Origin of the sequence: Acidaminobacter sp. JC074, from assembly GCF_022496765.1 — a bacterium.
GTDB lineage: Bacteria > Bacillota > Clostridia > Peptostreptococcales > Acidaminobacteraceae > JABXKX01.
On sequence record NZ_VANV01000009.1, the window covers coordinates 230,257 to 287,927 of the forward strand.

At 35.6% G+C, this 57,671-nt stretch carries 55 protein-coding genes (1 of these 55 running past the window's edge); 6 read left to right on the forward strand and 49 right to left on the reverse strand.

The features are described from left to right. From EZV73_RS11545 to EZV73_RS11620, 16 genes are all read right to left on the reverse strand, one after another. A protein-coding gene (locus tag EZV73_RS11545; RefSeq protein ID WP_240840470.1) for a TetR/AcrR family transcriptional regulator crosses the window boundary here: on the reverse strand, positions 1 to 348 show its 5' portion. Its footprint begins 276 nt before the window's first position; the window shows 348 of its 624 coding nt (coding positions 1-348); its start codon is at positions 346 to 348; the stop codon falls past the left edge of the window. A gap of 6 nt (positions 349 to 354) precedes the next feature. After that, positions 355 to 1,749 carry a beta-N-acetylhexosaminidase gene (locus EZV73_RS11550; protein ID WP_240840471.1) on the reverse strand — a complete coding sequence of 465 codons (1,395 nt, stop codon included), beginning with the start codon at positions 1,747 to 1,749 and terminating at the stop codon, positions 355 to 357. Between the two features lie 86 nt (positions 1,750 to 1,835). Next, entirely contained in the window at positions 1,836 to 2,816 is a 981-nt protein-coding gene (locus EZV73_RS11555) for a hypothetical protein (RefSeq protein WP_240840472.1), read from the reverse strand. A gap of 99 nt (positions 2,817 to 2,915) precedes the next feature. Next, the gene (locus EZV73_RS11560) at positions 2,916 to 3,578 is read right to left on the reverse strand and encodes an MBL fold metallo-hydrolase (RefSeq protein ID WP_240840473.1); all 663 of its coding nucleotides are present in this window, start codon (positions 3,576 to 3,578) and stop codon (positions 2,916 to 2,918) included. A 48-nt stretch (positions 3,579 to 3,626) separates the two neighbouring features. After that, complete coding sequence (locus EZV73_RS11565) at positions 3,627 to 6,386, reverse strand: histidine kinase (protein ID WP_240840474.1); 2,760 nt, start codon at positions 6,384 to 6,386, stop codon at positions 3,627 to 3,629. A 73-nt stretch (positions 6,387 to 6,459) separates the two neighbouring features. Beyond that, on the reverse strand, positions 6,460 to 8,286 hold the full coding sequence (locus tag EZV73_RS11570; protein ID WP_240840475.1) for a heavy metal translocating P-type ATPase: 1,827 nt from the start codon (positions 8,284 to 8,286) through the stop codon (positions 6,460 to 6,462). 66 nt (positions 8,287 to 8,352) lie between these two features. Next, positions 8,353 to 8,550, reverse strand: a complete 198-nt coding sequence (locus tag EZV73_RS11575; protein WP_240840476.1) for a hypothetical protein — start codon at positions 8,548 to 8,550, stop codon at positions 8,353 to 8,355. A gap of 2 nt (positions 8,551 to 8,552) precedes the next feature. Continuing rightward, the gene (locus tag EZV73_RS11580) at positions 8,553 to 8,900 is read right to left on the reverse strand and encodes a helix-turn-helix transcriptional regulator (protein ID WP_240840477.1); all 348 of its coding nucleotides are present in this window, start codon (positions 8,898 to 8,900) and stop codon (positions 8,553 to 8,555) included. Positions 8,901 to 9,007: 107 nt separating this feature from the next. Further along, entirely contained in the window at positions 9,008 to 9,523 is a 516-nt protein-coding gene (locus EZV73_RS11585; protein ID WP_240840478.1) for a hypothetical protein, read from the reverse strand. A gap of 39 nt (positions 9,524 to 9,562) precedes the next feature. After that, on the reverse strand, positions 9,563 to 10,189 hold the full coding sequence (locus EZV73_RS11590; RefSeq protein WP_240840479.1) for a CPBP family intramembrane glutamic endopeptidase: 627 nt from the start codon (positions 10,187 to 10,189) through the stop codon (positions 9,563 to 9,565). A gap of 80 nt (positions 10,190 to 10,269) precedes the next feature. Next, positions 10,270 to 10,776 carry a dUTP diphosphatase gene (locus EZV73_RS11595; RefSeq protein WP_240840480.1) on the reverse strand — a complete coding sequence of 169 codons (507 nt, stop codon included), beginning with the start codon at positions 10,774 to 10,776 and terminating at the stop codon, positions 10,270 to 10,272. Between the two features lie 124 nt (positions 10,777 to 10,900). Continuing rightward, positions 10,901 to 12,196 (reverse strand): sensor domain-containing diguanylate cyclase, encoded by a 1,296-nt coding sequence (locus tag EZV73_RS11600; protein ID WP_240840481.1) that lies wholly within the window; start codon positions 12,194 to 12,196, stop codon positions 10,901 to 10,903. A gap of 40 nt (positions 12,197 to 12,236) precedes the next feature. Further along, complete coding sequence (locus tag EZV73_RS11605) at positions 12,237 to 12,668, reverse strand: hypothetical protein (protein WP_240840482.1); 432 nt, start codon at positions 12,666 to 12,668, stop codon at positions 12,237 to 12,239. A 62-nt stretch (positions 12,669 to 12,730) separates the two neighbouring features. Beyond that, the gene (locus tag EZV73_RS11610) at positions 12,731 to 13,519 is read right to left on the reverse strand and encodes an AAA family ATPase (protein ID WP_240840483.1); all 789 of its coding nucleotides are present in this window, start codon (positions 13,517 to 13,519) and stop codon (positions 12,731 to 12,733) included. Continuing rightward, positions 13,520 to 14,128 carry a hypothetical protein gene (locus tag EZV73_RS11615; protein WP_240840484.1) on the reverse strand — a complete coding sequence of 203 codons (609 nt, stop codon included), beginning with the start codon at positions 14,126 to 14,128 and terminating at the stop codon, positions 13,520 to 13,522. Then, a complete protein-coding gene (locus tag EZV73_RS11620; protein ID WP_240840485.1) occupies positions 14,121 to 14,639 on the reverse strand; it encodes a nitroreductase family protein in 519 nt (172 codons plus the stop codon). Before EZV73_RS11620 ends, EZV73_RS11615 begins: the two co-directional genes overlap by 8 nt. A gap of 122 nt (positions 14,640 to 14,761) precedes the next feature. Between EZV73_RS11620 and EZV73_RS11625 the strand changes: the two genes are divergently transcribed. Further along, positions 14,762 to 16,852, forward strand: coding sequence for a methyl-accepting chemotaxis protein (locus EZV73_RS11625; RefSeq protein WP_240840486.1), 2,091 nt, complete (start codon positions 14,762 to 14,764; stop codon positions 16,850 to 16,852). Here the strand turns inward: EZV73_RS11625 and EZV73_RS11630 are convergent, their stop codons facing one another. The 6 genes from EZV73_RS11630 to EZV73_RS11655 all read right to left on the reverse strand — a co-directional run bounded on the left by EZV73_RS11630 (position 16,853) and on the right by EZV73_RS11655 (position 22,831). Then, positions 16,853 to 17,632, reverse strand: a complete 780-nt coding sequence (locus EZV73_RS11630; protein ID WP_240840487.1) for a hypothetical protein — start codon at positions 17,630 to 17,632, stop codon at positions 16,853 to 16,855. Between the two features lie 181 nt (positions 17,633 to 17,813). After that, entirely contained in the window at positions 17,814 to 18,605 is a 792-nt protein-coding gene (locus EZV73_RS11635; protein WP_240840488.1) for an ABC transporter permease, read from the reverse strand. Then, the gene (locus tag EZV73_RS11640; protein ID WP_240840489.1) at positions 18,606 to 19,403 is read right to left on the reverse strand and encodes an ABC-2 family transporter protein; all 798 of its coding nucleotides are present in this window, start codon (positions 19,401 to 19,403) and stop codon (positions 18,606 to 18,608) included. After that, on the reverse strand, positions 19,400 to 20,398 hold the full coding sequence (locus tag EZV73_RS11645; RefSeq protein ID WP_240840490.1) for an ATP-binding cassette domain-containing protein: 999 nt from the start codon (positions 20,396 to 20,398) through the stop codon (positions 19,400 to 19,402). The genes EZV73_RS11640 and EZV73_RS11645 overlap by 4 nt, the downstream gene beginning before the upstream one ends. 259 nt (positions 20,399 to 20,657) lie before the next feature. Then, a complete protein-coding gene (locus tag EZV73_RS11650; RefSeq protein WP_240840491.1) occupies positions 20,658 to 21,731 on the reverse strand; it encodes a hypothetical protein in 1,074 nt (357 codons plus the stop codon). Further along, the gene (locus tag EZV73_RS11655; protein ID WP_240840492.1) at positions 21,728 to 22,831 is read right to left on the reverse strand and encodes a hypothetical protein; all 1,104 of its coding nucleotides are present in this window, start codon (positions 22,829 to 22,831) and stop codon (positions 21,728 to 21,730) included. Before EZV73_RS11655 ends, EZV73_RS11650 begins: the two co-directional genes overlap by 4 nt. Positions 22,832 to 22,927: 96 nt before the next feature. On the opposite strand from EZV73_RS11655, the gene EZV73_RS11660 reads away from it, so the two are divergent. After that, positions 22,928 to 23,956 carry a Gfo/Idh/MocA family oxidoreductase gene (locus EZV73_RS11660; RefSeq protein WP_240840493.1) on the forward strand — a complete coding sequence of 343 codons (1,029 nt, stop codon included), beginning with the start codon at positions 22,928 to 22,930 and terminating at the stop codon, positions 23,954 to 23,956. A 22-nt stretch (positions 23,957 to 23,978) separates the two neighbouring features. Here EZV73_RS11660 and EZV73_RS28655 read toward each other — a convergent pair whose 3' ends face one another. Beyond that, positions 23,979 to 24,107: a hypothetical protein gene (locus EZV73_RS28655; protein WP_255813253.1), complete on the reverse strand. Its 129-nt coding sequence runs from the start codon at positions 24,105 to 24,107 to the stop codon at positions 23,979 to 23,981. 437 nt (positions 24,108 to 24,544) lie between these two features. Between EZV73_RS28655 and EZV73_RS11665 the strand changes: the two genes are divergently transcribed. After that, positions 24,545 to 25,090 carry a hypothetical protein gene (locus tag EZV73_RS11665; protein WP_240840494.1) on the forward strand — a complete coding sequence of 182 codons (546 nt, stop codon included), beginning with the start codon at positions 24,545 to 24,547 and terminating at the stop codon, positions 25,088 to 25,090. 112 nt (positions 25,091 to 25,202) lie between these two features. After that, complete coding sequence (locus tag EZV73_RS11670; RefSeq protein WP_240840495.1) at positions 25,203 to 26,015, forward strand: GNAT family N-acetyltransferase; 813 nt, start codon at positions 25,203 to 25,205, stop codon at positions 26,013 to 26,015. 41 nt (positions 26,016 to 26,056) lie between these two features. Here EZV73_RS11670 and EZV73_RS11675 read toward each other — a convergent pair whose 3' ends face one another. Further along, positions 26,057 to 26,785: a YebC/PmpR family DNA-binding transcriptional regulator gene (locus tag EZV73_RS11675; protein WP_240840496.1), complete on the reverse strand. Its 729-nt coding sequence runs from the start codon at positions 26,783 to 26,785 to the stop codon at positions 26,057 to 26,059. A gap of 138 nt (positions 26,786 to 26,923) precedes the next feature. Here EZV73_RS11675 and EZV73_RS11680 point away from each other — a divergent pair, with 138 nt between their 5' ends. Next, complete coding sequence (locus EZV73_RS11680; RefSeq protein ID WP_240840497.1) at positions 26,924 to 28,480, forward strand: ABC-F family ATP-binding cassette domain-containing protein; 1,557 nt, start codon at positions 26,924 to 26,926, stop codon at positions 28,478 to 28,480. Between the two features lie 19 nt (positions 28,481 to 28,499). On the opposite strand, the gene EZV73_RS11685 is transcribed toward EZV73_RS11680, so the two are convergent. From EZV73_RS11685 to EZV73_RS11780, 20 genes are all read right to left on the reverse strand, one after another. Next, positions 28,500 to 28,733, reverse strand: a complete 234-nt coding sequence (locus EZV73_RS11685) for a SelT/SelW/SelH family (seleno)protein (RefSeq protein ID WP_305037113.1) — start codon at positions 28,731 to 28,733, stop codon at positions 28,500 to 28,502. Then, on the reverse strand, positions 28,730 to 30,457 hold the full coding sequence (gene ade / locus EZV73_RS11690) for an adenine deaminase (RefSeq protein ID WP_240840498.1): 1,728 nt from the start codon (positions 30,455 to 30,457) through the stop codon (positions 28,730 to 28,732). The genes EZV73_RS11685 and ade overlap by 4 nt, the downstream gene beginning before the upstream one ends. Continuing rightward, entirely contained in the window at positions 30,444 to 31,283 is an 840-nt protein-coding gene (locus EZV73_RS11695) for an FAD binding domain-containing protein (RefSeq protein ID WP_240840499.1), read from the reverse strand. The genes ade and EZV73_RS11695 overlap by 14 nt, the downstream gene beginning before the upstream one ends. Positions 31,284 to 31,344: 61 nt before the next feature. After that, the gene (gene nadE, locus EZV73_RS11700) at positions 31,345 to 32,082 is read right to left on the reverse strand and encodes an NAD(+) synthase (RefSeq protein ID WP_240840500.1); all 738 of its coding nucleotides are present in this window, start codon (positions 32,080 to 32,082) and stop codon (positions 31,345 to 31,347) included. 2 nt (positions 32,083 to 32,084) lie between these two features. Further along, positions 32,085 to 32,735 (reverse strand): YigZ family protein, encoded by a 651-nt coding sequence (locus EZV73_RS11705; RefSeq protein ID WP_240840501.1) that lies wholly within the window; start codon positions 32,733 to 32,735, stop codon positions 32,085 to 32,087. 7 nt (positions 32,736 to 32,742) lie between these two features. Beyond that, the gene (locus EZV73_RS11710) at positions 32,743 to 33,126 is read right to left on the reverse strand and encodes a VOC family protein (protein WP_240840502.1); all 384 of its coding nucleotides are present in this window, start codon (positions 33,124 to 33,126) and stop codon (positions 32,743 to 32,745) included. 74 nt (positions 33,127 to 33,200) lie between these two features. Next, a complete protein-coding gene (locus EZV73_RS11715; RefSeq protein WP_240840503.1) occupies positions 33,201 to 34,472 on the reverse strand; it encodes a serine dehydratase subunit alpha family protein in 1,272 nt (423 codons plus the stop codon). A 134-nt stretch (positions 34,473 to 34,606) separates the two neighbouring features. Continuing rightward, complete coding sequence (locus EZV73_RS11720; RefSeq protein WP_240840504.1) at positions 34,607 to 36,331, reverse strand: sigma-54-dependent Fis family transcriptional regulator; 1,725 nt, start codon at positions 36,329 to 36,331, stop codon at positions 34,607 to 34,609. After that, on the reverse strand, positions 36,328 to 37,098 hold the full coding sequence (locus EZV73_RS11725) for an HAD family hydrolase (protein WP_240840505.1): 771 nt from the start codon (positions 37,096 to 37,098) through the stop codon (positions 36,328 to 36,330). The genes EZV73_RS11720 and EZV73_RS11725 overlap by 4 nt, the downstream gene beginning before the upstream one ends. A 39-nt stretch (positions 37,099 to 37,137) precedes the next feature. Further along, positions 37,138 to 38,037: an NAD(P)-dependent oxidoreductase gene (locus EZV73_RS11730; RefSeq protein ID WP_240840506.1), complete on the reverse strand. Its 900-nt coding sequence runs from the start codon at positions 38,035 to 38,037 to the stop codon at positions 37,138 to 37,140. Between the two features lie 13 nt (positions 38,038 to 38,050). After that, the gene (locus tag EZV73_RS11735) at positions 38,051 to 39,067 is read right to left on the reverse strand and encodes a hypothetical protein (protein ID WP_240840507.1); all 1,017 of its coding nucleotides are present in this window, start codon (positions 39,065 to 39,067) and stop codon (positions 38,051 to 38,053) included. Further along, positions 39,067 to 39,237 carry a hypothetical protein gene (locus EZV73_RS11740; RefSeq protein ID WP_240840508.1) on the reverse strand — a complete coding sequence of 57 codons (171 nt, stop codon included), beginning with the start codon at positions 39,235 to 39,237 and terminating at the stop codon, positions 39,067 to 39,069. The genes EZV73_RS11735 and EZV73_RS11740 overlap by 1 nt, the downstream gene beginning before the upstream one ends. Before the next feature lie 122 nt (positions 39,238 to 39,359). Continuing rightward, positions 39,360 to 40,412: an ornithine racemase Orr gene (gene orr, locus EZV73_RS11745; RefSeq protein WP_240840509.1), complete on the reverse strand. Its 1,053-nt coding sequence runs from the start codon at positions 40,410 to 40,412 to the stop codon at positions 39,360 to 39,362. Continuing rightward, the gene (locus EZV73_RS11750; protein ID WP_240840510.1) at positions 40,413 to 41,789 is read right to left on the reverse strand and encodes a GlmL-related ornithine degradation protein; all 1,377 of its coding nucleotides are present in this window, start codon (positions 41,787 to 41,789) and stop codon (positions 40,413 to 40,415) included. A 56-nt stretch (positions 41,790 to 41,845) separates the two neighbouring features. Further along, a complete protein-coding gene (gene oraE, locus EZV73_RS11755) occupies positions 41,846 to 44,047 on the reverse strand; it encodes a D-ornithine 4,5-aminomutase subunit OraE (RefSeq protein WP_240840511.1) in 2,202 nt (733 codons plus the stop codon). Then, entirely contained in the window at positions 44,047 to 44,424 is a 378-nt protein-coding gene (locus tag EZV73_RS11760) for an ornithine aminomutase subunit alpha (protein ID WP_240840512.1), read from the reverse strand. The genes oraE and EZV73_RS11760 overlap by 1 nt, the downstream gene beginning before the upstream one ends. Before the next feature lie 17 nt (positions 44,425 to 44,441). Beyond that, a complete protein-coding gene (gene ortB / locus EZV73_RS11765) occupies positions 44,442 to 45,857 on the reverse strand; it encodes a 2-amino-4-oxopentanoate thiolase subunit OrtB (RefSeq protein ID WP_240840513.1) in 1,416 nt (471 codons plus the stop codon). Continuing rightward, a complete protein-coding gene (ortA, locus tag EZV73_RS11770) occupies positions 45,850 to 46,158 on the reverse strand; it encodes a 2-amino-4-oxopentanoate thiolase subunit OrtA (protein ID WP_240840514.1) in 309 nt (102 codons plus the stop codon). Before ortA ends, ortB begins: the two co-directional genes overlap by 8 nt. Positions 46,159 to 46,203: 45 nt before the next feature. Next, a complete protein-coding gene (gene ord, locus EZV73_RS11775) occupies positions 46,204 to 47,250 on the reverse strand; it encodes a 2,4-diaminopentanoate dehydrogenase (RefSeq protein WP_240840515.1) in 1,047 nt (348 codons plus the stop codon). Positions 47,251 to 47,650: 400 nt separating this feature from the next. Further along, a complete protein-coding gene (locus EZV73_RS11780; protein WP_240840516.1) occupies positions 47,651 to 49,054 on the reverse strand; it encodes a sigma-54-dependent Fis family transcriptional regulator in 1,404 nt (467 codons plus the stop codon). A 124-nt stretch (positions 49,055 to 49,178) separates the two neighbouring features. On the opposite strand from EZV73_RS11780, the gene EZV73_RS11785 reads away from it, so the two are divergent. Continuing rightward, positions 49,179 to 50,510 carry a S1C family serine protease gene (locus EZV73_RS11785; protein ID WP_240840517.1) on the forward strand — a complete coding sequence of 444 codons (1,332 nt, stop codon included), beginning with the start codon at positions 49,179 to 49,181 and terminating at the stop codon, positions 50,508 to 50,510. Positions 50,511 to 50,536: 26 nt separating this feature from the next. On the opposite strand, the gene EZV73_RS11790 is transcribed toward EZV73_RS11785, so the two are convergent. The 5 genes from EZV73_RS11790 to EZV73_RS11810 form a co-directional block, all read right to left on the reverse strand. Then, positions 50,537 to 52,135: a sodium/solute symporter gene (locus EZV73_RS11790; protein ID WP_240840518.1), complete on the reverse strand. Its 1,599-nt coding sequence runs from the start codon at positions 52,133 to 52,135 to the stop codon at positions 50,537 to 50,539. A gap of 54 nt (positions 52,136 to 52,189) precedes the next feature. Beyond that, positions 52,190 to 53,470, reverse strand: coding sequence for an MFS transporter (locus EZV73_RS11795; protein WP_240840519.1), 1,281 nt, complete (start codon positions 53,468 to 53,470; stop codon positions 52,190 to 52,192). A gap of 17 nt (positions 53,471 to 53,487) precedes the next feature. Beyond that, positions 53,488 to 54,624, reverse strand: a complete 1,137-nt coding sequence (locus EZV73_RS11800; RefSeq protein WP_240840520.1) for an ester cyclase — start codon at positions 54,622 to 54,624, stop codon at positions 53,488 to 53,490. A gap of 287 nt (positions 54,625 to 54,911) precedes the next feature. Then, complete coding sequence (locus tag EZV73_RS11805; protein ID WP_240840521.1) at positions 54,912 to 56,150, reverse strand: lipopolysaccharide assembly protein LapB; 1,239 nt, start codon at positions 56,148 to 56,150, stop codon at positions 54,912 to 54,914. A 76-nt stretch (positions 56,151 to 56,226) separates the two neighbouring features. Beyond that, a complete protein-coding gene (locus EZV73_RS11810) occupies positions 56,227 to 57,243 on the reverse strand; it encodes an ester cyclase (RefSeq protein WP_240840522.1) in 1,017 nt (338 codons plus the stop codon). Between the last annotated feature and the right edge of the window lie 428 nt (positions 57,244 to 57,671).

The window sequence follows — 57,671 nt, forward strand, 5'->3', positions numbered from 1 at the left end:
TCTTTTATCAGAAAAATAGATATCATATTCTGCTACAAAAGCCATGATGGACATTCTGTCTTCCATGTAGTTTTTCATCTTATATAAAAATACTTCAAGCTTTTTTATACCAGAACCTTCAAGCCCATTGTAGACGCTTGTAATATAGTCATTCCAATCATCAAAGAAGGCCATTAAAACTTCATAAGCCAGGTCCTCTTTATTGGTAAAATGTCTGTAGATGGTACGTCTAGTTTTACCTCCAGCAAGAGCAATTTCGTCCATTGTAGCTTCAGCTATCCCCTTATCAGCAAACACTTGTCTGGCCTTATTTAAAAACTCTTTTCTTGTTCTTTCTTTTACCGTCATCATTCCTCACTTCAATGAATTAAATATGTCGTTAACAGAAACTGTCGAGACCATATAAAACAGACTCTTCACAGTTGACACCAAACCTGATTTACCCACATCATAAGAACCAAGTGATTTGACTCTTTCTTCAAAGTCTTCATAGTCACCTCCACCCCATGCTAATTCAGAAATCGCATAAATTCTCGGAAACATCATATCATGAACCTTGTTTATCGTAGGCATATGCTCTGTCCATAAACACCCTTCAATGCCAATGATGTTCGGGTGGTCAAGAACCTTGTCGTAAGTCTTTTTAAGGGGTGTCATATAAATAGGATAATCAAAATAGTGGTGAAAAAAATCGGATATGATCAGTGGATTAGAACGACCATTTTCCATGGTGATTTTTCGGTTCATCCAGTGCTGAACAGTCACATCTTCAATCCTACCGTGTTTTAACGGATCATTCCAGATAATGACCTCTACGTCTTTTTTTCTTACATGACTTTTAATACGTTCTATAAAATCTAGGAATAAATCCTTACTAGAAACCAACCCCTTTTCTTTCATGTAGGTCTGACATGTTTGACATGTCGCCCACTTCTTTAGCGGCGCTTCATCACATCCAATATGAATACTTCTGCAGTTAAAAACATCAATAACTTCATCAACTAAGGTAAACATGTCATTCATGGTCTTTTGACTACCAGCACACAGTATGGTATCGAAAATCCCAAAGCGATTCGAGACAGCTACTGGATTTTTTTCACAGGACCATTGAGGGTAGGATGAGATGCCTGCCATCATATGACCAGGTAGGTCTATTTCAGGAATGATCTCAACAAATCTTTCTTTTGCATAGATAACTAAATCACGCAAATCACTTTGACTGTAATAACCTGAAACAGGGGTATTATATGTTTTAAATCGCCTCTTTGTATTAGGTCGATAAGAGCCATGTAAATGAAGTTTGGGAAACTTTTTAGATTCAAAGCGCCATCCTTGATCGTCTGTCAGATGAATATGAAACTTGTTCATCTTAAGTTCTGAGCAAATATCAACTATCTTGTATAGTTCCTCTATGTCATAAAAGTGTCTGGCTACATCTAACATAAGGCCTCTATACTTATAGTCAGGATAATCTTCTATTACTCTAGAAGCTATTGACTTTCCTAAATAATTCTTAAGTGTGATTAAACCGTAAAAAAGATCTGATTCTTTATTGTAATCAATATGCACACTTTCATCTATTCTCAAAGCATAACCCTTCATAGGCATTTGATCACAAGTAATCATTGTTGTCCCTTTGGGTAGAAGAAGCACGTCTATCATCTTCTCTACAAGTGGACTCTGACTCTTTAATCCCTTAATCTCGACCAACTTATCTGATATGCTTTCATGTTTTACTTTTGGAATCATAAAACCTCCATGACACACCTTGTGTCATTTTAATGCTATCATATAAATTTTTTCTGGTCAAAAAAATAAAAGTGGTTAAAAACCACTTAAATTTTAATATCTACTTCATGAATAACATTTGCCTGTCCATTTTCTTTAAGATAAATACTTGAACCACTGATTTTTGCCATATCCTCATCACCATGTTTTAGGGTATAGTTCGAAGTAACATCTGCTAGATAAATAGCACCCACACCGGCTTCTTTCAAGCCAATCAATGTCTCCTCACCATTTTCATCAACGGTCCAGATTTTTAGTTGATCAAATACATCATCATTTTCATCAATCCATTGGTTACCGTCTAAATCATAGGCTCTAAGTTCTGAAAAACCATTGTTTGTTTTTGGACCAAATAGTTCTAAGCCAGAATCTATCATGCCATTGTCATTTTTATCTAAAGCTAAAAAACCACTACCTCTTGATAGGAAGTTAAACGAATCAATATTACCATCTAAATTAAGATCCATCTTAATCTTTTTACCACCAAAGTCCACACCCTTGCCATCAAAGTTGAGTACAAGTGGGTCATGGAAGTTACCGACTTCTAGTAAGTTTTCATGTTTCATATAAGTTTCTCTAGCCATATGAAGGTTGAGTTCAAAATCAATCTCACGACCATCTTCAGTTTTTACCTTGCCTTCAGATGAAAAACTCATAGACTCTTTCTCATGAACCTCCCTATTTGTATAAATCCTCATAGCAAATCCAGATTGGCCATTTGATTTTTTAACTGCCTTATCTTCTTTGTCTTTCTTTTCTCTACCAATATGAGAAAACTTAAATTTCTTGCCAGTCAACCAAGTGATAAATGTCTCTAACAACTCAATTTTTCTCTTATCTTCATCACTAAGTTCAAAATCAAGTGCCTCCTCAGTATTTGTTTCTGCAAGTGATAGTCCTTCTTCTGAAATGTCTAAAGCGTCTTCAACCCGAAACTCCTGAATGGTAATATGTATTTCCTCTCGTTCGACTCGATGATAATTAGACATCGCTTGTTGCTCGACGTTGTAGCTATCAATCTTCATCATTTCACCTCCATGTGAATAACCAAATCCTTTCCTTCTATATCGGCTAAATTGTCAAAATCTTTAGTTAATTTTAAAATAAAAAAAATACACCGAAGTGTATTAAAAAATATATGAGTTAGGATACTCACTTTTTATAAGTTTTGTTTTAGACTTAGTCTTCAAATGTTGTATCGATTGGTACTCATTTCCGAAATGCATAGGTATCAAATATTTTGGTCCGATCTTATCGATAAAATAGTCCATACTCAATCTATGAAAGGTCTTTAACCGATGGTCTACAGGCACAAAGGCAAAGTCAACTGGATGACCAACTAGTTCAGAAATCTCTCTTTCATAGAGTTCTTGCTCTTCTTGTTGTTTTCTATAGTCATCATTTTCCCAGTGCCACCAGTTGAGGTCACCTGAATGGAAAATAGATTCTTCTCCTATTTTGACAAGATAAGAAACACCTAAGTCAGTTGTACCAAAGACTTTTACATCAAAACCTTTAACAAATGCCTGATCTCCTTTTGTGACTTTTATGACATCATCAGAAGCTTCTAATGGCACATCTTCAGAGACAACAAAGATGACATCGTTATTTTCCTTAAGTTTCAGAATATCTGGATTGTAATGATCACTATGAGAATGTGTGACAAAACAAATGATTTCTTCGTTCTCATATTGGTCTAAATGATGGCATACATCAAAGAGTAAGATTTTTTCCTTGTATTCAATATGAAAACCACTATGAAAAATGTGTTTTATTCTAAAATTATTCATTCGGACTCCTTTCGACTATATTCTATCTTTACACCAAAAGTCATGACTTTATTCTGAAAATCTGAATTTTATTTCAGTACCCTTACCTAGTTCAGTTTTTACTTGTAAATCTTCACCATAAATGTACCTTAACCTAGACTGTAGATTGGACAAGCCTACGCCTAGATTCTCACCATCATAGTTAAAGCCAAAGCCATTATCTTTAACTGAAACGCTGATATGATCACCATCTTTTACGATCTTGACATGAACTTCTAAAGCCTTGTTAGACTTTTCTAGATTGTGTTTGATGGCATTTTCAACCAAAGGCTGTATCATAAGAGGTTGAATCTGAACATCCCCCACCTCATTGTGAATGGAAAATTGCAGGCGGTCTTCATACCTCACTTTTTCTATGTCCATGTAAAGTGATATCAAATCCATTTCCTCACTTAATGATATGGACTTGTCAGGACTGTAAAACTTAAGCTTGTATCTTAAATACTGGGCAAAAGAGACGATCAAGTCTTCTGCTTCATCAGGTTTTGTTTGAATCAATGAAGCAATGGAGTTAAGTGAGTTGTTGACAAAATGCGGCCTGATTTGTGCCTCTAAGAGTCTGGTTCTTGCTTCTAACAAGTCTTCTGTAGACTGTTTGTTTTCAAGGGCATCTTTTAGCTTACTCAATAATATCTGACGATCTGATGACCATTGTACAATATCATTGACGCCTAAATCGTACAGTTTTCCAAGATTGTAATTGTCTACAAAATCTAACATGGCAAAGATGGGCATTTCAAGCTTCGAATACAAGCCTCTTACATCTTCAATAAATCTTTCATACTCAGTTCGAGTTGTTGTTACATCTATGACGATAGCCTTTATCTCCTTATCAATCTTAAAGTAATTATCCAAACCGCTATCATTAAAGAGTATAGGCTGATAATCATTTCTAAGGGCCCTATACAAGACATTCCAATTTGAACTTGATAGGGTGATGACACCTACTTTGTCCTCTTTGGTATACAAGCTTTGCAAGGAAACAACATCTTCATCGTTTGTAATTTTTTCGAACTCCAGAAAAAACTTATCTTGATTGGCATAGGTCCTGCAACCAATCTCACCAAAGTATTTCTCTAAATGGGCAAACTCACGTCTAAAGTTATAAACTTCTTGTGCAGCACCATGACACTCTATTTCAAGCACAACTTTATCAGAAAATGCATTTACTCTAACCTTCATATTGTTTTCATAACCTGCATAGATAAATGTAAATATCAAGTTGACGATAAAGAGCTTAAGCATACCTGGATCAGACTTAACATGCACGGCATATTTGTCATCGCAGTAAAACTCAAACTTAGATTCTATTTTAAGCTCTTGAATAATAGATTCAATCAGATGATACAGTGAAAACTTCTTAAGTGTTACAGGTGCAACATTTTCTTCAATGCCTATCTTATTGGCTAAGGCACCTAACTTGTAGTACAAAAGATTTAGGTTTGAATCCATTAGATCAGATGTATCCAAATGAGATATCTCATTAAGTACCTCTTTCATAGGTATTTTGATTTCTTTCTGAAGTCTCTTATAAAATGAAAGCTCCTTTTGCTGAACATATTGAATCTCACGCATCCTTTCTCTGGATTCCTTTGCTAAAAAAATAGCTTCAGACAAGGCAAAGTAAGTTGCCAAAACCGTTAATGTCGTCAGGTTAAAGGCTTGACTGCCATTGGCTAAAAAGAAATCAATTATGAAAGAAAGGATAAAGAAAAGCTGAAGTAAAAACAGTCTGGTTGATCCTACACTTTTCTTTCTCAGAAGCTTGATACTCAAATACAATACATTTACATAGGTGACCAAAACAGTAACAATGTAATAGGCATAGAACCTTGTTACATAGTAGAGATTAGAGAACACAATCAATGACAATCCGATAAGGACCATAACAAATAAAACCACACGCATAAACTTTAAAGGTTTTTCATTAAACATGACAGAGTAATATCTAAAAAAAGCATAAGGGGTCAGTATCATACTGATGTACAAGGCTTTTATTGCTAAGAGTTCCGGTATGCCTGGAATCAGCAACAATACGGTCGTTTCACCCGTCACCGCCACAATGACAAACATGAAGAAGAAAATAATAACAAAAAACCTAGTCATTTCATCTTTAGGTGATGCAACCAAGAGGCTTAAATGATACACAAACATGGTAAACATAACACCAATCAACAAACCGCTGATTAAAAGTTCTATGGAATGATATAAGTTTATCTTATCGCTAGTGCCTAAATACATGGGTGCTGTAAAGCCACCTCTAGCATGATCTTTATTAAGGACATGGACATAGATTTGAAAAGACTTTGAAGGTGGTGTAAAACGTATATTCTCATACCTGTAGTCAATGTGATTTTCATGACTCAAATCGTCACCATAATCAACTCGCTTATCGTTGATATAAATCGCAAAGTTGGTTCTTAAATGAGGTACTTTGATCATGAGTTCTTGATCTACATGGTCTGTGTGCACTTCAAGTTTATATGTGCCTATACCTCTTCTAGGCAGCAACTCACCTTTATATGTTTCTTTATGCCAAGCTCCAGGGGCCTTAATCAAACCATAATCTAAGTCTGATTCAGTTGAAAATACCCCGGGAATAAAGTGCCACTGTCCTCCAAGGCGATAGACTTTATCCTGTTCTAAATTATCAATATCAATAAGACCATTTTCAATATTGGCAGGCTCAACAAATACACCAAAGCTCGCATAAACAAAGGCAAATAATAATATTAAGATTGATAACTCTAAAATGTACTTATTTCGCATGTATCCCCCATTGATTATTAACTATTGATCTTTATACCCAAATTAGAATAAAAAAAAGGATGAATGATCATCCTTATTTACTGTTTATTGCTCTGCCTGAGTTAAGTATTGCAATAAAAGCAACACCTACATCGCCAAAGATAGCAGCCCATAACTCTGCTAGTCCCATTGAGCCTAATATCATTATAACAATTTTTATGCCCAGTGCAAAGACTATATTCTGCGTAATAATCTTTGAGGTATATCGCGAAACTCTAATTGAATCGGCTACAGCTGTTACCTCGTCTGTCATTAAAACAATATCTGAAGATTCTACAGCCACATCACTGCCAAGAGAACCCATGGCAATACCAGCATCCGCTCTAGTTAAGACAGGTGCATCATTGATACCGTCTCCAACAAAGACAACATCTTTTTCCTCTTGAAGTATTTTTTCTAAGATCGTCAGTTTGTCACCAGGAAGCAACTCGGCATGAACTTCATCAATCGACAACCTTTCAGCTATTTTACCAGCGATAGGCTTTCTATCACCTGTCAGCATAACAAATCTTTCTACACCTAGTTCTTTAAGTTCTTTTAAGCCTTCTATTGTATGATCTTTTATCTCATCATTGATATGAATGATACCTTTTAGGTCACCATCTACTGCCAGGTACAGTGTTGTACCGAGTGATTCATGTTCTGGCACAGGAATACCTTTTAGCTCAAGTAGTGCATCATTACCAATTAGTACCTTACTTTGATTGACCATAGCCTGAAGACCTTTACCAGGCACTTCTTCCACATGCGTTACTTCATCTATATCTAAATCCTTGCTATAGTATTTAACAATAGCTTTTGCAATTGGGTGATTAGAATAAGCTTCTATGTGTGCTGCATACTCGATGATTTTATCTTTGTCAAAGTCTGATAATACGTCCACAGCATCCACTGTAAAGTTACCCTTTGTTAAGGTACCTGTCTTATCAAATACAATGATTTTGGTTCTTTTCATAACTTCTAAGAATTGGCCACCTTTCACAAGTATACCCTTTCTAGCAGCACCACCAATACCACCAAAGTAACCAAGTGGTACAGAAATTACTAATGCACATGGACATGATACAACTAAGAAGATTGCGCCTCTGTAAACCCAAGTTGAAAAGTCTTGTCCAAAGAAGAGTGGTGGAATAACAGACAGAAGTACTGCACCAACAACCACAATTGGGGTGTATATTTTTGCAAACTTTGTAATGAATTTTTCAGTTGTTGCTTTATTTTCATTGGCCTTTTGTACCATAGATAAAATCTTAGATACTGCTGATTCACTAAAAGGTCTTAATACTCTTACTTCTATAACACCATTCATATTGATGGTACCAGAATAAACTTCAGATTCTACTTCTACATTAACAGGTAAAGATTCCCCCGTTAACATGGCTGTATCTAGTGATGAAGTACCTTTAACGACTATACCATCAAGAGGTACTTTTTCACCAGGTTTTACAACAATGATCTCATCTACAGCTACGTCGTTTGGTTGAACTTGAATGATCTCACCATTTCTTTTAACATTTGCAAAATCAGGTCTTAAATCGAGCAATGAAGAAATCGAACGTTTTGACCGATTGATGGCATACTCCTCTGTAATCTGACCTACAGCATAGAACAACATAACTGCCACACCTTCAGCATACTCACCAATTAAAAATGCTACGATGGATGCAATGGCCATCAAGAAGTTCTCATCTAACATTTTACCTTTAAATACACTAGTAACTGCTGACTTTAAAACACCCGTTGACACCAGTAGATAGGCTGCAATGAACAAGCCTAAATCCACAGTTTCAGAAAAAGGCGTAAATATCGCCGTAAAGAATAATACAAAAGAAAGTATCAACTTACCATTTTCTTTAATCACCTTTAACCATTTAGGTTGATTTTCTTTAGCTTGACTGCCAGTCGAGCTATCATCATCGCAAGAACCTCAGCCACAGCCGATATCGTCTAATGGGTTATCATGATTACTTGTTACAAAATCCATTGTAATCTCATGACTGTGATCGTGACCGTGGTCATGCTTATGATCATGTTTGTGGTCATCTTCACAAGAACCGCATCCACAACCAATATCATCAAGGACATCTAATACTTTTTCTTCTTTTAATTTTGCTTTTTCTACCATGATTAATTCCTTTCAAATAAATGATCTAATCCCATTTCATATATTAATTTAATGTGATTATCATCTAACTGATAAAAAACTTGTTTACCTTCTTTTCTAGCCTTTACAATCCTTTGATTCTTAAGTATTCTTAACTGGTGAGATATTGAAGACTGACTCATTTCAAGGATGTCAACAATACCACTCACACACATTTCACCTTCAAATAAGACACAAATGATCTTAATGCGCGTAGAATCACCAAATATTTTAAAGAACTCAGATAAGTCTGTTAGGGTATCTTCGTCCGGCATATGTTTTCTTATAACTTGAACTTTTTCTTCATCGCAATGTGTACAACAATTATTCATAATTTTTCTCCTTTATATTTACACATGAACAATCGTTCATATGTTCATCTATATAATAACATACTGTGAATCAAAGTCAATAGGAATCTGCATAAAAAAAGTAGACATTAAACTTTATTGTCTACTTTCAATCCTTTCACCAACTCATCTGAAAGGCCATATTCTTTTTTATTTCTTGTGACAGTCTTTGTCACACCACCTGCAATATAGGCAACACCACATTCAGGACATATGGCAGAATGTAGTTGAACACTTTGTGATACCACTTCCCTACCGGATTTATCAGCATCCGCTTGTTCATTAGAGACGTGTTCAAGCTCATGTGCCATAACCAAACTTGCAGATTCCTCAGGATCTATTTGCGTCGGTGTTTTAAAAGAGACACCTGGATCATCAGAACCATCTACATAAGTCCTATTGGCACATGTTTGACACTCAATAATACCCAATTGCTTCAACTTCTTATCACTATAGACATTCTTAAGTGATTCCAAATTCTTTTTTGGATCCAAGCCAAGCTTATCAATAACCTTCGGATCAGTTCTTCTTACAGGACTGATACCTTCTGCTGGTTCCGTCTTCGGCATTTGAATCTGGTATGGGGAATAAGTATCTATTTTCATACAATCACCTACTTATTATTATACCCATTTTTGAGGACTTTAAGCAAATCCAAGGACATGAATCCCTATTAGAACAATGGCGATGTCAGCAGAAATATGAATCATATAAGATGCAAGTATGGAGTCTGTTTCTTCAACAAAGTAATTGAATATAAGACCACCTACAAAAAGGCCAAATAGTATAAGCAGGGTTATAGGTAATGAAAACCATGTTAAAAAAATAGCTACATGATAAATAGAAAAAGCTAAGGCTGAAAGGACATAGGCAAACTTTCTACTGTACTTCAGCATACCCTTGAAAATAAAGCCGCGAAAAAAGATCTCCTCTGCAAAGGCGTTGATAAAAACAGTATATAAAGCAGCCAAAATAAAGAGCGACTTATCTATTTGCATTCGATGACTCATGTCGTATCGGATGGCTTCTATGTCTATAAAGCCCCTGAATATAAAAAAAGCTACAATAATGACTGTAAAAACAAATAAAGAGGCAATGCCAGTTTTTTTATAACTAGACCTAAAATTAATCTTCTTCATAGAATACAGTGGATAGACAACAAATAAAGGCAGCTTAACGAGTGTTTTAACCACATAGGGTAACATGACCACCTGTTCTACAAAATACAGTATGATTATAGTGGTTAGTGTATATAAGAGTATTTTCTTCATTTCTTCCTCCCACTTAACAATAACAAGAAAATCTTAAAATAATCTTACAAAAGTCCAAGTTAAAAATGAAAAAATCCCTGCTAAGCAGAGATTGATAACTCATTAAAATATGACATGGCCTCTTCATAAGAGATATTTAATGGTTCAGCCAGTTGAATGTATTTTGCAAATACATAGATATACTTGTTCAAAGCATCTACATATCTGTCATTTTCTAAATGTCCTTTTAAACTAGAAACACCTTCATATAATTCAGAAAATAGTGAGATCAAGTCATCTGTTTGAGAAATATTTTCAAAGGCATAATCATCAATCATATTTAACTGATACTTGTTTCCTATTGATAAAAGATACTTCAAACCTTCTAAATATCTGAACAAAACTTTTTTTCTTGGCAGCTCATTGATATTTTTTCTATACTTATAACATTTTGTCAGATTTGCAAGCTCCCCTAATTTGACTTGAATGGCTAAAAATCTAACATTTAATATATTATCCTCACCTAGAGCATTCTCTTCCATACCTGAGATCAGACTCAACTTTTCTTCTAGTGTTTGCTGAATCTTAAATAGTTCATTAATTTTCATATGTTACCTCCAATAATTCCTTCGTTGTATACAATTATACAGAGATAGTTTTATAAGTCAATGACTTTTTAGTAATTAGTATTAGTACCTAGTCATATATGTAGAATATATACAAAAAAAGACGCTATGCGTCTTTCATCTTTAGCTGTCTTTTCATTTTATACATCATCATATCAGATTTTAAATAGAGCTCTTCTGCTGTAGAAGCTTCTTTTGGATACTCTGTTATACCATATGAGAAGTTAATAGGATACTTTATATCATGATTATTTCTGATAATGGTCAGTTCTCTCATAATCCTCATAAATATTTTTGAAGCGTCAATCTTTTCTATGTCTGTCAGTATCATACCAAACTCATCCCCACCTAATCTTGCAAAATAATCGGTTGTTCTAAGTGAGTCTCTGACAGTTTGAGAAAATATAGTCAGTAACTGGTCTCCAGCAGAATGACCATATTCATCATTTACTTTCTTTAAATCATTGACATCAATAATGACATACAAGAAAATTTCTTGTCTCTTAATAAAAGAGTCTACCAGACTATCGAAGTGTTTTCTGTTATATACACCTGTTAAATCATCATATCTTGATAAATAAAGGATTTCATCCAACAGATTTCTGTTTCTAATTGCCACTTCTAACTGAGAAGCAAATAAATCCATTATGAACTTATCTTCTTCATCAAACAAATCCTTGTTGTGGCCATCTACATTGATAACACCAATAAAGTTATCATCTACCTTAATGGGTGTAGATAAGGTTGTTTGAAAAATTTTTTTATGTTCTTTGTAAAAGCTCTCAAACTCCTCTTCAGACATTACTTCTCTGTTAAACTCAACAACATCATCGATGATAACGGAATGATCCACTTTACCGCCCGTACTTTTATACAGAAAGTCATCTTCCTTTTTAATCCTTAAATCCTTAAAGGATTCTTCGAAACCTATAATAGAAATACACCTGAGTATGTCATCTTGATCTAAGAGTAAAATACTCCCCTTATATGTTTTACCTATGGCTTCAATGGCTTTAGAAAGAATAAAGTCATAAACACTTTGTTGGTCATTTGTTTTAAGAAAGAGATTGTTTATAGTAATTGAAAGTTCCAAAGCATGATTCATTCGCTTTAGTCTTCTATTGGCAATCTCAGAATCCTCAAATATTTTTTCAAATTTGGACATCATATTGGATTGGTCTATATCATAATCACCAAAGCCAAATCGATTCAAGAGGGTCTTTATTCTTTCCATGGTTCTTTTATGAAGATAAATGCGAACACAAAATGTTGCAATTATAAGCATAAGAGCTTGTATCAAGAGGGGGTTTTTTACCCCAAATAAAATAGGAAGATAGATACATATTATTAAGAACAAAGAAATCAAACTGCTTGGTATGAGTATCTGCTTAATAAATCTCATATCACCCTCCTTTCAATCGAAAAAAATAAGTACTTCGTACTTACTTTTTAGTATGCATACCAGATTTCTTCTTTTCAACAGCAGGTTCTGTCGGTTTACTAGAAGTTCTAAATCTATCCAGTTTATCCGAACAGTCCTTACACATGGTACCAATCTGAATTTTTCTACCACATGCAGAACAGTAGGTGCCTCCATCTACAGTAACAAGAGTTAATCTGCCGTCAGTGACATACTTCATAACTTCTCTGATGGTTATATCAATACCTCTAGCTTTTAACTCTTCAACCAGCTCTTTTGGTGTTATATGAGGTTGGTCATAAACTACTGCTCTTGCATTTGCAAATTTATCGTGCTCTATATCTCCAGTTAGCATCGCTTTTTTCTTTTTAGGTTCAGCGCAATTTGTACATAAGGTTTCATTACCTTCAGCTCCAAAGAATACACCGCACTTTTCACATTTCTTTAATGCCATTTTTTTCCTCCATTATTTTATCTCTTACTGTATTATACCACATCATTACATAAGGATTCAATTTACAAATGCCTTAAGAAAGACTGTGGATGATTAAGAAAATCTCTAGTTAAATTGACATGTTCTATATCATTGTACTCAATTTTTTCAATTCTGTCTTCAAAATTGTATATATTCGCTTGATCATAAGCCATTAAAATTGGCGAATGGGTAATAATGATAAACTGACAGTCTTTATCAACCATTTCCTTTATCAACGAAATCAAACTCAGTTGTCTCATTGGAGACAAAGAAAGCTCCGGCTCATCTAAGATGTATAAGCCACCAGGCACCAACCTTGATTTAAAGAGTTCCAAATACCCTTCACCATGAGACATTTTATCTAACCCTTGGCCATAGCGATTTGTCAAGGCACTTAAAGTCTTTTGATAAGGACCTTCAGCCAACTCAAGGGCATACTTTGATCGGTCTTTAAAAGCCTCTCTTAACTGACTTAGCTCCTCATGTGTCTCTTCTCTCATGGCTTCAATGTTGTCTACAAACCTTATAAAGCTTTGTGACTTTAAATAGAAACCTCTACTGGTTTTCTGTTGCCAAACAGCTTTAAAAGACTTAGACAGTTTTTTAGGGCCATCGAGACGCCTATACTTTTCTGGGATTAAGTCCACTGTATGGGTCAGCAGCATAAGACTTTCTAAAAAAGTGGTTTTTCCACAACCATTTTCACCAATGAAAATAGTCACTTCAGAATCAAAGGATATTTCACTCAATTGATTAATTGCATGAACATTGAATGGATAAGCCCCAAGCGCATCTTCCTTTAGTCGTTTAAGTGTTTTAAGATAGATCATTTATTTACCTATGGTCATCATTAAAAAACCAGAAAAAGCCGGATTATTAGGTTTCACACCAGGTGAAGCCTGTGATTTAATATCATTAATAAAAGCTCTATATGTCTTATAAAAGTCGTAGTTGGGTTTACTTGTATATTTAAAATCTGCTTCAAAATACCCCAGTATCATTTTGACTGTTGTCGGTTTAATAAAAATATCGCCATCAAGGTTTAGATAGGCCTTTAACACTGTCAAAATAGGCCATTTAGCAACTTTGTAAGGCTGCATAACAAATACCATTTCATTAAAGCCCAATTCCTCATCACCATGAATATACTCAAACAGAGCTTTCTCTAAACGGACTTTTTCATCTTGTGTAATAGATCCTACAAAATTTTTAAAAGCAGGTTTTTCGAACCTAGAAACAAGTGTTGAAGCATTGATTATTTTTGTGAAGTTAGCTAGGATGTCTTGGTTTTCAAAAGCTTCCTTTGTAAACATGACCTGAGACATCTTAGACAACTTATCAAGCTTATGTTTTTTCTCAATCGATTTCATTTCTTCATCGTCAAAGCCATCAGGATACATATCAAAAAATATCTCTTCAAGTGCTTTCATTTTACTCATATTTTCCTCCTACCTGATTGTAGTGAACCTTTGAATAGTCATGTACTTTTTCTCTTGTCGGCTCTTCGTCTGGATAACCGATAGTCAAGAAACCAACCATTCTATAGTGGTCTGGAATATTCAAATATTCTCTGACAAAAGTCTCTGAATCCATATTTTCTGACTCACGATTTCGAAGTTGAATCCAACAAGATCCTAGTCCCAGTTCATGAGCCTTTAAATGACCAACCATCAAAGTAATAGCCCCATCTTCAATCCAAGTGTCCGACTCATCATGAAGGCTTAAAACTAAAATAACATTCGATGTTTGCTTAACAAATCCAGCACCTGCCTTTTTACTTTCAGACAGACCATGAATCACTTCAGGATCATCCAAAACTAAAAACTCCCAAGGTTTTTTATTCTTACCTGAAGGTGATAATAACATATCATCAATAATATCCTTGATTAATGACTTCTCCACCGGTTCAGGCTTATATTTTCTAATACTGTAACGCGTTTCCATTTTCATATTCTTACCTCCACTTATCATCCATAGTTTATCATAAAATAGGTCTTTGACAAAAGCCATGTGGCTTAAATTTATGATTGTAAATGGATGTACAGGGTAAAAAGCGACTAAGGAGGTATTATATGAAATCTATCAGTTTTAAAATCATATCAGCTATGCTGATTATCATCTTAATACTTACAGGTATTTTGAGTTTTGTTACCTATAGGATTACCAAATCTAGTATCAGTTTAGAGGTAGAAGAAAAGCTCGTTAGGCAGGCTCAGAATACTGCCGATGACATTGAGTTACTTCTTACCAAAACAGAATCCATCACAGACGCCCTGGCGGATGTGGTTGAAACAAGTATTGATATGGACCAGTTTGAACTCTCGAAACCTAATCAAGCAGCCTATGCAAAAGATTATTTGGAATACTTAAATCCAATAGTTATAGAATTTGCAGAACATCTAGACTACAACATCGATGCTTATGTTGTTTTTTCACCAGATTATAGTAAGAGAATTCTTAATCAATCTTTAGTAATAGAAGATGGCGGTTCTTATGTTCTTTTAGATGCCCCACTTGAAAATGATTATGTTGCAGATGAAAACGATCCTGCATCTCAATGGTTCCATGGACCTAAACAGGCAGGTAAAGGCATTTGGTCAGAGCCTTATGAAGACCCAACAATCGGCGGTAATTTAATTACCTATTCTACCCCAATTTATGTAGATGGTACTTTTATCGGAGTGGTTGGTGTTGATATCGTCTTTGAAGTCTTTTCAAGCATGATTACAGATATTCGTATTCTTGATTCAGGTTATGCTTTCTTATTTGACTCAGATTATAACTACTTGGTACACAAAGATCTTACACCTGATCAAAACTTAACCACTATTGCCAATGGTGAGTTTGCCTATATGAAGGATATTTTTGATAGTTCTGAGCAAGGCCACATTTATTACACCTTTAATGGCGAAGATAAAATACAAGGTTTTGCCCATATATCCAACGGATGGGTGCTAGGTGTTGCGCCAGTAACCGATGAGATATTTGCAGGTCTTCATAGACTTCGTTTCATCACTTTTATGATTACATTTGTTGCCATTATCATTGCTGCAATCATTGCCTCTCTTGTTGGTAGTTCTATTGCAAGACCAGTCAAAAGAATTACAGCCATCATTACTCGGATCTCTCATTTAGACCTAAGATCTGATCCTGCTGATGACAAACTACTTAAATACAGAGACGAAACAGGCCTAATGGCCCAAGAGCTTAAAACCATGACAAGCTCTCTAAACACCTTTGTCCATGAACTGATGAGTCAAGCAGGTCAACTAAACGTTGATGCAGACCATCTATATACAGCAACAGTAGAAACCAGCCAATCTATAGAACAAGTTTCAAATGCAGTAACCGAGTTGGCTAGCGGTGCTAATAAACAAAGTGAAGATACTTCACAAAGTATGGAAAAATTATATACACTTGATAGTAAAATCAATGATGTAGTTGATAACACGAGCATTATGATTGATCAAACTACACGTGTTAAAGATGTCAATATGCAAACCAGCAAAACACTGGATGCACTGAACACCAATTTGACAACCACAAATGATACCATTAACAATGTAGCCAATCAGATTCAAGATCTTAAGGTGAAGTCTACAGCTATTGGCGAAGTAACTGGTTTAATTGATCAAATAGCAGAACAAACCAACCTACTTGCTTTGAATGCAGCCATTGAAGCTGCAAGAGCCGGTGAAGCTGGTAAGGGTTTTGCGGTTGTAGCTGATGAAGTTAGAAAACTTGCTGAAGAAACATCTATCTTAACCAAGAAGATTACTGAATCCATGAACGAGATTCAAGAAGGCATCGATGAATCTAATCAAGAGATGCACAAGGTCAAAGATGTTATTGAGAGCAACACAGAAATCTCTAACAACGTTGAAAAGGCCTTTGATCAAACCATTATGTCTATCAACGATGTTATGAATCAAATCAGTCTACTCAATGAAAATATCGATCAAGTACAAGCAGTTAAAGATGTTGTGATAGAGGCCCTTAGAAATATCTCTGAAATCACTGAAGGCAACGCTGCATCAGCAGAAGAAGTTTCAGCTTCAGTTGAGCAGCAAAGCGCAACAATGATCACAATAGAAGATATGTCTAAGACACTCAGTCAAATTGCTCAAAGTATCAATGACAATGTTGATAAATTTGAAGTATAATCATTTCTTTACAATATGACATAAACAAATGTTTTTAAAAGGTTTTACCTCTTTGTACACCTTGTTGTATGATTGGTAAAACCTTTTTTCAATTTCACCGGCATCCAGATGTTCATAGATTAGAAAGTCGTGCTTGTCACACAGTTTTTCCAAGTGGTCATAATCAAAGCCATTTAAGATGGTCTCGTCTAAAGCGCCCCCCATTTTCTTTTGTATCAAATAACGCTCATCATAATCAAAGTTGGAATAATCTAAGACAAGGCTTGAACCTTTTGTCATCATAGAAGATAAATCTTTTAATAAGGTATCAAAAGTCTGAGGACCAATGTAATAAATCAAGCCAAGCATACTGATAAAAAGTTTGCCACTTAAGCCAATAGAAGCTATGGATGTCTTCATAAGATCTAGATCATATGAAACCGAGCCAGCCTCTCTTTTTCTCCTGTCTACTAGAATTTCTTTATAATCTACTAAAACCACTTTTGATTCATTTAGAATTTTAGGACTTGGCATCAAGCCACAACCGACCATGACATACTTGTCAAAACCTAATCTCTTCTCTCCTGCTAGAACTTCATCATGATAGATAGATCTAGACAATACAATTGGACTCAAGACATTATTAATAAAATAATCATAATCCTCATGCCTAGAAAATTCTTTTAGTATTCGATCGTACTCCTTCTCACTTAATAGCGACTTGTCTTCATTGTAAATCAGTCCCATTTTGCATCTTGTACGATACATCCTAATAAACGCACTCATGATTGCTGTATTCATATCAACCACCTCCACTATATTTAATACCAGAAGCTTTGACACCGAACAAGACTTGATTTTTTTGACATTTTGTGGTAATATAATTTAAAAGAGGCGATAAAATTTCGCCTCTTTTTTGTATTCGTCTTTCAATTATCACTTTTCATAATTACGTTTGAAACGCTAAAAAATATGTTATATATCAGTTCCCAGTCGACTCATAAGCTTTTAAACCCGATTTCCAAACAATCTGGTAAGCTATAAACCATAATATACAAGCTACTAAGCAACAAGTGATCACAGTATGCTCAATAGCAGGCATACCTAAAAAGAAGGAAGCCGGTATAAAGGCCACAAAGGCAAATGGGATCACAAATGTTAAGACCATTTTGATAAACTGTGAAAAGATACTCATAGGATAAGATGAGAAATCCGCCAGCTGATACACGATAAATAGAAAGTGTTGTGATCTTTTGGTCCAAAGTGCTAGGGAACCCCCTATCAGCTTGATAGATGTATAAATCATAATCCCTGCTAGTATCACAACAAGTAGTAAAAGCCAATCTAGCAAATTAAAAGCCAAACCTAGCTTAGTATATGCATAAGTAAATATGGATACACCAATGATGATTTCTCCAAAAGCATCTGGCTGAAAACGTTCTGCAATCAAATGAAACAGCGGATTAATAGGCCTGAGTAGATACTTATCAAATTGACCTGATCTGACATAAGAATTAGCCAGCAACCATAGATTGTCTGTAAAGAGATGGTCTAATCCTCTTGGAATCTGACTTAATCCATAGATAAACAATACCTGATTATAAGACCATCCATTTAAATGAGGAATTCTTGAAAAGACCAAACTGATAAAAATCAAGTTTGATGCTTGTAAGATGAAAAAAGACAACATACCTATAAAAAAGTCTGTCCGGTATTCCATCAGTGTCTTTAAGTATTGAAGGATAAATACCTTATAAATTCTAATATATCTCATTTAACCTCCTTGAACCGTCAATCTTGTTACAGCTTTTTTCCAGATCAAATAGTTACACACAATTAACAGTAAAATCCAGAACAATTGCTTGCCATAGGCTATTAGTATTTCTTCACCTGTGTACTTACCTAAAAAAATCATAACGGGCGTAAAGACCATGGACTTAAATGGCAAGAAGTCAAATACTTTTTGAATGCTTTCAGGAAAAAACACCAGCGGTATCAAAGCACCACTCATCAACCTAACGAGAGCAGACTTTCCAAATCCGATTCCCCATAAATTCTTAATATAAAATGCCAGCATACCAAAGATAAAATCAAATAAAAAACCTATGACGATACCGAAAAACAGGGATATCAAATAAAATGGTATGCAAGCAAGTGAACCAATCTTAAAGATCAGAGTTAAAACTAGTAATGCGGGTATGATCAAAAGTACTGTGAAAAAAAGTGCCATCCCTAGTGTCTCAAAAAATATTCTTAAATGATAATGAATAGGTTTGATTAAGTTCATGACAATAGAGCCTTGTCTGATTTCATCTGCTATGATCCATACAGTACCCCCGTCAAGTGTTCTAAGGGATAAAAAGCCCATGACAATATAGCCTGTCATATCAAGCATGGTAAAGCCTTCTAAGACATCATTAGATGTATAAACAACCTTCCAAATATAATAGACAACAAACATACCTATGGTCATACCAAACATGTATAAGAAGGTCTCCATGGGATATGCTAAAAACTCACCTTGTACAGCGGCCCTTGCAAAAGGCCAGTAGGTGTTCTTTAACTTCTTCAAGATACACCCCCTGTATAGAGCTTCTTAACAATTTCTTCTATGTTTTGGTCTTGTAGTGAAAAATCTAAAACCCTGTAATTTTCCATCACATAAGACAAGATATCAGCAACAGCGATTTGATCTTGATTAAAGGTGATTTTTAAAGCCCCTTCTTCTATTGCAACACGACTTTCATAATCAGCCATAAACTGTGTCATGACCTCCACGTGTTGGTCTGACAGTCCATCAATTTTTAAAGAAAGTTGTCTTGTATTGCCAAATTGCTTGTTAATGGCCTCTTTGGACCCATCATAAATGATTTCGCCCTTATCAATAATCATAATCCTAGTAGCCAGTTCCTGAATATCACTCATATCATGTGTTGTTAAAATAACCGTCACATTGTACTTTTGGTTCATGGATTTAATGGCTTTTCTTATTCTTTCCTTTACCATAACGTCTAAACCAATGGTAGGCTCATCCAGATAAAGGATATCAGGATTATGCAACATGGAAGCAGCCAAATCTGCCCTCATTCTTTGTCCTAGAGATAAGGTTCTAACGGGTTGTTTTATAAAAGGTTCAATCTCTAATAGATCGGTCAGGTAATCATATCTTTCCTTGAAAACCTGGTCTGGTACATTGTAAATTTCCTTTAGGATTGTATAGGTCTCTTCTAAAGGCAAGTCCCACCACAACTGTGTCCTTTGCCCAAACACAACACCTATATGTTTGGCATTTTCTATTCTATTTTCATGTGGTACCACACCACCAACTAGAATTTGGCCTGAAGATGGTGTTAAAACCCCTGTCATCATTTTGATGGTGGTAGATTTACCGGCACCATTGGCACCAATATAACCAATGATTTCTCCTTTGTTTATCTGAAAGCTGATATCTTTAACAGCCTTGATTTCTTCCTTTTGCCTTTTAAATAGTCCTTTAACTGCCCCTTTAAAGCCTGAGTCTTTTTTATAAACAGTAAAAGACTTTGAAACATTCTTAACTTGTATCATTATACCTCCTATGCAACCGATTGCCCTACTAGTATATCAAACTAAATCTTCTAAGCATACAATGAGTTCAATTAAAATTAAAATCGTCATATGGCATCAATCTTGCATATATTATATGTAACCAATTATTCTACTGAATACACTGAAATATGTGAAATATATTTCCCATCGGTGTTTTATTCATGAGAAATAATTCCCTATATACCTTGAGCAGAACTCACTCACTCAAAACTCTGCTCAAAAGAAAAAGCCAGTTTCCTCACTGGCTTTTTTTCTCGTATTTGATCAGTTCATAAACATTCTCTCTAAAGATCATCTTTACATAACCAATCTCTTTAGCATAATAGGACCTTTCAACAACTTGGTCCCCACTATAAGTCGTCAACTCTATACAGGTAAATAAACCCGCAGGTACCTCAACTTCTATGTCTGTATCAGTGACGACTGAAAGTAGATCTCTTTGCATGAAATATTGATTAAGAAATATATGAGCTGGAAGCACCATAGAACTTAGGTCAGCGCCTTCTGTGTTTATAAGCTTCACATACCCATTTATCTCCATTTCAAGAGTATCTGAAAAGTCACCATCTGCTATAAGCTCCCCTTTATTTGGAAGGTATTCAAATGAAAACTCAATGTTTTCACCTGAAAAGAAAGACATTAAACGTTCACTTGGAAAATAATCACTACCTCTGGTTAAGTCTTCAGAAGCATATTTTATAATCTCAATGTGATCATAGTCTACATCGAAGGCTTTCTTAAACATACCTGTAAGTTCTAAGAAGAAAGTATCACGGTTTTCTAGATCAATTTCAAAATCTATATGATTGTCTGAAAAATCAAGAATCCTTGCATGGCCATAATCAATCTGTCTTATAAGAGGCGTTACATTGTTGTTGTGAAACTCATAATCAATCACACGGTTATCAAAGTGAGGTGGTTTAACAACTTCAAGTTTTACAATAACTCGATTAGCATCTGTATAAATTTTACCATGGTCTGGTATTTCAAAAGACATGTCATCAAGTTCATACGTCATCTTATACCTATAGGCAGAGTTAATAAAGTCAAATGTATCTTCTTTATTTTCTAATAAAGATAGCACTAGACTTTCATAGCTTTTTACTGCTTCAGTTAAGTCCTCAATAAGAATTTGATTGTCTTCAATATCATATCCAAACTCTCTTATTTCCTCACTGAGATTAAAAACCTCACCTTTTAAGTTGGTTTCATTGTCTTTTAAGACTTCATATTTTGTTTGACTGTCATTATACAAATAGACATTGATAATAAGACTTAAAATTAAACTGCCTACTAAAATACTTTTCTTCATCTCTCAAGAATCCTTATATCTATGAGTTCTTCAACTAGTCCATAAAATTCTATACGGACAAGGCCAATACCTGGCGCATAGTAAAATACCTTGGGCTCATCATGGTCTGTCACAACCTTAATTGTCTTATATATACCTGCTGGCACCTCTACCAAAACATCCATCTCTTGTATTTCATACTTATGGTCATCAACTAACCAAGATGCTCCCTCATAAATATCTGACGGTAAAAGCTTTTTGTTTGTAGACATCTCACCTATGTCTGAATTGGATATAGAAGTCATATAGATACCATCCGACTTAACTTCTAGTGTATAATCACTGCCCATAGCAGTGTTTTGTTGATTCCTACATAAAAAGCCACCTTCGATAGGTTCAAAGCTTTCAACAAAACCTTCACCTTCAAAGCCACCATTGTATTCAAGCTCTAAATGACTAGTAGGAAAATAATCGATCCCCTTATCAGGCATAGTGTGGTGAATATTAATGGTATCTGATACCATTTCCAAAAGCCACTTACTGATAGACTTTATGGTAAAGCTTTCCTCTTCTTTGGATACAACATCAATGGTCATGGCATCAGGGGGATAATCAGTTGGAAATCCCTTAGGATCGATGATTCGCCTCATATCTACTGGCCACTGATTATAAATCCCTAATTCTTCTATTCTATAGTCAAGATCTCTCGTAGAGATGCTGGCAATAATTTTGTATGATTCATCCCCAGTATACACATTCCCATGATAAGGCACCGTTAGAAGCCCTTCATCAGTTTCTACTGCTAGCAACTTATTTCTGCGATTCAAAAGCAAGAATGTTTCAAACGTCTCATCTTTGGCAAACTCTAACAAGATGCTTTCATAGTTGTCAAGATAAAGTTCTTGAGTATTTATTCTTTCGGTTAAATCATCTACCTGTGCTAGATGATTACTAAGCTCGTTCTCAAGCTTCAGGTGTTCTTCCTTTAAACCTAAGTTATCACCATTAAGATCAATGATATCCTGTCTAAGTTCACTAACTTCTATACTTTTTTCATGGTTTGAATAAGCCAATATAATTACCAAAGCTAAAACCACTATCCATACTACTTTCTTTTGCATATGCCCTCCTGTATAATAATTATAACCTATATGCTTATTAATAAGTAGCTGTTAGAAGCTATTCAGAAAGGGTATCAAAAGTTTAGGAGGCATTATATGAAAATAAACGTTGGCATTATTGGTTATGGATTATCTGGTCATATATTTCATGGTATGATTTTAAAGGAAATGGATAAGTTCTGTATAAAAAAGATTTATACAAGAAGTAAAAAAAATACTGAAACAGCAATTAAATCACATCCTGATGTAGAAATAGTATCGGATGTGAACTTGATATTTGAAGATCCGTCTATTGATGTGGTTGTTGTCTGCACACCGAACACCTCTCACTTTGACTTGGCATCGAAAGCCCTTTTAAATAAGAAACATGTCGTCATAGAAAAACCATTTACAGTTACAACTCATGACGCATTAAGACTGATGGACTTAGAACATGATAGCAAGAAATCTATAGCGGTCTATCACAATCGCAGATTTGATGGTGATTATTTAACATTAAAATCACTTATAAATGAAGACAAGGTTGGAAGAATTGTTGAGTTTGAATCACATTTCGATAGATTTAGAAACACCTTTAAGAAGCAAGCTTGGAGAGAACAAGACCTACCTGGTTCTGGTATATTGTACGACTTAGGCTCTCATCTTATAGATCAAGCACTTGATTTATTCGGTCTACCTCAAGAAGTTTATGCAGACATTTCCAATCAAAGACGCGGTCAAACAGATGACGCTTTTGAGGTCATCCTCTACTATTCTGAACTTAAAGTTACTTTAAAGGCTGGTATGCTTGTTAATGCTGATATACCTAGATTTATGGTTCATGGTACTGAAGGCTCTTATACAAAATACGGACTGGACAGCCAGGAAGGTCAATTAAGAGATGGCATGGCTACAAGCCATCCTGATTATGGTAAGAACACGACAGGGCTTTTAAAGACCACCACAGAAACTGAAGTTCAAAACGAAAATGGTGATTACCGGGCTTTTTATGACAACTTATACGACCATATCATAAATAATCAGCCTCTAGTTATTTCTTCAAAAGATGGTTTCAATGTCATGAGAATCATCGAGGCAGCTTACCACAGTCAACAACTACATAAGAGAATTTTTCTTAAACATTAAAATAACTAAAGCTTGACTTTAGTTATTTTTTCGCCTTAATTTGTATAATACCAATCCAAGTGATGGCAACGGTTGCCACTAATGTAATAGCAGAAACACTTAATACATGTTTAGTTACATGCGATTTATCCTTTTGAAATATTTTTCTCATAACCGCCTCCTAAGATTAAATATAACACATAATCATTTATGATAAAACTTATTTTACCTTCTTAATTAGAATATGCCCATTCTAATAAATCTAAAACATGTAAATTATAGGTCTGGTAAAATTTGTACTATCTTGAGATACAAAATAGTAAATATTACCTACAATCGTTTATTTTTCGCCAATTCGGGTATAATTATAATTGAGGAAGACAGTAACTTCAATATTTATTTGGACGCCATATTATTGAAGCAGTCTAATAGCGTAACCGGCCTTGTACTATAAGGTCGGTCATTTTATTGCAAACAAATATTAGGGAGTGATGCTTATGTATAATGCTTGTCACCACACATTGTCCAAGAAAAAAGCATATAAACATATTTAGGCTTTGCCTGTGGTGTATAAACAATACTAGAATTACTGCAGAAAGGAGTTGTAAAATGAAAACAAGCAATGCTCTTATCAAGTATTTGGCTATCATTATCTGCATACTCTTAATGCTTCTTGCATGTAGCAATGATAGTGCAGTATACGATAGAAATGATTTAGATGAAGAGATTCCATTAGGACCTGTTCAATTACCTTTTGAGACCGTTCAAGTTACTTACAAAACTTTAGCACTTGACTCAGAGGCAATCGCCCATAAGATTGTCTTAGAATTTGATGAGCTCATTGATGCTTCTTCAGTTGATGTTTCAGAATTCTCTCTACATGTGGTTCATATGTATGCAGATGAAACCGAAAACATACAAGCGCTAAAAATAGCCACAGCCTATTTATCAAATCCTGTGGGTATGCCTTCATATGATGGTCGTCACATTGCTATAGAGGCTCTTGGTCCAAAAGTAAATCAAGAAGATACTTCAGATATCTATTATATCGTACAGATAAAAAATGATGCTGGTCTACAGTTTGTCGATGGTCGTTTGATTAGGTTTATAGCAACCGGCAAAAGAAACTTCTCAGGCTATATACCTTTAGAATAAAATTTATAAGAAGTCCTTCTTGCTTTTTACCTGAAGATTGAATCTTCAGGTTTTATATATTTAATGTTAAAATGTAAAAGAATCGATTAGATATGTATAGAAAGGACTAAGCGTGTTAATCAGAAAAGCAGATATAAAAGACAAGAGGCCTATACTAGAAATGACAAAACAAACTTGGGATGACGGCGACTATATCAAAAATGTATTTGATAAATGGTTAGAAGCACCTGGTGAATTTACAGTATTAGAAGACGATGGTCAAATAGTCGGATGTACCAAACTTTCGATCATCAAACCTGGAAACCTTTGGCTGGAAGGCATTAGAGTTGATCCAAATAAAAGAAGAAAAGGTTATGCTAAAATTCTTGCTGACTATCAGCTTGACCTATGTAAAAAACTCGGTTTTGAGCATCTCAATCTTTCGACATGGTACCAAAATGAAAGTGTAAAGATGCTAAAAAAATATCCTTTCCAAAAAATTCACGACTATAAGGTCATGACCTATGACTTAGATGAAACTTGCGATTATATCAGTGATAACAATGTTGATTACAATCAAATAATGGACTATTTTAAACCTTTGTTTAACAAGGCCTATTACGCCTGTGATTGGACTTTCTTTACTCTAGATGACTTGATGATAAAAACCTTTTTTGACAGAGGCGAGATATACAAACACGGTTTGGACTACCTGATCATTTCAGATCTCTATAACAAAGAAAACAGCCTGTCCATAGTATATCATAATGACATAAATGATGAGCTTATGTCCATTGTCAACCATTTAAAGAAAACTAAGAACAAGGATTACTTGATGACAATGACAGATGACCAAAACAAGGTAACGCTCTTAAAAGAAAAAGGCTTTGAAGGTTATGATGACGAACCTTTTGATGTATACCTATATGAATTTAAAGAAGATTAATAAAAAAAAACGCTTTTGCATGATGCAAAGGCGTTTTTATCTTATTCAGTCTCTAACCAGTTGTGGTAGACATTTTGCACGTCATCATCATCATCCATTAAATCGATAAGCTTGTTCATAGCCTTTAGATCTTCTGGTGTTGTTAACTCAGTCATAGTCTGTGGAAGGTATCTTAGTTCTGCCATTGAGAACTCGTATCCCGCTCCAGCTAACTCATCTCTAACTGTACCGAAATCTTCAATATCTGTAATAATTTCAAAATGAGTATCTTCTACAGTGAAATCTTCAGCACCCGCCTCAATTACTTGCATTTCTAGTTCTTCTTCGTCGATGTTTGTTTCTTCATCTCTGTCGATTACCAGAACACCCTTATGATCAAACATAAAAGATACACAACCGTTTGTACCTAAGTTACCATTCCCCTTTACAAAGTATGATCTGATGTTTGCAGCAGTTCTGTTTGTGTTGTCAGTAAGACATTCAACCAAAACAGCGATACCACCTGGACCATAACCTTCATATTTTAATTCAGTAAAGACAGCACCGTCAGATTCTCCAGTACCTTTTTTGATTGATCTTTCAATATTATCTTTCGGCATGTTAGCCGCTTTAGCTTTTTCAATAGCACTTTTAAGGGCTGCATTATATTCAGGATCTCCGCCGCCTTCTCTTGCAGCAACCATGATATAACGACCTAACTTAGTAAAGATTTTTGCTCTCTTAGCATCCATCTTACCTTTTTTGTTTATGATAGTACCTATTCTACCCATAAATTCTCTCCTATCTTAAATTATTTCCTTTCATATCATACCACAATAAATCACTGACGTAAACTTATCTAGGCTTGTTTTCCTTGATAGACTATTATATAATCAAAAGTGGTTTGTATTTAGAAAAGGAAAATAATAATGAGTATATTAACAGTTAAGAATTTAAGTCACGGTTTCGGTGACAGAGCCATCTTCAATGATGTCTCATTTAGACTTTTAAAAGGTGAACATATCGGTCTTATCGGTGCTAATGGTGAAGGTAAATCTACATTTATGAACATCATCACAGATACATTAATGCCAGATGAAGGTACTGTTACTTGGTCTAAAAATGTCCGTGTTGGTTATTTGGACCAGCATACATCTTTAGATGCAAGTATGACCATAAGAGATGTTTTAAAAACTGCTTTTCAATACCTATTTGACTTAGAAGCAGAAACACACAGAATTTATGAAAAAATGGGTGAAGTGTCTCCAGAAGAGCTGGATGAATTAATGGAGGAAGTTGGTAATATTCAGGACATCCTTACCAATAACGATTTTTATATCATTGATTCAAAAGTTGAAGAAATTGCAAAAGGTCTTGGCCTTACAGATGTAGGATTAGACAAGTCCGTACATGACTTATCTGGTGGCCAAAGAACCAAAGTACTTCTGGCAAAACTTCTACTAGAAAAGCCTGATATCCTATTACTGGATGAGCCGACTAACTACTTAGATGAAGTACATATTGTATGGCTAAAAAGATATCTACAAAATTATGAAAATGCATTTATCTTGATTTCACACGATATTCCATTCTTAAATGAAGTCATTAACTTGGTCTATCATATGGAAAACCAAGAGCTTAATAGATACGTTGGTAATTACGATGACTTCATGGAAGTTTATGAAATGAAGAAGTCTCAATTAGAAGCTGCTTATAAGAGACAGCAACAAGAAATCAACAAACTTGAAGACTTTGTTGCTAGAAATAAGGCAAGAGTTGCAACAAGAAATATGGCCATGTCACGTCAAAAGAAGCTTGATAAAATGGACAGAATTGAACTTGCAAGAGAAAAGCCAAAACCAGAGTTTCACTTTAAATATGGTAAAACACCGGGCAAGTTAATCTTTGAAGCAAAAGATTTAGTCATTGGTTATACAGAGCCTTTATCAAAGCCACTTAACTTACTTATGGAGCGTGGTCAAAAGGTTGCTATTACAGGTGCTAATGGTGTTGGTAAAACAACTTTATTGAGATCTTTAATAGGTGAGTTAAAAGGACTAGAAGGATCTGTTGAAAGAGGTCTTAAACTAGATATTGGTTACTTTGAACAGGAAATTAAAGAAGCCAACTACAATACTTGTATTGAAGAAGTCTGGGCTGAGTTTCCTTCATTTACACAATTTGAAGTCCGTGCAGCACTTGCTAAGTGTGGTTTAACAACTAAGCATATTGAATCAAAAGTAGTTGTATTATCAGGTGGTGAACAAGCCAAGGTTAGACTTTGTAAACTGATTAACTCTGAAACAAATGTCCTTGTTCTCGATGAGCCAACCAATCACTTAGACCAAGATGCTAAAGATGAATTAAAAAGAGCCTTAAAAGAATACCGTGGCTCAGTTTTACTCATCAGTCATGAACCTGACTTTTATAAAGACATCGTAACAGATGTTTGGAATCTAGAAGAATGGACAACTAAAATATTCTAAAAAAATCTAGCCAATTCGGCTAGATTTTATTTGTTAGTTCTTTAATTTCTTCAGGTGTTGGAAAACGCCCTACTTCTTTTTTCGAAAAAATCAACTCACCATCTAAAACCACTTCAAATACACCACCAGATGATGGTATAATTTTCAGTTCAGCAATTGCGTTTTTCTTGTTTTCTAAAAATACACTTGCAAGGCTAACTGCCTTTGGCGTGTAACCTCACGATGTACAATATTCAATACTTACCTTTTTCATTCTTTCACCTCTATTTCCATAAAATCAAACTTCACTACATCAAACAGACCCTTGTCTGTCAATTTCAAATCAGGTATAACTGGTAGAGCCAAGAAACTAAGTGTCATAAATGGATCAATCTTGTCATTTACACCAAGCTTATCATGGGCTATCTGTAACAATTCCTTTAATCTTTCAGCAACAAACTCCATAGGCCTATCTGACATCAAACCTGCAATCCTAAGTTGTAGTGAGTTGACCTCACCATCTGAAACTACTGCTATACCGCCTTCAAGTTTCTCAACTTCTTGAATCGCCTTTAACATATCTTCATCATTGTCACCTATAACAATCAAGTTATGAGAATCATGACCGATTGTAGTAGCTATTGCACCACCAGACAGTTTGAAGTTTTCTACAAGACCAAGACCAATGTTTCCAGTAGCATTATGTCTTTCAATAACAGCAAGTTTTACAATATCAATATACTTGTGTTTAACGAAATAACCATCTTCCAAATGAACTTTTCTGATATTTTTCTCAGTCACAAGACTGAATGGCAATACGCTGATGACATTAACAATATCAGAGTCCAACTTGATTTTTAGATCCTCTTCTTGAACAGGCTTTAACTTAACGGTTTCTACTACGTCAGAAGTGTCAGTCTCCTCTACTTCAAACAAAGCCTTGTTGTTTTCAGCCACCTTGACACCATTTTTATAGACCTGTTCTATGTTAAATGTCTTTAAGTCATCAATGACAATCAGGTCTGCATCATAGCCAGGTGCAATTGCACCAATATCTCTTAGATAATAACATTCTGCAGTATTGATAGTAGCCATCTGAACAGCTGTAATAGGGTCAATACCAAGTTCTATGGCCTTTCTGATAGAAAAGTCAACATGGCCTTCTTTTAAAATGTCCTCAGGACTCTTATCGTCTGTACATAAGGTACACCTTCTAGAGTTACTCTGAGTAACACCTTGAACTAAAGTTTTTAGATCACGCGCGGCAGACCCTTCACGAATAGCGATATACATGCCACGATCAAGTCTTTCTTTCATTTCATCTAAATTAGAACATTCATGATCTGTTTTAACGCCACCTATCATATAGGCATTTAATGACTTGCCTTTAATCATAGGGCCATGACCATCAATGATTTTCTTTTGTGCAATCATCATTTTGTCAATGATGTCCTCACGTCCACTTATCACACCTGGGAAGTCCATTAACTCGCCAAGGCCAAGGACGTTGGTTCTATCCATTAAAGTATCTAGATCTTCTGCTAGAAGTTTGGCACCTGATGTTTCAAATGGTGTAGCCGGTACACACGATGGCAACATGAAAAATGCATTAAGTGGTGTTTTTTCCACTGACTTCATCATAAATTCAATGCCTTTTAAGCCACATACATTGGCTATTTCATGAGGATCTGCCACTATGGTTGTTGTTCCTCTTGGAATAACGACACGTGCCATTTGAGCAGGCGTAACCATTGCAGACTCAAGATGTTCATGACTGTCAATCAAGCCTGGTGCTACATATTTTCCTTTCATATCAACTTCTTCTAAACCTTGATAATCACCGATACCAATGATTTTACCTGAGTCAATGGCAATATGTCCTTCATTGACCTCATGAGAAAAAACGTTGATAATCTTACAGTTTTTAAGAACAAGCTGAACCTTGTCTCTCCCTGCTGCCAAATCAATCCGGCGTTTAACTCTATCACGACTTGTCATGATAACTCCTTTCTGAAAATTTATAGACGATTTCCCATAGTACTTCTTCAAATATATTTTCCATATCCTTGGCGCCTATATTTGCAAGTCTATGGCTACTGTTGTAATTATGAAACACTTTTCTTAACTCATTTTTTAAATACTCATCTAAGTCGACAGGATGTCCAATCATGATATCTTCTAAATCCAGACTCCTGATAATTCTTGTAGACGGCAGTTGAATGGCTATCTTATAATCCTTGTAGTAACCGTTTTCAACGACTGCACCGACAAAGTATGAAAACTCTAATCTTCCACCTTCAATTTCACACGTTACTCTGTCGTAATCCATATGGGTAAAATCACCATGCTTCAATCTGAGTTCATAAGGAATTTCATTGTACCTAAAATTGACCTTATCAGGTGACAGATGATAAGATTTCATTTCTAGTAGACGTTCTTTCATGTAACCTTTTACAAGAAAAGATGCATCTACTGCTACAAGATATGGCATAAGATAATCATCATATTGAAGATTAATAACATGACAACCCAATGTTTGAGAGTGATAGGTTGCCTGATCTACTGAGTGTTTAAGAATTTTTTTAAAACATTCTGGCAGATTACTTGAATAGATATCCTCAAGGTTAGTAAAGGCTCTAATCTTGTAATGGCCGTCATAGGATATACCTTTTAACTCCTCCAAATGAGATATCAACATTTTGGGACGCAAAAGATCCCCTAACATTTCATTATTGTACCCTTCTTCATCCACAAGTAGCCAGTTTTCAATCGGTAATCCCATCAAACACTCTTCAAAGTCCGCTGGTTTAAATCGTTTAATCATATTATCTCCCATATACCCAATAAGTCACCTTTAAACACAGAAAGGGAAACACAATGTTTCCCTAATCATTAAAAGGTCTTGGCATAGGCGGCATCACGCGTTTATGTTCTGTCACTCTATTCATTCTTTCAATTACAAGCTTGTCCTCATCTGATACAAAGTTTCCTTCAATATAAGCATCAATGGCATCATAAGTAACGCCCATTTCCTCTTCATCTGTCTGACCTTCCCATAGACCAGCTGAAGGCTTTCTATCAATAACCGATTGTGGGACTCCAAGATATTTTGCCCACTCGAATACTTCTCTTTTAGTCAGTCTTGCAAGTGGAAGAATGTCCACACCACCGTCGCCATACTTGGTGAAATAGCCAGTAAGAAGCTCTGCAGCATTGTCTGTACCTGCTACTAGATAACCCATATCGTTACCAACTGTATAAAGAGTAGACATTCTTAGACGCGCTCTTAAGTTGGCGTCTGTCAAACGGCGCTTTTGTCCTCTATCACCTAATGCATCATTAACCTTATTAAAGATGTTGTCATGAGCCTCAGTTAAATCTACCTCTATGTAATCAAGACCACATGCTTCAGCTACTGCAATACCATCTTCTTTATCTTTATCATTACTTTTACATGGTAAGATCACGCCTATAGAGTTTTCCGGAAAGGCTCTTTTAATCAAGCAAGCTACTACAGATGAATCAATACCGCCTGATAAACCTACCAATATACCATTTGTATGAGAAAGTTCTACTTGTTCTCTTAACCACGTTACAACATGTTCTACACGTTTTTCAATCATTTCTATTCTCCTTTTATCCAAACACCATCAGATATGGCTAGCATTTCTTCATCACCTAACACAATATCTGCCTGATCATTTGTCATATCAATTATTTTATTTTTAAAAGCTTCCACATCATCTATTGCAATATACAATAAAGTTTGAACACCATCTGTATAGATGGTATCTCTTAGCAAGAACTTTTCATTTTGACTTAGATAATTTTGAAACTTACCATGTAAGGTGTAATTCATACTTACAGATACTTCTTGATAGGCTATCATTTCAATGACTTTGGCCTCTTTTAAGGCTGACTTGGCAGACTGGCTATAAGCCCTTACAAGACCACCTGTACCTAATTTTACACCACCAAAATATCTAGTCACAACAATGACAACATTGGTAATACCTTCATTCTTAAGAATATTAAGAATGGGAACACCTGCTGTGCCTGATGGTTCACCATCATCACTGTACTTTTGCACTTGAAATCTATCCCCAAGAACATAAACCGGTACATTATGATTGGCATCCCAGTGCTTTTTCTTTATCTCTTCAATAAAGGCTTGTGCTTCTTCAACAGTCTCAATAGGTTTTGCATAACCTATGAACTTTGATTTTTTTATAACATCAAGACTCTCAGCCTCTTGAAAAACAGTTTTAAAATTCATATTCCACCTAAAATAACTCTTTCAAATCGTCCTTTAAAAACTCCTGAACTTCAAAGTCATAGCCTTCAGGTCCCTTAAAGAAAAACGACCTTAAACCAATATCATCAAAGTACTTGATTTCAGATAAATCATCTACTTTTCCTACAAAATCATCATAATAGTCTTCTACATTATCAACCGTCAGACTGATAAGTGTCCCACCTTTTCTTTCTGAATCAATAGAACCTTCTGAAGCTTTTACAGCCCCTATAAATGACTTGCCTGTCGAACGAAACACTTTGGCCCAACCTGGATCAAATACTGGTTCAAGTGATAAGACCTTCTCTAAAAACTGACAACCTTTTTCATAATCCTTAAAATATAAGAATGTTATTTGTGATGATATATTCATGGCTACCCCCTTTTCATATTTTACAATAAAAACGACATAAAAAAAAGGTTTGATGTTAGTCAAACCTTTTCCTATTATTGCATTTCTCTCATTATGCTTAAAATCGTTGAATCTGTCAGCTTCATGCCCTGTGCACTTAGGACACCTAAGTTTTTAATACTTTCCTCTACAGAGCCACCAACAATACCATCTTTAGGTGAAGAAATAGTTCCGTTTAAAGACCATATTGCAGCCTTAACACCTGTAGATGCAGCCGTTGCAAGCTTCAAAGCACATGAGTTTTTAGCACCATCACAAATCATTCCCGATAAGTTTGCAATCATATTTTGAATGGTACCAGCTATCTCTTGTCTTGAACCACCCAGTAACCAAGTAATAGCAGCACCTGATCCCGTTGCAGCAGAAATACCACAAGAGCATAAAGCCGATAATCTGCCTATTTCAGATTTGATGTAACAGTTTAATAAATGACTCATTGCAAGTGCCTTTGCCATTTTTTCATCACTCGTATCATACTGATCTCTAAAAGCGAGCAGTGGCAGTATAGCAGTTAAACCATTGTTACCACTACCATTAGACGACATAACAGGTAAAGAGATACCTGACATTCTTGCATCTGATGCAGCTGCAGTGTAGTACATAGCCTTGTTGGCTAAATCATCACCTAGTAAACCGTCATTAATGGCTTTTTTAGAATTAAAGCCAACACCTAAACCAAGTGGTTGCTCTAAACCTACTGCAGATATTGTAGCGTTCATCTTAAGACCATCCAATAAGAAGCCAATCTCATCAAGCGTCGCATGTTCTGCTTCATCTAGTAACTCATTTACAGTAAATGTTCTGATATCAAAATCGCAAGAACATCCAATGTAAGGATCATCTAATAAGACATGCTCATTATGTTTGATGTAAGAAAAATGATTATGTAGGCCTGATAAAACCAACTCTGTCTTCCCCATAGCAGATTCAATTTCTACAGATACATATACTTTCTCGTCTGTATCAGCAATGCCAACTTCCATCTTTCCAGATTTCATCAAGTCTTTTGCATCTTTGATTTTTGCAATTTCAATGGTCTCATAGATCTTTAAACCAAGTTCTGCATCACCTGAAACAGCACCGATTGCACTGGCCATTGCAATACCAACCTCATCAGTTTTAGGAATACCTACCGACAGGCCATTTTTAAATATATTAGGACTTACGTCTACTTTAATTTTGTCAATTGATGTATGCTGACCTGCTTGTCTTGCCTTAGCTACTGCTAAAGTAACTGCAACTGGTTCTGTACATCCCATAGCTGGTTTTACTTCTCTTTTTAATAAATCTATCAATTCAATTCTCATAATTTATCCCTCCGCCTTTATATTACGCAAAGTGCGTGCCAACTTATAGATGACTTATCGAGGGTGTTTAGTCTCATTTTGAGATTGATCGCAAAAATTAATAGTCTCACATTGAGACTATTCTCAATATGAGACTACAAATCGTAATACTTAATTTTTCTATACAGGGTAGCTCTTGAAATACCTAAAGCCTGTAAAGCTTCCTGGATACCAGTCTTATCTCGACCAAACTGTTCAAGTGCTCTTTCTATTTCTTGTTTTTCTAAGTCTTCTAAATTTCTTACATGACACTGACATGATACCTTAGCAGAATAAGATTTTAGTTTTTCAGGTAAATCCTTAAATGTAATCATATCAGAAGTTGCCATATTAACAGCATACTCTATGGTGTTTTCCATTTCACGAATGTTACCCTTCCAGTCATGAGCTTCAAAGAAAAGTATCACTTCCTCAGAAAAACCTAGAATATTCTTTTCAAGCTTTTGACTGTAGCGCTTTAAAAAGAAGTCCGATAGTTCATTTAAGTCATCTAAGCGCTCACGTAAAGGTAACAACATAATTGGAATGACGTTTAAACGGTAATACAAGTCAGACCTAAACATTTTTGCTTCAATGAGTTCATCAAGATTTTGATGGGTTGCAGCAATAACCCTTACATCTATAGGAATAACACCCTTACCACCGACTCTTTCAACTTCCCGTTCCTGCAAGACCCTTAAAAGCTTGGTCTGCAAGTGAATGGGCATATCGCCAATTTCATCTAAAAATATTGTACCACCATCTGCAAGTTCAAACTTACCAGGCTTGCCACCCTTTAAGGCACCTGTAAAAGCACCATCTGCATAACCAAACAGTTCACTTTCAATCAAACTCTCAGGTATAGCTGCACAATTGATGGCTACAAAAGGTTGATTTTTTCTTTTAGATTCATCGTGTATAGCCCTTGCAAAAAGTTCTTTACCGGTGCCTGATTCACCTTGTATCAAGACTGTAGAATCTGACTTAGAAGATAACTTGGCCTTATTGATGACTTCAGTTATTTGAGGACCAGAACCTATGATATGATCAAAACTGATGGCATGTTTCATGTTGACTAGATCATTCATCTCATGGATCAAATCCATTTCCTTTTTAAAGGTTACAACGGTCTGTTCAAGTTTGCCATCAATAATAATAGGTCTTGTTTGGTAAATGAGTCTCTCTTCCCTGCCATTTAAAGTACAAGTAATATGATCACTTACTGTCTGTTTAGAAGTCGCAGAAAAAGGCAAATCACAAGACTTACTCTCTATATTTAAGAGTTCCTTTGCAACTTGATTGTACCTAACTATTTTTCCATTTGTATCTATTGAAACCACAGCTGTGTCTATGTAGTTAAATAAAACCTCAATCTCCTTTGATTGAGTTAACATGATTTCCTGCTGACGGTTTTCTAAAAGCTTCGACGAAATCAATTTAGCCATTTGCTTTAAAAAGTTTAGAAGGTTTAACTTATTGTTAAGCACTTCATCTCTTTGAAACTCATCAAATGCAACAAGTCCAATAATGCCAACGACCTGATCTTCTAAGAATATAGGACAACAAACCTCAGCATACTCTCTACACTCTACTCTATTCTCGCAATCAAAACAGACTTCTTCTTCACGTGGTGATTCCACAATGTACTCATGCCCATTATGAAGGGCTTTATAAAAAACAGAGTTCTTGGCAACACGTTTACCAATTTGGTCGGTATATATCCCTGTCGCCGCAATTCTGTTGTAATCTCTGTCAATAACCGTTACGTCTACTTGAATCACAGAATGAATAGCCGATATAACACCTTCAATGGTTTCTTTTATACGAATCATTTCACTCATGACAACTTCCTTATTATATCTTCTAAACAGGCCGCTACGCCGTCCTCTACATTACTTAGTGTTATATGGTCAGCAACCTCTTTTAACTTTGTGTGACCATTTTCCATGGCAACACCTAAGCCAACACCTTTTAGTATTTCAAGATCATTCAAATCATCTCCAAAGGCGATTATTTCTTTTATACAAATAGCCTCTTTATCAGCCACCCATTTAATGGCGTCATACTTAGAGACACCCATAGGCATAATTTCTATGAGTCTGCCATGATCGGTTTGAATCATATTACATAAGTGACCAAATTGCTTTTGCAGTTTATCATAATCCAATGACTCTTGATTCATAATAAGAATCTTACAGACTTTTTTATAATCAATGTTTTCAATAGGCTCATAGTCTATTTTAGGCCACAAGTCCCTTAAATTGAAATTACAATATATCTTATCATTCGATTCAATAGATACCTTGATAGACACGTCCATAGTCTCAACCATTTGGATAATCTCTTTTACAAGTTTATCATCCATGTTAATTTCATGGATGATAGATTGATTATAAAAGATCATGGCTCCATTGTAACAGATGCAGTAACCACCTAATAAGTCTTCAGGCACCCTACCAAAAGTAAACCTAGGTGGTCTGCCTGTGGCCACAACTGTTTCTATATTATTTTGATGACAAGACTTAATAGCCGTCATATTTCTTTTGCTGACTTGGTCTTGATCGTTAAACAAAGTACCATCTAAATCTAAGGATATTAATTTATACATAGAGCCTCCTATAGCCCATTTTACATGATTTCATGCATACTAACAATTGTCTTTTGCGTAATCGAAAATCTTCTTAAATATATCATCGTAGTAATCGTTTTTAAATCCTTCTGCATGACACGATGCATGAGGAGACATAATAAGGTTAGAGTATTTTGATAAATCGTATTTAGATGGAAACTGACTGCCATCTGAGGGATACTGATACCATACATCTATTCCAGCGCCATAAAGTAGACCTTGATCAAGCCCCCTATAAAGCACTTCTTCTTCTAAAACCTCACCTCTAGATACATTGATGATGACCTTGCCTTCTAGGTAAGGCAAATGAGACATGTTTATCATACGCTCTGTTTCATCCGTCAAAGGACATGTTAAGTAGATTATGTCAGATTTTTTGATCAAGGCATCAACTGACTCAACGTAGACATCCGCTAATCCCTTATCAAGGTCTCTTTCTAGATTGATAATTTCACAATTAAAAGGTTTTAGATAATTCAGTAAATCCTTGGCGATATGGCCCATGCCAATGATGCCACATGATTTATTCTGGAGCGACTGCCAAAACTCTTTTCCCCAGTTTTCTCTTGTCAGCCAACGCCCTTCATATCTTAAAGCATGGTCATAAGTCACCAATTTGCCTAGTAGAGACAGAGTCATAGAAAAGGCTCTTTCTGCAACCAACTTTGACTTCGCATGAGTATTAAAAACTACTATGTTTTTTTCTTCTAGATCATTTAGAGGAAATCTATTTTTACCTGTAAAGGGTATAAAAACCGCTTTAATCTTAGAATGATAATAATCATCTGACCATCTAGTAATCAAAAACAGTTCTGCATCCTCATATACATCAACAATTTCTAAATAACTAGGCAGCGTTTTTCTTAACCTTTCTTCTTGAAAATCGTTGGACCTACCTATGCTGACAAATAAATTCATTGAAACCTCCACTCTAGCTATTCTTATAAATATTATAGCCGTATATCACCGGAACCACAATGAAGATTATAATGTATCCAAACCAAACAAAAAAAGGACCAAAAGGATAGCCAAATATATCGATGTTTGTCTTAAACCAAATAAAACAACACACAAGATAAATTAATTCTCTGTACTTATATCGATTCGATTCCTTCACCAACCGGTAAGATTGAAACAATGCAAATAATAAAATGATTATTATGAAATTCTGAAGAATAGAACTATTGGTGTAGAAGTATCTATCATGCATGTGAGATACATGCAAGATCCATTCATGATCTGGTATTTGGTCTAAACGAGAACTATATATCCCCTCTTCATTTTTCTTCATCTTGATATTGCTTTTAAATGATAGGTCTTTAGGAGCATCTATTTCTAAATTAACAATTGCATCCCCCTGCCAATAATTTGCAGGTGTCAAGTAATATTCAAAATCATACACACCATTGATATTTGAAGCTGATCTGTTAAAACCAGAAGATGGTACATAGTTGATGACAAGTGTTTTTTCTTCGCCAGCATCAAAACTTAGGGGAATCTTAGCAGTATCAAATCTCATGTCTCTAGTCTGATAATCTTGAAGACCAAGTGGTGCCCAATCAATATTTTCAGGTAAAGGTTCTGTGAAGATAGCCTTTGTGATATCTTCTTCCTCAAAGTAGATATGTCCTGTTTCAATCACAGGCAAGACAAAGTACATGACAGTATCTTCAGCATCACCTGTACATTTCATTTTATACGTCACTGTTACTTCTGCCACTAGATTATCATCAAAATAACTATTGATACCAAACATATAGCTTGAGTATTCTGTAGGTTTGCTTGATAACTTATATCTTACTGTTTCTTCTGTAAGACTGATGCCTGAGTTTTCATCAATTTTTAGAAGGCCACTACCACTGCCTTCTTCGTAAGTTGGCAAACCATTTGCAAAAACTGGCGATATTGTCAACACTAACATAAGTATGATTAGGCTAAATCTCTTCATCACTCAACCTTCTTCTTCTTAAAATATGCAGAAAGGAATTCAACTACTTTCATCACTAACTTACCAAAACCTAACTTAGAACCTATAAATTCTGCCAATAAACGCCATAAATAAATTTGAATCACCATAATCAAAATTGCTGCTACAAACATGAGTATATCTCTTATCAAAATAGTTTCCTCCTATAATCTACCAATATCATAGTACATAATAGCTTCAGGAACAAGTAAGCAAACATAAGCTTAATGAAACCTAAAGAAAAGCCCTTATACAATTGTATAAGAGCCATTTATTACTTGTATTCTTTACCGATATACTCCGATGTAAACAGAGATAATATTGAGCCGTATTCTAATTTGAACTGGACAATATCTCCTACTTTGTAACCGCAACCAGTTACATCCCACATCATATGATCTGAAGATGATCCAAATAACTCAATTCTTTCATCAAGTGGAATCAATGTTGTTGGATCAACATCTTGTCTACCTGCAGCCATAATAGCACGCATTCTTTTGCCTTTATCCACAAAAGATGGTTTGTTACCGAATGCGTCCATGCCAATTTCTCCTGTTGGTACAGTATCTTTTTCTTTAAGCTCAATAATTTCAGCTTCAAAGATAAATGCATCATCATGCATGCCTTCTACAAGCTCACCATATGCTGTTTCACGACCCAGAACCAGGATTTCACCCATTCTTAAGTTTGTGATCCCTTGAGGTAATCTTCCTTGAGGAAGTAGATAGAAACTAGATGAATTACCACCAGATACAATTTCTAAATGATGATTATATTGATCTTTTACATGCTTTGCAAAATCAGCTAATTGACCTAGGTTGTCTTCATTTGGTACAACACCACCATAACATGTTAAGTTTACACCAATACCATGTAACATGATGTTGTCCATCTTTAAGATAGCCTGAACAGTTTCATCAAATTGAGCTGGTAAAATACCTTCTCTTAAGTCACCTAAATCAATCATTAAAATGATTCTGTGGATTTTCTTTTTTGCCATAGCAGCAATATTTAAAGCTTCAATGGTTTTTAGCTCTGAATTTAAACTGATATCAGCATACTGAACCACGTCATCTACTTGACTGATCATAGGTAGTCTCAATAAAACCTTTGGTAAGTCAAAGTCCTTAAGCTTTACCAAGTTTTCAATTCTTGAATCAGCAAAGTACTTGATGCCACCCTTCATTTCTGCTTCAGCTATTTCTTTAGCACCACAAAAAACTTTTGTAACACCCATTATTTCAACACCTTTTTCTGCACATGCTTGTGCAACAATCTTAGTGTTTTCTTCAACTTTCTTTAAATCTACAAGAACTTTTGGATACATTTAATCCTCCAATATTTCTAAACTCTTCTTAAGTAAATAAAGAGCAGCTTCATCATTTTCTTTTGACAAGACACCTAATGATGCCATGATATAATCATTGTCTATTAGAATCTCCGCTTCCGGTGTTGGCAGAAGCTTGGTACCATTGTTACAAAGTGCCACACGCTTAAGAAGCTCCATTCTATTAGGTAGTCTTGTTAAAGCACCACCCGTACCAATGATGTATTTTACATCCGTTAAGTCTTTGCCTTCAGCATAAGTCTTTTTACCACCGCCTGCAAACAAGTCTCTATAACCCCCTGCATGACGCTTTGAAGATACTTCTACAGCCTCTTTTGTCAGTCTTTCAACAAACTTAAACTGACATTCAGATTTAGGAATCGGTAAATGACCATCAATCAACTCATTAAGTTGAACCTCAGTTTTAGATAGGTCTTTAGCTAAGTTTTCAAGCGTGATCATCTCAACAATGTTTTTCATGTTGACATAAACACCTAAATCGCCTTCAACAGTTCTTTTGGCAACCGGTTCAGGTGCTAATAAATGATTTGATATTTCTTCATTACCTTCTGTAACAGAATGAATATCTGTTGTTGCACCACCAACATCTAGAGTCATTAAATCACCAATATGGTCTTTTAACAATTTAGAAGCTTCCATCACAGCACCAGGTGTTGGTATAATTGGCCCTGTTACCATTTCTCTTACTCTAGACATCCCAGGTGCATGAACAATATGCTCTTCAAATACATCTTGAATAACTTTTCTAGCAGGCTCAACATTTAGCATATCTATTTTTGGATACACATTATCAACAATATAAAGTAAATCCAGCTTGTCATTTTCTTCGAATATCAACTTGATTTCATCGTGATTTTCGATGTTACCAGCATAAATAACCGGTACTCTTATATCCATTGCAGCAATCTTTTCTGCATTATCAAGCGCCGTATCTCTTTCACCATAATCCACACCACCTGCAAGCAAGATGATATTAGGATTTATGCTTTCAATTTTTTTCATATCTGTACGTCTAAGTTTACCTGCCGTAATCATGTGGATGTTGGCACCAGCACCTAAAGCAGCTTCTTTGGCAGCTTTTGCTGTCATATCATAAACCAAACCATGTACAGTCATCTTTAATCCACCAGCAGCAGAACTTGTAGCAAGCATCAAGTCATAGACAACTTCATCTGCACCTAAAGACTCTTTTAGTGAATCAACCGCATTTTGTAAACCAATATTAACATCACCTTCTAGAACTGTTGTCGGCGCTTGACCTTGACCAACAAATTCAGGTGCTGAAGATAGGTTTCTAAATGCATTTACAACAGTTGTTGTACTGCCTATTTCAGCGACTAAAATATCAAATTTCATAGGCCCTCCTTTAAAAAAAGGTTCCTTACCCTAAGTAAGGAACCTAAAGTATACAATTAAGCTTCTTTTTGAGCTCTTCTCTTAACGAAGAATGAAGCAACAGCTTGACCACGATCTGATTTACCAAAACCTTGATCCATACCGTTTTCAACTGCAATTTCTGGTGTAACTTGAGTACCACCTGCACAGATGATTAACTTGTCTCTAACACCTTTTTCAATTGCATATTCATGAATTCTCTTCATGTTCTTGTAGTGAATATCATCATGAGAGATGATTGTTGATGCTAAGATACCATCTGCATTAAGCTCGATAGCAGCATCTACTAATTTCTCAACTGGACAAGAAGTTCCTAAGTACTCAACATCAATACCCCACTTCTCGATACCACCATGCTTGATATCAATTACTTCTCTAAGACCAACTGAATGCTCGTCTTCGCCAACTGTCGCAGCTACTAATAACATTGACTTATCTTCGATTGCTTCTCTGATTTCATCTTCTGTTAATACATCTGGAAGTGGTGGAATAACAAGGTCATTTAAGTCTATGTGGAAGTCCACTTTACCTTTAACTTGAATTCTTGAACCTTCGATTGGGTGAAGTACTTCTGCATGAATAACTTCAACGTCAGTTAAGTTCATTTTCTTAGCAAACTCAACACCAGCAAACTCAGCAGTTCTAGGATCAGTTGGAAGTACCATTTCAACAGTTACAGTACCATCAGCTAACCACTCAACTTCTGGCTTGATTAAGTTGGTGTTTCTGTATTCTTCTTTCTCGTCTAAACGCGTGTTAACATTATCAACTTCGTCTAACTCGTCGATGAATACAATCTTATCTGGATCTTCTAATGTACAACCGCCTATAGCGTCCGCAGGATTAGCTAAACCATATTGCTCGATATTGTTGTTACCATAGTGAGCAGTAACTGGAGCAAAGTAGTCAGCATCTCTTTCGAATACAGTACCAGCACCGATACCACCTTCGATTTGACGACCAATACCGTCACCATTTCTTTCTGGGTATTTACCAGAGTCAACGAAGAAACCTTTTTCAACAGCTTCGAAGTAACCGCCAACTTCTAATAACTCTTCTAAGTATAATACAGCTCTTTCTTGTAATTCTCTTACTTGCTCTGGTAAGAATCCTTCTTTTTTAAGCTCTACCATTTCAAGTAAACCATCTAAACCAACTAATGTTTGCTTAGCAGTATCACAAGCTTCGATGTTGAACATATGCCATGGTACGTTTCTACCTTCATCAGGTGTGATTGTAGATTGGATATCAGCAGATGTTAACTTAGAAAGCATCATGTTCATAACGTGAGTTACAGTCGCTTCTCTAGAAGATGAAGTGATGTACTTCGTGTTTTGTTGTGCTCTCATTCTGTACTCTGTAAAGAATTCTCTTAAAGCTACAGCGTATGGTAAGTCATACTTCGTACAAGGCATTGGTGCAGCAGTCGGAGGTACAGTTGAAAGACAGATGTTTTCTTTCTTCATACCAACCTTGTGTGAGAAGATAGAGTTAAGACCATGTTGAACGATAAGTTCAGGCATAACTTTCCATGCATCTCTAGCTGTTGCATTGGCATTATGTGCACCATCGATTTGTGCCATATCAGCCCATGCCATTACTTTTTTAGATTCAGCAGCATCAACGAATGATCTAACCATGTTGATGTTTCTGTATAATACGTTGTATTGTGGATCCTGGTGAGCACCGTTAACGCCTTCTTCAGCAAACATAACAGCGATATCTGGACCAGCAACACCAGATACATATGAATGGTAGTTAATTGGTCTACCTACTTCATCTTCAATGAAGTCACATGCTTTTCTGTGTGCTCTAACTTGCTTTCTTGATACTGGCACACCACCAATACCTTGAGGCGTACCTTCAATTAAGCCATCAAAGTGAGATTGACCAGCAGTTCTGATAACCATGATATGGTCAGCGCCATGCCAAGCAGCCATTCTCATTCTTCTAATATCATCCTCAAATCTACCAGATGCAATCTCAGTTGTGATTGTCTCTTGTGGTTGAGGGTCTAAGTTGTTAAAATATCTAGTTGCAGCAGAAATACCGATTGAGTTCTTTAAAGGCTCTGAACAGTCAGAGTAAGTATGCTCACCGATTTGTAAGTTTTCTACCTTAGTTCTCCAAGTCCAGCCACGTCTTTTAGGTCTGTAAGACTCAAGATCAGAAAGAATTTCTCTGATATCCATTTTTTCATTAATATCATACTTTTTCATTATTTCTGACCTCCTTTGAAGATAGCAACTGCATCATCCCAGTGCTTACCATCAAGCATTTCTAAACCAGCTTGACGAAGTGGAATATTCTTTTCTTTTGAAATTCTGTAGATGACATGTCCACAGCCTTTACCCATTAAACCTCTATCAATACAAGCTTCCACTAATGGCTTTGCTTCAATTGATGAGAAACCCATTCTTAATAATACCGAACGCTCAACCGCTGGTGAAGTATGAGTTTTTGCAAGATCTAATAATGGGTCAACAGCCTTCTCAGCTAACTCCCAAAATCTTTGCTTTAGTTCTTCATTAGATAGATTTTCTAAATGCTTTCTGCGCGCTTGATAATCATCTTCTCGCTTTAAATAACCTTTCATTTTCCCTCCTAATACGTCTACTTAACAGTTACATTTAAATCTGCTAAAGCTTCCTTCACAAAGTCTTCAGTAGAATTTGTTTCTGCAACTAAGAACTCTAAATCACTTTGAGAAATCTCAGTGTAAGAACCTTGATTGATAGCATTCTTAACAAGTGATTTTCTTATCTTTATCATATCCAAATCAACTGCTTGAATTAAATTTGGATGTTTAGGCAATACAATTGATTTTCCTGGTACTTCAGTTTGTGGTTCACCAAAGTGAATATCAATACCATTCTTTCTAGCAAAAGAAAGTTGAGGCTGAATATGTTTACCAGCACCTGTGTACTCAGTTTCCTGAACAACAATGATTTGATCTCTGTCCATTTCTTTAGCAATAGAGAATGCTGCTGCTAAAGATGTGTTACCAGCTGGACCTCTTTCAAGACCTTCGATTTGAGCCAAAGATTCTGTCATATAGAATACTTCACCCTGTTGAACAGTGACATATCTGTCCATGTATCTAAGTGGTCTTGCTGCAGATCTAGGTACATCTGAACGATCTGGCCATGTTGTAAACGGCATACCAAAACCAGTGTGACCTGTTGTAAATGATTTCTTGTTAAATTGCTCGTCACTCGCCATATGAAGACCTTTTAAGTTAACACTAGCTGCAACAACTTTTGTGTTATCAGCGCCTGCCTTGATAAGGCCTCTAGCAGTACCCGTTAAGTTACCACCACCAGCATTTGTACAAACAACCACGTCAGGATCACGACCTACTTTTTCTCTCATTTGAATAGCAAGTTCATATCCTAATGTTTCAACACCCGCGATACCAAATGGTGTATACAGTGAAGCGTTGAAATAACCTGTTTCTTCTAATAATAATAAGAATGAATAGAATAGTTCTGGACCAACTGATAATTGAACAACTTCAGCACCATAAGCTTCACACTTTCTAGCCTTTTCTACAATTTCAGGTTGTCCAACACCTTTAGAGTCATAACATTCTTGAACGATGATACACTTTAAACCAAGCATAGCTGCTTGAGAAGCTACTGCTGCACCATAGTTACCACTTGTTGCTGCAATAACACCTTTATAACCTAACTTCTTAGCGTGGTAAACCGCATTGGCTGCACGTCTTGCCTTAAATGAACCTGATGGATTAGAGCCTTCATCTTTTAAGAAGATTCTAGCACCTTTACCTTCTGGTGCACATTTTCTAGCTAACTCAGTTAAATTTCTTAGTTCATAGATTGGTGTGTTACCAACACCCGTTTCACCTTGAATGCTTTGCATTTCTTCAAGTGTATATCCTGTTTCATGCATCATTTTTTCAAAGTCAAATGCAATGGTACCAGACTCGAATACTGAATAGTCAATACCAACTGCTTTTTTCATAATCTCATTTTTACGAGACATTACAGCTTCATAAGAATTATTCATCTGCGTCACCTCCAAATAAGATCTCACGTAATTGTTGACCAATTTCTAATAATTCCGGCACATTGTCACCAAATGAGTGTTCAAATGTCGGAGCGATTTCTATTAAAGTCCCTTTTACTAAACGACCTGTATACGTCTTGACCTGAACTTCGTCACCCATGTTCGCATCATCTAATAAAAAACCTTTAACCCATGTTTCAAGTGGTACTTTTTTTGTATCATCTGGCACCTGTGGCGCACGCTCTGCTGGCGTTAAGACGATACTATGGATTTTTACCCAATCACCTTTATTCGCTTTCATTTTACACCTCTTTATAAAAGCTTGGGGCATTAAGCCCCAAGTTAATTATTTAATTCTGTCTCTGATATCACCTTGAATAGCTCTTGGAACTGGTAAGTCTAACATAGTCTTTAAACCAGGATCAGCATTGATGATTTGAGGAATCATGTTAACACACATTGCGATAGTACCTAAACCACCTTCAACTTCTGGCGTGATAGCCATGTTTACTTCTGGAGAACCTTTTAAAGTGATGTAGTCACCAGTGTTAACGCCAACTTGCTCAGGCTCAATTTGCTGTGGGTGAATCATATCGATGATTGGTTGACCAGCAACAAAACCTTGACCAGTCATGTTTACACCTGCAACATTACCAGCAGCAGCAAAACCATGTGGAGATTTTCTATCTACATCTGTAACAATTGACTTCATTTGAGTTTCAACTTTGTCAACTTTCCAACCTACAGCGTCAGCGATCATAGCAATAGACTCTTCGAAACCAACGTGACCAGCTAATGTACCATCAGCTACACCCTTATCGAACTCATCAACTGTGATACCAACACCTTGCTCTTCCATTACAGTGTGACCAAATGGAGATAGTGAGTTAACTCTCTTAGCTTCAACGTGCTCTAAGTTTGTCATACAACCTGTTAAGATTACTACTAATAGGTCCATGATTAAACCTGGGTTGATACCAGTACCTAAAATAGAAACACCGTTTGTCTTAGCAATTTCATCTAACTGCTTAGCTAATTCAGGTTGTTGAGCTTGAGGGTAAGCCATTTCTTCAGCAGTAGAAATAACGTTGATCTTTTGCTCTAAACAGTACTTAAGTCTTGGGAATGCACTCTTAGTGAATGAGTCTGTTGCACATAATACAACATCAGCAGCACCAGGATAAACAACATCTTCAATGTTTGCAGAAATAATAACTTCAGGTCTGTCACCTTTTTCAACGCCTAATACTTCAAACATGCTCTTGCCAACTCTTGTTTCATGTCTGTCACAAACGCCAACAATATCTACACCTTTTTTAGTTAATAACATTTCTGCCATACCGCCGCCCATTGCGCCGAATCCCCAAATCGCAACTTTTACGTTCTCTCTCATTATGGAACCTCCACTTTTAATATTTTTGATCACTTCTCCTTCTAGAAATGATTTATCTACGTCCGAAATTTGTATATGCAAATGCCGTGCCAACTTTTTTTGTAAGCGTTTTCCCATTTGTAGTTTTCACAAGCTGAAAGCCTTGAAAATGCTAGGCTTACTTTTGTGATATTGTCTACATGCATCAAAAAAACAAAGAACCGCAAAATATTTTGCTTTTGCATAGCAAAATATTTTGCGGTTCTTTTCATAAAATGATCCCTTCATAATCATACTGCATTTTCAACGTTTATGAACAAATACATGTTATATAAAACTATATACACAAAACGAATATTCGCTTTTCGCATCCTTTTTTAATTGGATTAATTACCATTATGCAAAATATTTTGCACTCCCTTTACAACAAATCAAACTTTTTTAACTTATATTGCAGATTTTGACGTGATAATTTTAAAATATCGGCAGTTTTAGTGATGTTTTTATCCTGTAATAGAAATTCCTGCTCAAGAAGTTTTCTTTCTAAAGACTCCAGATAAGGATTCAAACCTTCACTTAAGTCCACTTTTGTTGTTTGATCTATACCATGTGAAAAATCTAATAATTCGTCATAGTAAACAGGCAAATGTTCTTTACCCAAAACATGTTCATCTGCAACCAGGTTCATGGCTGTCTCAATAAAGTTTCTCAGTTCTCTTATATTACCTCGCCATGGATAGTTTTCAAAATGGTCTAACAAGTCTTCACTCATCATCCACACATCTTTACCAAGCTTCTCATTGAACTCATCTATAAAATAGTTGGCTAAAAGCTTAACATCATCCGGTCTAGATCTAAGCGGTGGAATCTGAATGGTAATTACATTGATCCTATAGAAAAGGTCATTTCTGAAGTTATTTGAATTTAAAAGCTCTTTAGGAAACTCATTTGAGGCAGCAATGATTCTTACATCTACAGGTACATCATCAAGACCACCCACTCTTCTTACATAAGACTCTTGCAATACCCTTAACAGCTTAACCTGTAAGGATGGATCCATAGAGTTAATTTCATCTAAAAACAAGGTACCACCATGTGCTTGTTCAAACAAACCAGGTCTGTCAACAGCTCCTGTAAAACCACCTTTTGATGTTCCAAATAATATGCCTTCTAATAGGTTATCAGGAAGCGCTGCACAGTTTTGAGCAATAAAGGGTTGACCACTCCTTGAGGATTCATTGTGAATAGACTGAGCGAACAACTCCTTACCAGTGCCTGTTTCACCAAATATCATAACACTCGAAGAAGACTTGGCTGCTGTCTTGGCAAGCTTAATGGCATTTAAAAAGGTCTTATCCTGACCAATCAAAGATTCAAAGGTATAAGAGTTGAGTCCTTCTTCAGAATGGGCTACTGGATTCAAGAGCTTTTGCTGAAGTTCAAGTATGGTAGATGACATGTGTTCTACCTTGGTTGTATTACTGGCAATCTCAACAGCACCAATGATCTTTTCATTTAAAATAATCGGATAGGTTGTATTAACGGTAGAAATCTCCTGGCCCCTTAGATTCATATAAGACTGTTTCTGAAGTTGTAGTGGCTTGCCTGTTTTAAGAACCGTCAGCAAGGTAGAATTTTCTATGGTCCAGTTTGGAAATACATCTAAGAGGTGTTTACCGATGGTCTGTGCACGACCTAGACCTTCTATCTTTTCCATGGCCTTATTATAAACTCTGGTCACCCCTTCTGCATCAACTATATGTATACCTTCTTCTATATCATGTAATATTTTTTGCATAGATGCTAAAATTAATTTTTCGTTCATATAAATCTCTCTTTCTCTTAACTAAGTCTAACATTAGGATTTTCTAAAAACAATATTAAACAAATCTAAAAGAACTATAATTCTACATTTAAAGTGGTATATTAATTTTATAAGGAGGCGAGTTATGGATAAAGATTATGAAAAAACAAACTCAAACAATGAAGAGATTACTAGGGGTAGTGATATCAACTTTGTTTTAATAGAAACAGAAGATCGTGATGAAAAAATCCTTGATGAAAAAGCCTTCCAAGAGAAATTACATCAAGAAGCTTATCTGAAATCCAAAGCGGTTTACCACGACGAACCAAAGAAAGAAGAAAAGAAAAGGTCCTTAAACAGATTTGTAGCAGCTGTCCTCGTTATTGCCATCGTAGGTGGCTTTACTGCTGGCGTAGGCTACAGAGCAGCTGATCATTACTTTTTTTCTACACCAGAAGCATCCATCCAATATATACCTGAGCTAGTGCCGAGTGTCAGCGAAGTATCTTATGATACACCTAACATCACACAAATAGCTAATGCCCTTGAACCATCGGTTGTGGCCATAACCAATCAGATTGTACAAGAGTCTTTCTTTGGTACTCAAACCGGTACTTCAGCAGGATCAGGTGTTATATTTGATATTTCAACTGAAAAAGTATATATACTTACAAATCATCATGTAATTGATGGTTCTAATGATATATCCATTTCATTCTTTGGCGACAATACATATACAGCAAAATTAGTCGGTTCAGATAAAGACACTGACTTAGCTGTATTGACTGTAGATATCGCATCTATGAATCAAATGGATTTAGATAAAATCAGACCTGTTACAATCGGTAACTCCAAGGAAATCCAAGTCGGTGAACCAGCTATAGCTATCGGTAACCCACTTGGGTATAACAATACAGTGACTGTTGGTATTATCTCTGCAGTTGATAGAGCCATTAACAGTGATTTAAACGCGCTTAATCTAATACAAACTGATGCAGCCATCAATCCAGGTAACTCTGGTGGCGCTCTTGTTAATGCAAGAGGTGAACTGATTGGTATCAACACCATAAAAATTTCTGATACAGATGTAGAAGGTATTGGTTTTGCCATTCCTATCAACTCTGCCCTTCCGATCTTAGAGGAAATTGTAGAAAAAGGTCATGTGGCCAAGCCATTTATCGGCATCTACGGTAGAGATGTGACAGAAGAACTTTCAAAAATGTATAAGACACCGCAAGGCATTATGATTGCTGATCTAGTACCAAAATCTCCAGCATCAAGATCTGAACTCAAACAGTACGACATCATTACAGAAATCAATGGTGTTTCAGTACTGACAATGGAAGAACTCAATACCACCATCAGAAACTACAGTATTGGCGATACCATTCAAATTACTGTACAAAGAGAAACTGAAGGCACTTTCAAATCTAAAATCATTGAGTTGACGATTGGTGATAGATATGAAAATAACTAAAAAAAATCAGGGAAACCTGATTTTTTTTACATTGCAATAATCGCAAGGAATATATATTGAACAACAAAGAATGCTAAAACAATTTTTGCATACTTATCAAATGTTAAAGGTACAATAGAAACACCATCTTCACTTGTTTGTCCACTTTCAATCATAAACTTTCTTAAACCAACAACGGTCAACTTAGATACTTCTTCTAATGCCTTATCAGCACTAAATAACATACTAGCAATATAGCCTGCTGTAAAAGTTGAAACCAAACCTACTGCCGGCTTCCAAATCCAAGACGCACCTGCTGTTGTACCAAATACATAAGTCACTATAAATCCTAGTATAACACCAATTGCAACGCCCTTATCATTTGCCTTAGTAGTAAACAAGGCTAAAAAGAAAGCACCACACATTGGACCTGAAATATAGGAGATATAAGAACCTACTACATCTAATATTGATCTCGTTGTACCTGAGAAAGCCATCAAGGTCACACCTATGATAACAAATCCCCAAGCTGCTGAAATAAGCATAGATAACCTTAAAGAAGCTTCTTCATTTTTCTTAGAGAAAAACCTCTCATGAATATCCTTTACATATACTGTAGACATAGAGTTTAAAAGTGAATCCACACTTGACATGGCAGCTGCAAAGACACCTGCAACAATTAACCCCACGAGACCAACAGGCATGTGATTGGCAATAAAGTCAATCATAACACCATTTGAAGATTCAAATTCTCTTCCGCCGTAGAATACAAATAACATGATACCAACAATCATAAATAAGAAATACATGATGTTCATAACAAATGCACTCATCACAAAGGATTTCTTAACCCCCTTCATAGAAGATGCTGTGAAGATTCTTTGTACCTGTCCTTGATCAAAACCGAAGTATCTGATCCACATAACGGTACCACCAATGGTAGCAGCCCAAAAGGCATTGGTTCTAGATATATCAAATGAGAAATCCAGTGCAGCTAATTTGCCAAGCTCTTTTGCCTGACCAATTGTTTCAAAGAAGCCAAGTCCTGTTTTGTTAAGAATAATGACAATTGTTAATATAAGACCTAACCACATAACAACCATTTGAAGCGCATCTGTCCAGATAACTGCCTTGATACCACCTAAGAGTGTATAAATAATTGCTGAAATAACGACGATAGGCACAACTACTTCTAATGCCCATCCAGTAAAATGCTGAATGATAAGTGCTGGAATAAATACCATAGATGAGATTTGAATAACTGAGTTGGCAATGAAACCAACCACAGTAAGCATTCTAGAATAGATACCCAGTCTCTTCTCTACATATTCATATATAGAAGTAAGTTTAAGATGATACATCACAGGCATTGTAGCCCATAATACAAAGAAAACTGCAAGCGGTACACCGATATTAACCATATACGGACTAACGCCTGACCCATATGCCCATCCTGGTGCACCGATAAACCCGTTGGCAGAAATCATAGTTGCTGCAACAGATAAACTGATAGGTAACCATGGCATCGAACGTCCTGCTAGGAAGTAATCTGATTGATCCTTGTTATCTTTACCGACAAACCAACCGAGAATTAACAGACCGATAATATATGCTATAATAATTGTTACATCGATTGTAGAAATCATAAACCATCCCTTCTAATCACCTTTAGGCATAACAAAGTTATGCCTAAAGTATTACTATTCTTCTCTTTCTTTATTTAAAGTTTCAGGTAAGAATAACCAGATAACAGCGCCTGTTACTAGTATACCCATTGCCACAGAGAATATACCAACCATACCAACTGAAGTTGCAGCGATACCTGCAATAATTGGTAATGCAAATGAAGATATAATTCTACCACCGTTGAATGAGATACCTGGTGCTAAACCTGAGAATCTCTTAGGGAATAACTCTGTATAGTATGCACCCCATGCTCCTGAGAAACCGAAACAGAAACCTAAGAAGATTGATACTACTTTGAAAGAAGATACTGCATCAGCGTTTAATCTAGTAAAGATGAATACCAATACTGCTGCAAATACCATACCGATTAACGGCTTCTTTCTACCAAACTTATCTGCAATAAAGCCCCATGAGTTGTAACCAATTAACTGACCAATACCTTGAAGTGAGTATATTGAACCAGCAGTTACAGCTGACATGCCTAAGATAGTTCTTAAGTAGTTTGTTGCATTGTTTGAGTAAGCTGAGTAAGCTGTAAAGTTCATACCAGACAATAAGATAACACCTATACCAATGAATAAGTATTTACCTTTGTACATTGATAAGTAGTGAATCTTTTCACCCTTGTTCTGAGCAGCTTCTGCATTTCTCTTTAAAGTTAACTCTTTATCGTCTGGAACGAAGAAGAATGTAAGTACTGCACCAATAACTGGTGGAATAACTGCTGTTAAAACTAATAGTCTCCAGTTATCATCACCTAACATACCATAAACTTTACCACCGAAAATCATAGCCAGTGAGAATGTTGATGTTAAGATTGCTGCTAACTTACCTCTTAGCTCAGGCTTGAACATTTCTGTTACAAGTGGTACCGCTGTACCGAATACACCACCAAGTGCAAAACCAGTCATAAATCTAGCAGCTCTCCATAAAGTGAAGTTCGTTGGTGATAATAATGGTAAGAATGTAAATGCTGAAATTAATAATGCAATTGTCATTAATGTTCTTTTCTTACCAATTCTTGTTGTTAACATACCAAATACTAATGTACCTGGGATTGTTGCAAATGACATGATTGCAAAGATTGCAGATGCTTGAGTTACCTCAAATCCAAAACCACCATCAGCAATAGCTGCTGTCATTGTAGGACGTGTAAACGTACCTAACATAAAGTTATAACAGTAGAAGAAATAGATTGTTAAAATCGATAAAAACGCCGCTATTCTCTGACCGTTACTCCTGTCTTTACCCAAGATGATACCATTATCCTCTTCGACAAGTTTTTTAGCTCCCATGTTGCCTCCTTAATATTTTATAATTCCTCATCCACATGCCCAATGTGAATTTGTCTTAAGACATCTAATCCATCATAAGTCATCCACTCTTCTTCGATCTTGCCATCGATGACTTTCACATGGTTAATACCTAAAATCTCAACTGCATTGCCTAACGGCTTTCCAAACATGCCAAGACCTTCATGTAAACCACTGATTCTCCATCTAACTGCAACGTCATGACCGTCTTTTTCTGGTCTCTGGTTACAAGTTATACGGTCAATTGTAAACTTTGCATTTGGAAAAGATGCAAATAAGCTTACTAACATGCCTTGGATCTTATGGTGACCCACTAAATCCTTATCACAAATATAGTGAATAACAGCATTTTCTTGATAGTATTTAGTTACTTCATTAAACAATCTGCAAGAGTAAATATTGTTGTATGCTTCTTTAACAAGTTCTCCTACTGAATTGTCTTTAGCCTGGTACTTCTCTGGGAAATATTGACCCTTGAAGTTCTCATCTTTGCCGAAGTGTGTTTTATTAACACCATTTGTATCTTTAGAGTTAAGTGCCATTTTCTTTGCAACCTCTACTGGATCAAATCCTAATTGTTTTACAATCCATAAATTATCACGTACTAACCACTCTTCAAAGATTCTATTGTTTTCAGCAGCACAATCTACTGTTGTTCTAAAGTTAACTTTTTTACCTGTTGCTGGACCAAAACCAGAGTCATTTAAATTTGTAGCAGTTGAAATGATTCTATGTGATGATAGGTAACCGTTTTCCCCAAATTTAGACCATACTACATTTTGTCCAATTAACTTTCTATCAGGAAAAGCGTGTAATGTTTCTAATGTTCCAGCGATAACTGATTGAATACCCACAGCATTATGAGCACCAAAATGCATTGTTACATTGTTATGATATGTGTCATAAATAACGCCAATGCCTTTTTCTTCCCAAATTTCATGTGTGATTTTCATAATATAGTCAACAAAATCATTGTAAGCCTTATCAAAGCCCTTTGGATTTTGTTTTGATTCTGATAGCTTTACAAAATCATTGTAATCATGATTGTTTACAGGATTTACTTCATTTGAATCGCCATAGTGAATCCCATATACATCTTTAGCGACTTGTTTTTTGATCTCTTTTTTTTCTGTCATGATGCCTCCTTCACTTTATATTAATATTTTATAAAGTTTACAGTATTGAAACAACTTATGAATATGCCTTTTATTTCCATAAATATATAGTGAAATTTATTACCCACCTGTCCCAAGCTATTTTTACGTAAAAAAACACTGAAAACCGTTGATTTTCAGTGTTTACTAAAAAGATACTATTAGAGTATAAAATTTGCAGTTCGTTAATCATTTATCATAGATAAGTCTGCATCCATTGAAAAAGCTCAATAAATCTCATAATGCAAATTTGTATTTAATTTCCAATATTATATAGCAGCGTTATATAAAAGTATGTTAAGCTCACCAATTAGTTGTTTTATGGTATTATTTGATGCATTTGTAAGCTTAGCCTTCATGATTCTTTCTATCAAGTAATAGTTCATTTCAAGCAAGAGTTTTCTTTCACTCTTTATAAACTCAAGGCCCAGGCCAAACTGTTTCATATGCCTAACTGCATGTGTATAACCTTCTTCTAACTCATTAAAGAGTCGATCTAATAAGTTTTGAATAGATTCATAAGATTTTACAGCTCCCTTTACCTTTAAGTAGGTATAGACAAAATCATGATACCTGCTTGAAATAATCCAGTCACCTTCTTTAAAAATAAGATCCATGTATTCAGAAGCCTTAACTAACTCATTATTTTCAAAATAATACTTGGCATATTGATTATATACATTGAAACGGACTTCACTGTTTTCAGGCATCATTTTTTCAGCCTTAACATAATAATCAAATGCCTTATCAGTACTGTTTCTCTCTTTTTCTATCTCAGCCAATCTCATATACAAAAATATTTGGCTCTCTATATCTTCATGATAAATAAAGACCTTCCTATAATAATCCTCACTCATATCTAGATTGCCAAGTTCAAAATAGGCCTTGGCCATATTCCTATACATATGGCCTGTAGTTAAGGGGCCACCGACCTTTACAAGGGTTTCATCAAATTCTGAAACAATCTTTTTAAACTCCTGGTTAGTCAAATCTTTGGCCTTCATATAAAGCATATCAGATAAGTAAAGGCCAAAACGGTCAATATACTCTCTTCCCCTCATGGTATTTACGGCCGCATCAATATAAGAATAAGCACGGTCTTTAATACCTTGATTGAAATAATAATAAGCATAACACCTACAAACGATAGCGTAGTCTTCCATAAGTTCTCTTTCAAGAATCAAGGTCATCAACTTCTTTAAAACATCACGGTCTGAAGTTTGATTATATTCATCAATGTTTAAAGAAATCGTCGTCGCAAAATGACGAATCTGTTCTTCCTCTGTTAGATACAAATCATCGAAATCCATGCCAAAGGCCCTAGTTGTGCGAATCTTAAATGTAGAAGATCCCAGTTTTTTGCTCATTAGATACTGGTTGATAGAAGATTCATAAAGATCAATTTCCTCAGCGAAATTCTTAATCGAACCATACTTTTCGAATATTTTATTACGTATCTGAACACCATGTGATTTTAATTTAATGTCATTCGTCTTAAACTTATTCATAATCCCTCCATAATTAATAGTATCAGATAATACAAAAAAAATAAATGGACTGACATGTCAGCCCATTTATTCGCATTTATTTGATATAGTCGGGGTTCAAAATTGACTGTGTTCTCTTAAAAACATCTAAACCTTGTTGCTTTAACCAGAATGGTATATCGATTAAAACCCAGTTTTCAGATAACTTGTCATCTACTCTACAGTATACATCAACAACTTGCATATCTGCATGAATACCACCAGGTAGTCCTAAGAAGCCACCAATTGGTGTATTTGATAAGTTTGGCCATCCAAAGAAACAAGCGAAGTTACCTTCTGCAAATCTACAGACATGACCATTAAACTTCTTATCTTTTAGATTGTTTCTAAATGGTAGTTGATGTTGAAGTTGGTATCTTGGAATTGTATATGATGCACCGATACCACCTGGGCCGTACCAGATCATATTCTTTTGCCATGTTCTTTCTAGAACTTCTGGTGGACATCCCATTGCACCTGAATCATTTAATGCTGATAAATCATCAACCATCTTGTTTACAAGTGCTAAAGTCTTAACACCTTCTTCTTCTGGAGCGTCTTCAAACAATAAACCATCATGATTTCTAGGACCTGGATAAACAAAGTATTGTCCAGTTGACGGCGGCAATGGATTTGCACCTGCTTGAATCATAAAACCAATAATATCTATAAATAAACCAGTTCTTGTGATCTTACCATTTTCAACACATGAAAACTCAGCATATCTTAATGAAATCATTTTACCAGTTGGTCTAATACCTAACCACTCTTCATCAAACAACCCCATAAAATGACCCATGCTCATTACCCAAGTCTCACCACTGATTTCATTTGTACCACCGATGAAGATATCTTGACGACGTTGCATGTGCTTTACTGCCTTTGTTAATGGATACCAGAAATTCTCAAGTACGTTTTCATGACCCTTTTGTTCTCTAAAAGGATAAACGCCTCTCCAATCGTAGTCCTCACTCATATATTCTGATAAGACACTTTCTAAATTTTGACCATTTGCTGCCTCTAAAGCATCAAAGTATGATCTCACCAAATCTTTTGCACTTTTATATTTTCCCATGTTGCCTCCTTGTCTTTCTAATTAATTCCATTATAGATACGACAAGTCCAATAATCAATCTATACAATTTCCACAAACTAGAAGAAATATATAGTAAATATTATTTACCCTTTTTTTATGCGGGAAAACCTTTATTTCAAGCCATTAATTAAAATCGTCAAAGTTTTATCAAAAATTTAAGCTTCTGAGATAAGTCTCAAAACCGCTATTTTCATACTATATAAGAATGACATTTTTTGTTAAATTTATATATTCAAAAAAAATATAAAGACGATGGTTCCCCATCGCCATAAGTACTATGCTTTAAACACCTCTGTGTTTTTCATTCTGATCAACTCCTTTCTTCAAAAAATTCTGTTAGTTCTTAAGGTCCTGACCAAGTTTTCAAAGTTATATTGCGCCGCGTTGTTCATAGATCACCCTTTATG

Bases quoted from the DNA above. Each gene is read 5' to 3' on its own strand.
- EZV73_RS11550 (WP_240840471.1), bottom strand. From the start codon at position 1,749: ATGATTCCAAAAGTAAAACATGAAAGCATATCAGATAAGTTGGTCGAG.
- EZV73_RS11555 (WP_240840472.1), bottom strand. From the start codon at position 2,816: ATGATGAAGATTGATAGCTACAACGTCGAGCAACAAGCGATGTCTAAT.
- EZV73_RS11560 (WP_240840473.1), bottom strand. From the start codon at position 3,578: ATGAATAATTTTAGAATAAAACACATTTTTCATAGTGGTTTTCATATT.
- EZV73_RS11565 (WP_240840474.1), bottom strand. From the start codon at position 6,386: ATGCGAAATAAGTACATTTTAGAGTTATCAATCTTAATATTATTATTT.
- EZV73_RS11575 (WP_240840476.1), bottom strand. From the start codon at position 8,550: ATGGTAGAAAAAGCAAAATTAAAAGAAGAAAAAGTATTAGATGTCCTT.
- EZV73_RS11580 (WP_240840477.1), bottom strand. From the start codon at position 8,900: ATGAATAATTGTTGTACACATTGCGATGAAGAAAAAGTTCAAGTTATA.
- EZV73_RS11585 (WP_240840478.1), bottom strand. From the start codon at position 9,523: ATGAAAATAGATACTTATTCCCCATACCAGATTCAAATGCCGAAGACG.
- EZV73_RS11590 (WP_240840479.1), bottom strand. From the start codon at position 10,189: ATGAAGAAAATACTCTTATATACACTAACCACTATAATCATACTGTAT.
- EZV73_RS11595 (WP_240840480.1), bottom strand. From the start codon at position 10,776: ATGAAAATTAATGAACTATTTAAGATTCAGCAAACACTAGAAGAAAAG.
- EZV73_RS11600 (WP_240840481.1), bottom strand. From the start codon at position 12,196: ATGAGATTTATTAAGCAGATACTCATACCAAGCAGTTTGATTTCTTTG.
- EZV73_RS11605 (WP_240840482.1), bottom strand. From the start codon at position 12,668: ATGGCATTAAAGAAATGTGAAAAGTGCGGTGTATTCTTTGGAGCTGAA.
- EZV73_RS11610 (WP_240840483.1), bottom strand. From the start codon at position 13,519: ATGATCTATCTTAAAACACTTAAACGACTAAAGGAAGATGCGCTTGGG.
- EZV73_RS11615 (WP_240840484.1), bottom strand. From the start codon at position 14,128: ATGAGTAAAATGAAAGCACTTGAAGAGATATTTTTTGATATGTATCCT.
- EZV73_RS11620 (WP_240840485.1), bottom strand. From the start codon at position 14,639: ATGAAAATGGAAACGCGTTACAGTATTAGAAAATATAAGCCTGAACCG.
- EZV73_RS11625 (WP_240840486.1), top strand. From the start codon at position 14,762: ATGAAATCTATCAGTTTTAAAATCATATCAGCTATGCTGATTATCATC.
- EZV73_RS11630 (WP_240840487.1), bottom strand. From the start codon at position 17,632: ATGAATACAGCAATCATGAGTGCGTTTATTAGGATGTATCGTACAAGA.
- EZV73_RS11635 (WP_240840488.1), bottom strand. From the start codon at position 18,605: ATGAGATATATTAGAATTTATAAGGTATTTATCCTTCAATACTTAAAG.
- EZV73_RS11645 (WP_240840490.1), bottom strand. From the start codon at position 20,398: ATGATACAAGTTAAGAATGTTTCAAAGTCTTTTACTGTTTATAAAAAA.
- EZV73_RS11650 (WP_240840491.1), bottom strand. From the start codon at position 21,731: ATGAAGAAAAGTATTTTAGTAGGCAGTTTAATTTTAAGTCTTATTATC.
- EZV73_RS11655 (WP_240840492.1), bottom strand. From the start codon at position 22,831: ATGCAAAAGAAAGTAGTATGGATAGTGGTTTTAGCTTTGGTAATTATA.
- EZV73_RS11660 (WP_240840493.1), top strand. From the start codon at position 22,928: ATGAAAATAAACGTTGGCATTATTGGTTATGGATTATCTGGTCATATA.
- EZV73_RS28655 (WP_255813253.1), bottom strand. From the start codon at position 24,107: ATGAGAAAAATATTTCAAAAGGATAAATCGCATGTAACTAAACATGTA.
- EZV73_RS11665 (WP_240840494.1), top strand. From the start codon at position 24,545: ATGAAAACAAGCAATGCTCTTATCAAGTATTTGGCTATCATTATCTGC.
- EZV73_RS11675 (WP_240840496.1), bottom strand. From the start codon at position 26,785: ATGGGTAGAATAGGTACTATCATAAACAAAAAAGGTAAGATGGATGCT.
- EZV73_RS11680 (WP_240840497.1), top strand. From the start codon at position 26,924: ATGAGTATATTAACAGTTAAGAATTTAAGTCACGGTTTCGGTGACAGA.
- ade (WP_240840498.1), bottom strand. From the start codon at position 30,457: ATGACAAGTCGTGATAGAGTTAAACGCCGGATTGATTTGGCAGCAGGG.
- EZV73_RS11695 (WP_240840499.1), bottom strand. From the start codon at position 31,283: ATGATTAAACGATTTAAACCAGCGGACTTTGAAGAGTGTTTGATGGGA.
- nadE (WP_240840500.1), bottom strand. From the start codon at position 32,082: ATGATTGAAAAACGTGTAGAACATGTTGTAACGTGGTTAAGAGAACAA.
- EZV73_RS11705 (WP_240840501.1), bottom strand. From the start codon at position 32,735: ATGAATTTTAAAACTGTTTTTCAAGAGGCTGAGAGTCTTGATGTTATA.
- EZV73_RS11710 (WP_240840502.1), bottom strand. From the start codon at position 33,126: ATGAATATATCATCACAAATAACATTCTTATATTTTAAGGATTATGAA.
- EZV73_RS11715 (WP_240840503.1), bottom strand. From the start codon at position 34,472: ATGAGAATTGAATTGATAGATTTATTAAAAAGAGAAGTAAAACCAGCT.
- EZV73_RS11720 (WP_240840504.1), bottom strand. From the start codon at position 36,331: ATGAGTGAAATGATTCGTATAAAAGAAACCATTGAAGGTGTTATATCG.
- EZV73_RS11725 (WP_240840505.1), bottom strand. From the start codon at position 37,098: ATGTATAAATTAATATCCTTAGATTTAGATGGTACTTTGTTTAACGAT.
- EZV73_RS11730 (WP_240840506.1), bottom strand. From the start codon at position 38,037: ATGAATTTATTTGTCAGCATAGGTAGGTCCAACGATTTTCAAGAAGAA.
- EZV73_RS11735 (WP_240840507.1), bottom strand. From the start codon at position 39,067: ATGAAGAGATTTAGCCTAATCATACTTATGTTAGTGTTGACAATATCG.
- orr (WP_240840509.1), bottom strand. From the start codon at position 40,412: ATGTATCCAAAAGTTCTTGTAGATTTAAAGAAAGTTGAAGAAAACACT.
- EZV73_RS11750 (WP_240840510.1), bottom strand. From the start codon at position 41,789: ATGAAATTTGATATTTTAGTCGCTGAAATAGGCAGTACAACAACTGTT.
- oraE (WP_240840511.1), bottom strand. From the start codon at position 44,047: ATGAAAAAGTATGATATTAATGAAAAAATGGATATCAGAGAAATTCTT.
- EZV73_RS11760 (WP_240840512.1), bottom strand. From the start codon at position 44,424: ATGAAAGGTTATTTAAAGCGAGAAGATGATTATCAAGCGCGCAGAAAG.
- ortB (WP_240840513.1), bottom strand. From the start codon at position 45,857: ATGAATAATTCTTATGAAGCTGTAATGTCTCGTAAAAATGAGATTATG.
- ortA (WP_240840514.1), bottom strand. From the start codon at position 46,158: ATGAAAGCGAATAAAGGTGATTGGGTAAAAATCCATAGTATCGTCTTA.
- ord (WP_240840515.1), bottom strand. From the start codon at position 47,250: ATGAGAGAGAACGTAAAAGTTGCGATTTGGGGATTCGGCGCAATGGGC.
- EZV73_RS11780 (WP_240840516.1), bottom strand. From the start codon at position 49,054: ATGAACGAAAAATTAATTTTAGCATCTATGCAAAAAATATTACATGAT.
- EZV73_RS11785 (WP_240840517.1), top strand. From the start codon at position 49,179: ATGGATAAAGATTATGAAAAAACAAACTCAAACAATGAAGAGATTACT.
- EZV73_RS11790 (WP_240840518.1), bottom strand. From the start codon at position 52,135: ATGATTTCTACAATCGATGTAACAATTATTATAGCATATATTATCGGT.
- EZV73_RS11795 (WP_240840519.1), bottom strand. From the start codon at position 53,470: ATGGGAGCTAAAAAACTTGTCGAAGAGGATAATGGTATCATCTTGGGT.
- EZV73_RS11800 (WP_240840520.1), bottom strand. From the start codon at position 54,624: ATGACAGAAAAAAAAGAGATCAAAAAACAAGTCGCTAAAGATGTATAT.
- EZV73_RS11805 (WP_240840521.1), bottom strand. From the start codon at position 56,150: ATGAATAAGTTTAAGACGAATGACATTAAATTAAAATCACATGGTGTT.
- EZV73_RS11810 (WP_240840522.1), bottom strand. From the start codon at position 57,243: ATGGGAAAATATAAAAGTGCAAAAGATTTGGTGAGATCATACTTTGAT.